53 protein-coding genes and 1 rRNA gene (1 of these 54 running past the window's edge) are annotated in these 57,671 nt (G+C 45.1%); 36 read left to right on the top strand and 18 right to left on the bottom strand.

What is annotated here, in order from left to right; translation table 11 throughout:
• From VL525_RS09680 to VL525_RS09660, 5 genes are all read left to right on the top strand, one after another.
• A protein-coding gene (locus VL525_RS09680) for a DUF4835 family protein (RefSeq protein WP_325385865.1) crosses the window boundary here: on the top strand, positions 1–514 show its 3' portion. The gene continues 386 nt to the left of window position 1, outside the view; 514 of the gene's 900 nt are visible here — the last part of the coding sequence; the start codon falls outside the window, past its left edge; it ends in the stop codon at positions 512–514.
• Between the two features lie 243 nt (positions 515–757).
• The gene (locus VL525_RS09675; RefSeq protein ID WP_325385863.1) at positions 758–1,132 is read left to right on the top strand and encodes a BlaI/MecI/CopY family transcriptional regulator; all 375 of its coding nucleotides are present in this window, start codon (positions 758–760) and stop codon (positions 1,130–1,132) included.
• A gap of 60 nt (positions 1,133–1,192) precedes the next feature.
• A complete protein-coding gene (locus tag VL525_RS09670) occupies positions 1,193–3,412 on the top strand; it encodes a M56 family metallopeptidase (RefSeq protein ID WP_325385861.1) in 2,220 nt (739 codons plus the stop codon).
• A 149-nt stretch (positions 3,413–3,561) separates the two neighbouring features.
• Positions 3,562–5,235 carry a DNA repair protein RecN gene (gene recN / locus VL525_RS09665; RefSeq protein WP_325385859.1) on the top strand — a complete coding sequence of 558 codons (1,674 nt, stop codon included), beginning with the start codon at positions 3,562–3,564 and terminating at the stop codon, positions 5,233–5,235.
• A gap of 262 nt (positions 5,236–5,497) precedes the next feature.
• Positions 5,498–6,310 carry an enoyl-ACP reductase FabI gene (locus VL525_RS09660; protein ID WP_325385857.1) on the top strand — a complete coding sequence of 271 codons (813 nt, stop codon included), beginning with the start codon at positions 5,498–5,500 and terminating at the stop codon, positions 6,308–6,310.
• An 87-nt stretch (positions 6,311–6,397) separates the two neighbouring features.
• On the opposite strand, the gene VL525_RS09655 is transcribed toward VL525_RS09660, so the two are convergent.
• Positions 6,398–6,811: a hypothetical protein gene (locus VL525_RS09655; protein WP_325385855.1), complete on the bottom strand. Its 414-nt coding sequence runs from the start codon at positions 6,809–6,811 to the stop codon at positions 6,398–6,400.
• A 203-nt stretch (positions 6,812–7,014) separates the two neighbouring features.
• On the opposite strand from VL525_RS09655, the gene VL525_RS09650 reads away from it, so the two are divergent.
• Genes VL525_RS09650 through VL525_RS09640 form a run of 3 tightly spaced genes read left to right on the top strand, consistent with a single transcriptional unit; the run spans position 7,015 to position 9,753 of the window.
• A complete protein-coding gene (locus VL525_RS09650) occupies positions 7,015–8,148 on the top strand; it encodes a carboxypeptidase-like regulatory domain-containing protein (protein ID WP_325385853.1) in 1,134 nt (377 codons plus the stop codon).
• A gap of 50 nt (positions 8,149–8,198) precedes the next feature.
• Positions 8,199–9,296, top strand: a complete 1,098-nt coding sequence (locus VL525_RS09645) for a carboxypeptidase-like regulatory domain-containing protein (protein ID WP_325385851.1) — start codon at positions 8,199–8,201, stop codon at positions 9,294–9,296.
• Positions 9,297–9,351: 55 nt separating this feature from the next.
• Positions 9,352–9,753: a hypothetical protein gene (locus VL525_RS09640; protein WP_325385849.1), complete on the top strand. Its 402-nt coding sequence runs from the start codon at positions 9,352–9,354 to the stop codon at positions 9,751–9,753.
• A 73-nt stretch (positions 9,754–9,826) separates the two neighbouring features.
• Here VL525_RS09640 and VL525_RS09635 read toward each other — a convergent pair whose 3' ends face one another.
• A complete protein-coding gene (locus VL525_RS09635; protein ID WP_325385847.1) occupies positions 9,827–12,364 on the bottom strand; it encodes an ATP-dependent Clp protease ATP-binding subunit in 2,538 nt (845 codons plus the stop codon).
• Between the two features lie 706 nt (positions 12,365–13,070).
• Between VL525_RS09635 and ettA the strand changes: the two genes are divergently transcribed.
• From ettA to VL525_RS09605, 6 genes are all read left to right on the top strand, one after another.
• Positions 13,071–14,753, top strand: a complete 1,683-nt coding sequence (gene ettA, locus VL525_RS09630; RefSeq protein ID WP_325385845.1) for an energy-dependent translational throttle protein EttA — start codon at positions 13,071–13,073, stop codon at positions 14,751–14,753.
• A 49-nt stretch (positions 14,754–14,802) separates the two neighbouring features.
• Positions 14,803–16,776 (top strand): ATP-binding protein, encoded by a 1,974-nt coding sequence (locus tag VL525_RS09625; RefSeq protein WP_325385843.1) that lies wholly within the window; start codon positions 14,803–14,805, stop codon positions 16,774–16,776.
• A 15-nt stretch (positions 16,777–16,791) separates the two neighbouring features.
• A complete protein-coding gene (locus VL525_RS09620; protein ID WP_325385841.1) occupies positions 16,792–17,343 on the top strand; it encodes a hypothetical protein in 552 nt (183 codons plus the stop codon).
• A gap of 208 nt (positions 17,344–17,551) precedes the next feature.
• The gene (locus VL525_RS09615) at positions 17,552–18,025 is read left to right on the top strand and encodes a ribonuclease H-like YkuK family protein (RefSeq protein WP_147031371.1); all 474 of its coding nucleotides are present in this window, start codon (positions 17,552–17,554) and stop codon (positions 18,023–18,025) included.
• A 64-nt stretch (positions 18,026–18,089) separates the two neighbouring features.
• Positions 18,090–18,923 carry a sulfurtransferase gene (locus VL525_RS09610; protein ID WP_325385838.1) on the top strand — a complete coding sequence of 278 codons (834 nt, stop codon included), beginning with the start codon at positions 18,090–18,092 and terminating at the stop codon, positions 18,921–18,923.
• Between the two features lie 38 nt (positions 18,924–18,961).
• Complete coding sequence (locus tag VL525_RS09605) at positions 18,962–19,429, top strand: SRPBCC family protein (protein WP_325385836.1); 468 nt, start codon at positions 18,962–18,964, stop codon at positions 19,427–19,429.
• Between the two features lie 38 nt (positions 19,430–19,467).
• On the opposite strand, the gene VL525_RS09600 is transcribed toward VL525_RS09605, so the two are convergent.
• The 4 genes from VL525_RS09600 to VL525_RS09585 are packed head-to-tail and all read right to left on the bottom strand — an operon-like array spanning position 19,468 to position 24,931.
• Complete coding sequence (locus tag VL525_RS09600) at positions 19,468–21,531, bottom strand: tetratricopeptide repeat protein (RefSeq protein WP_325385834.1); 2,064 nt, start codon at positions 21,529–21,531, stop codon at positions 19,468–19,470.
• Between the two features lies 1 nt (position 21,532).
• Complete coding sequence (locus VL525_RS09595) at positions 21,533–22,378, bottom strand: hypothetical protein (protein WP_325385832.1); 846 nt, start codon at positions 22,376–22,378, stop codon at positions 21,533–21,535.
• A 7-nt stretch (positions 22,379–22,385) separates the two neighbouring features.
• Positions 22,386–23,717, bottom strand: coding sequence for an acetylxylan esterase (locus VL525_RS09590; RefSeq protein WP_325385830.1), 1,332 nt, complete (start codon positions 23,715–23,717; stop codon positions 22,386–22,388).
• A gap of 8 nt (positions 23,718–23,725) precedes the next feature.
• Positions 23,726–24,931 carry an acyltransferase gene (locus VL525_RS09585; protein ID WP_325385828.1) on the bottom strand — a complete coding sequence of 402 codons (1,206 nt, stop codon included), beginning with the start codon at positions 24,929–24,931 and terminating at the stop codon, positions 23,726–23,728.
• Positions 24,932–25,058: 127 nt separating this feature from the next.
• Between VL525_RS09585 and VL525_RS09580 the strand changes: the two genes are divergently transcribed.
• The 3 genes from VL525_RS09580 (at position 25,059) to VL525_RS09570 (ending at position 26,131) form a co-directional block, all read left to right on the top strand.
• Positions 25,059–25,376: a hypothetical protein gene (locus tag VL525_RS09580; RefSeq protein WP_325385826.1), complete on the top strand. Its 318-nt coding sequence runs from the start codon at positions 25,059–25,061 to the stop codon at positions 25,374–25,376.
• Between the two features lie 67 nt (positions 25,377–25,443).
• A complete protein-coding gene (locus tag VL525_RS09575; RefSeq protein ID WP_325385824.1) occupies positions 25,444–25,857 on the top strand; it encodes a hypothetical protein in 414 nt (137 codons plus the stop codon).
• A 67-nt stretch (positions 25,858–25,924) separates the two neighbouring features.
• The gene (locus VL525_RS09570) at positions 25,925–26,131 is read left to right on the top strand and encodes a hypothetical protein (RefSeq protein WP_325385822.1); all 207 of its coding nucleotides are present in this window, start codon (positions 25,925–25,927) and stop codon (positions 26,129–26,131) included.
• A gap of 12 nt (positions 26,132–26,143) precedes the next feature.
• Here the strand turns inward: VL525_RS09570 and VL525_RS09565 are convergent, their stop codons facing one another.
• Positions 26,144–27,085 carry a TIGR01212 family radical SAM protein gene (locus VL525_RS09565; RefSeq protein WP_325385820.1) on the bottom strand — a complete coding sequence of 314 codons (942 nt, stop codon included), beginning with the start codon at positions 27,083–27,085 and terminating at the stop codon, positions 26,144–26,146.
• 221 nt (positions 27,086–27,306) lie between these two features.
• Between VL525_RS09565 and VL525_RS09560 the strand changes: the two genes are divergently transcribed.
• From VL525_RS09560 to VL525_RS09545, 4 genes are all read left to right on the top strand, one after another.
• On the top strand, positions 27,307–27,654 hold the full coding sequence (locus VL525_RS09560; RefSeq protein ID WP_325385818.1) for a hypothetical protein: 348 nt from the start codon (positions 27,307–27,309) through the stop codon (positions 27,652–27,654).
• A gap of 142 nt (positions 27,655–27,796) precedes the next feature.
• A complete protein-coding gene (locus tag VL525_RS09555; RefSeq protein WP_325385816.1) occupies positions 27,797–27,961 on the top strand; it encodes a hypothetical protein in 165 nt (54 codons plus the stop codon).
• A gap of 209 nt (positions 27,962–28,170) precedes the next feature.
• The gene (locus tag VL525_RS09550) at positions 28,171–28,434 is read left to right on the top strand and encodes a hypothetical protein (RefSeq protein ID WP_325385814.1); all 264 of its coding nucleotides are present in this window, start codon (positions 28,171–28,173) and stop codon (positions 28,432–28,434) included.
• A 179-nt stretch (positions 28,435–28,613) separates the two neighbouring features.
• Positions 28,614–31,976 carry a methylmalonyl-CoA mutase family protein gene (locus VL525_RS09545; RefSeq protein ID WP_325385812.1) on the top strand — a complete coding sequence of 1,121 codons (3,363 nt, stop codon included), beginning with the start codon at positions 28,614–28,616 and terminating at the stop codon, positions 31,974–31,976.
• A gap of 2 nt (positions 31,977–31,978) precedes the next feature.
• Here VL525_RS09545 and VL525_RS09540 read toward each other — a convergent pair whose 3' ends face one another.
• Genes VL525_RS09540 through VL525_RS09530 form a run of 3 tightly spaced genes read right to left on the bottom strand, consistent with a single transcriptional unit; the run spans position 31,979 to position 33,871 of the window.
• Complete coding sequence (locus tag VL525_RS09540) at positions 31,979–32,521, bottom strand: hypothetical protein (RefSeq protein ID WP_325385810.1); 543 nt, start codon at positions 32,519–32,521, stop codon at positions 31,979–31,981.
• Entirely contained in the window at positions 32,514–32,846 is a 333-nt protein-coding gene (locus VL525_RS09535) for an STAS-like domain-containing protein (RefSeq protein WP_325385808.1), read from the bottom strand. The genes VL525_RS09540 and VL525_RS09535 overlap by 8 nt, the downstream gene beginning before the upstream one ends.
• On the bottom strand, positions 32,834–33,871 hold the full coding sequence (locus tag VL525_RS09530; protein ID WP_325385806.1) for a hypothetical protein: 1,038 nt from the start codon (positions 33,869–33,871) through the stop codon (positions 32,834–32,836). The genes VL525_RS09535 and VL525_RS09530 overlap by 13 nt, the downstream gene beginning before the upstream one ends.
• Before the next feature lie 175 nt (positions 33,872–34,046).
• Here VL525_RS09530 and VL525_RS09525 point away from each other — a divergent pair, with 175 nt between their 5' ends.
• On the top strand, positions 34,047–34,844 hold the full coding sequence (locus VL525_RS09525; RefSeq protein ID WP_325385804.1) for a M15 family metallopeptidase: 798 nt from the start codon (positions 34,047–34,049) through the stop codon (positions 34,842–34,844).
• Between the two features lie 13 nt (positions 34,845–34,857).
• Complete coding sequence (locus tag VL525_RS09520; protein WP_325385803.1) at positions 34,858–35,625, top strand: DUF4846 domain-containing protein; 768 nt, start codon at positions 34,858–34,860, stop codon at positions 35,623–35,625.
• Positions 35,626–35,840: 215 nt separating this feature from the next.
• Here VL525_RS09520 and VL525_RS09515 read toward each other — a convergent pair whose 3' ends face one another.
• The 3 genes from VL525_RS09515 to VL525_RS09505 all read right to left on the bottom strand — a co-directional run bounded on the left by VL525_RS09515 (position 35,841) and on the right by VL525_RS09505 (position 39,741).
• Positions 35,841–37,397 carry a serine hydrolase gene (locus tag VL525_RS09515; RefSeq protein ID WP_325385799.1) on the bottom strand — a complete coding sequence of 519 codons (1,557 nt, stop codon included), beginning with the start codon at positions 37,395–37,397 and terminating at the stop codon, positions 35,841–35,843.
• A gap of 154 nt (positions 37,398–37,551) precedes the next feature.
• Positions 37,552–38,574, bottom strand: coding sequence for an aldo/keto reductase (locus VL525_RS09510; RefSeq protein ID WP_325385797.1), 1,023 nt, complete (start codon positions 38,572–38,574; stop codon positions 37,552–37,554).
• 309 nt (positions 38,575–38,883) lie between these two features.
• Positions 38,884–39,741 (bottom strand): YitT family protein, encoded by an 858-nt coding sequence (locus tag VL525_RS09505; protein WP_325385795.1) that lies wholly within the window; start codon positions 39,739–39,741, stop codon positions 38,884–38,886.
• 95 nt (positions 39,742–39,836) lie between these two features.
• Here VL525_RS09505 and VL525_RS09500 point away from each other — a divergent pair, with 95 nt between their 5' ends.
• The gene (locus tag VL525_RS09500) at positions 39,837–40,163 is read left to right on the top strand and encodes a hypothetical protein (protein ID WP_325385793.1); all 327 of its coding nucleotides are present in this window, start codon (positions 39,837–39,839) and stop codon (positions 40,161–40,163) included.
• A gap of 42 nt (positions 40,164–40,205) precedes the next feature.
• Positions 40,206–41,819 (top strand): mechanosensitive ion channel family protein, encoded by a 1,614-nt coding sequence (locus VL525_RS09495; RefSeq protein ID WP_325385791.1) that lies wholly within the window; start codon positions 40,206–40,208, stop codon positions 41,817–41,819.
• On the opposite strand, the gene VL525_RS09490 is transcribed toward VL525_RS09495, so the two are convergent.
• Positions 41,820–42,800 carry an acyl-ACP desaturase gene (locus VL525_RS09490; protein WP_325385789.1) on the bottom strand — a complete coding sequence of 327 codons (981 nt, stop codon included), beginning with the start codon at positions 42,798–42,800 and terminating at the stop codon, positions 41,820–41,822.
• 618 nt (positions 42,801–43,418) lie between these two features.
• On the opposite strand from VL525_RS09490, the gene VL525_RS09485 reads away from it, so the two are divergent.
• From VL525_RS09485 to VL525_RS09465, 5 genes are all read left to right on the top strand, one after another.
• A complete protein-coding gene (locus VL525_RS09485) occupies positions 43,419–43,652 on the top strand; it encodes a hypothetical protein (protein WP_325385787.1) in 234 nt (77 codons plus the stop codon).
• 45 nt (positions 43,653–43,697) lie between these two features.
• Positions 43,698–45,044 carry a HAMP domain-containing sensor histidine kinase gene (locus tag VL525_RS09480; protein WP_325385785.1) on the top strand — a complete coding sequence of 449 codons (1,347 nt, stop codon included), beginning with the start codon at positions 43,698–43,700 and terminating at the stop codon, positions 45,042–45,044.
• Positions 45,045–45,057: 13 nt separating this feature from the next.
• Positions 45,058–47,115 (top strand): cellulose biosynthesis cyclic di-GMP-binding regulatory protein BcsB, encoded by a 2,058-nt coding sequence (locus tag VL525_RS09475; protein ID WP_325385783.1) that lies wholly within the window; start codon positions 45,058–45,060, stop codon positions 47,113–47,115.
• Positions 47,116–47,280: 165 nt separating this feature from the next.
• Positions 47,281–49,125, top strand: coding sequence for a glycosyltransferase family 2 protein (locus VL525_RS09470; protein WP_325385781.1), 1,845 nt, complete (start codon positions 47,281–47,283; stop codon positions 49,123–49,125).
• Positions 49,125–50,678 carry a hypothetical protein gene (locus tag VL525_RS09465; protein ID WP_325385779.1) on the top strand — a complete coding sequence of 518 codons (1,554 nt, stop codon included), beginning with the start codon at positions 49,125–49,127 and terminating at the stop codon, positions 50,676–50,678. Before VL525_RS09470 ends, VL525_RS09465 begins: the two co-directional genes overlap by 1 nt.
• A 52-nt stretch (positions 50,679–50,730) precedes the next feature.
• Here VL525_RS09465 and VL525_RS09460 read toward each other — a convergent pair whose 3' ends face one another.
• On the bottom strand, positions 50,731–51,033 hold the full coding sequence (locus tag VL525_RS09460; RefSeq protein WP_325385777.1) for a DUF3892 domain-containing protein: 303 nt from the start codon (positions 51,031–51,033) through the stop codon (positions 50,731–50,733).
• A 284-nt stretch (positions 51,034–51,317) separates the two neighbouring features.
• On the opposite strand from VL525_RS09460, the gene VL525_RS09455 reads away from it, so the two are divergent.
• The 5 genes from VL525_RS09455 to VL525_RS09435 all read left to right on the top strand — a co-directional run bounded on the left by VL525_RS09455 (position 51,318) and on the right by VL525_RS09435 (position 55,021).
• Positions 51,318–51,746, top strand: a complete 429-nt coding sequence (locus VL525_RS09455) for a hypothetical protein (protein ID WP_325385775.1) — start codon at positions 51,318–51,320, stop codon at positions 51,744–51,746.
• Between the two features lie 11 nt (positions 51,747–51,757).
• The gene (locus tag VL525_RS09450) at positions 51,758–52,315 is read left to right on the top strand and encodes a hypothetical protein (RefSeq protein WP_325385773.1); all 558 of its coding nucleotides are present in this window, start codon (positions 51,758–51,760) and stop codon (positions 52,313–52,315) included.
• A gap of 224 nt (positions 52,316–52,539) precedes the next feature.
• Positions 52,540–53,775: a glutamyl-tRNA reductase gene (hemA, locus tag VL525_RS09445; protein WP_325385771.1), complete on the top strand. Its 1,236-nt coding sequence runs from the start codon at positions 52,540–52,542 to the stop codon at positions 53,773–53,775.
• Positions 53,776–53,842: 67 nt separating this feature from the next.
• Positions 53,843–54,148, top strand: coding sequence for a hypothetical protein (locus VL525_RS09440; RefSeq protein WP_325385769.1), 306 nt, complete (start codon positions 53,843–53,845; stop codon positions 54,146–54,148).
• A 51-nt stretch (positions 54,149–54,199) separates the two neighbouring features.
• Entirely contained in the window at positions 54,200–55,021 is an 822-nt protein-coding gene (locus VL525_RS09435) for an energy transducer TonB (RefSeq protein ID WP_325385767.1), read from the top strand.
• 106 nt (positions 55,022–55,127) lie between these two features.
• Here the strand turns inward: VL525_RS09435 and VL525_RS09430 are convergent, their stop codons facing one another.
• Both VL525_RS09430 and VL525_RS22810 read right to left on the bottom strand, forming a co-directional pair.
• Complete coding sequence (locus VL525_RS09430) at positions 55,128–55,256, bottom strand: type II toxin-antitoxin system YoeB family toxin (protein WP_325385765.1); 129 nt, start codon at positions 55,254–55,256, stop codon at positions 55,128–55,130.
• Positions 55,257–55,388: 132 nt separating this feature from the next.
• Positions 55,389–55,598 (bottom strand): DUF2683 family protein, encoded by a 210-nt coding sequence (locus VL525_RS22810; protein WP_414684742.1) that lies wholly within the window; start codon positions 55,596–55,598, stop codon positions 55,389–55,391.
• A gap of 292 nt (positions 55,599–55,890) precedes the next feature.
• Here VL525_RS22810 and VL525_RS09425 point away from each other — a divergent pair, with 292 nt between their 5' ends.
• Positions 55,891–57,090, top strand: a complete 1,200-nt coding sequence (locus VL525_RS09425; RefSeq protein ID WP_325385763.1) for an IPT/TIG domain-containing protein — start codon at positions 55,891–55,893, stop codon at positions 57,088–57,090.
• Between the two features lie 181 nt (positions 57,091–57,271).
• Here VL525_RS09425 and rrf read toward each other — a convergent pair.
• Positions 57,272–57,383: ribosomal RNA gene (gene rrf / locus VL525_RS09420) — 5S ribosomal RNA — on the bottom strand.
• Positions 57,384–57,671 lie beyond the last annotated feature (288 nt).

The following is a 57,671-nucleotide window of genomic DNA, read 5'->3' as shown; positions in this document are numbered from 1 at the left end:
AAGCTTTACCAGCAACCTGGCATCGGTAATGGCTTTTTATGCCTATGTTATCATCGGCATGGATTATGACAGTTTTTCGAGATTGGGCGGAACCCCCTACTTCCAGGCGGCGCAAACAGTGGTTACCAATGCCCAGTCTGCCGGTTCTTATAAAGGATGGAAGGCTTTCGACGGCAACATCAACCGCTACTGGCTGTCCGAAAACCTGAATAACAAGGCCTATATCCCGTTACGCGATTTTATCTACGATTACCACCGCAACGGCCTCGATCAAATGGCCGATAATGCCAATAAAGGCCGGAAAGCCATTTCGGATATACTGCCAGATCTTGCCAAAGTCGACCGCACCCGCCTGGGCTCCATGCTGCCGCTTATCTTCTTCACAGCCAAAAGCGACGAACTGGTGTCCATATTTAACAAGGCCGATAACAGGGAACGAACAGACGCTGTGAACATCCTGTCCCAGGCCGACCCGGCTAACGGCAGCAAATACCAGGGAATAGGGAAGAATTGACCTGCGTGAGAAAGTTGTAATTGCCATAAAAGTAAATTCGTCACAACTTTCGGACTTAAGCCGGCTTCCCAAGTTTCGGACTTCTCCCACCCATTTAACATTTTTTTCTTTTTCCTGTAACACTTTCTTTTTCTCCGCGTCTTTTATCTACGAAACAAATCGTAAATAATTTAAAAAATATTTGCAATTACGAAATTTGTCGTAGATATTTGTACGAAGCAATTCGTAAATTAGGAAATGAACATGGAGATCAAACCAACAGAAAGCGAATTAGAGATTTTGCAGGTGCTATGGAAAATGGGCGATGCAACTGTTCGCGAAGTACATGAAGAATTAGCCAAAAATAAGGCTGCGGGTTATACCACCACCCTTAAGCTGATGCAGATAATGGACGAAAAGGGTTTAGTAGAGCGCGATACCACGGCAAAAACCCATGTGTATAAAGCTCGTTACACCCAGGAGAAAGCACAAACCAGTGCGCTTGACAGGATATTGTCGACCGTGTTTGAAGGCTCAACTTCCGACCTGGTGATACAGGCATTGGGCCATCACCGCGCATCAAAGGACGAGATAGATGCTATTAAAAAATATTTGGATCAGTTTAGTGGAAATAAGTGATTAGTTAACCTGTGATTTGTGACTGGGTAACCGGTGAACGGATCACTAATTACAAAAAACATGGAAACCATACTTTATAACATCAGCCAGGTAATAGGCGTTGCAGTTATCCACTCTTTATGGCAGGGACTTGTAGTTTATTTGTTTCTGCGCCTTATCCTGCTTTCGTTCTCTGCTATGCCGGCAAAGGCGAAACATAATATCGCCATGCTGTCGTTACTTGGATTAACTACCTGGTTCATTTACACCCTGGTAGGCGAGGTAAGGGTTTACCAATGGGTGGAACTTAAGGCCAACGCTACCAACTATAATGGCTTTTTACCCGCTATACTGAATATGCCGCTGCACCTGCCGCATAGCACTACCTACAGCAGCAGGTATTATTATACTGTCGAGGGCCTTTTACCCTATATTACCCTGATCTATGTAGCCGGCCTGATGTTCAATGCGTCGAAACTTGCCCTAACCCGCAAAAAACTGGGCGACATCAAGCAAACTGTCAGCATCGATATCGCACTGATGCGGAGAGTTGCCGAGTTTGCCGAAAAGCTGGATATCGAACGCCGGGTGCACTTTGGCCTCAGCAACCTGGTTGATGTACCCTGCATGTTCGGTTATGTTAAGCCTTTTATTTTATTGCCTATGTCCATCACCACAAGCCTGTCGACCGAAGAGATCGAGGCTATCCTGATGCACGAACTGGCACACATCAAACGCAACGATTACCTGGCAAACCTTGGCCAGCAGGCCATGTCGGTATTGTTGTTTTTCAATCCCTTTGCACAATTGATCGATCGCATCATTAACCGGGAACGGGAAAATGCCTGCGACGATATTGTAATAGAGTCGACTCAAAAACCGATAGTGTATGCGCATGCACTGTTGAAATTAGAAGAATCCCGCACCCAGCAATGGCAGATAGCCCTTGCCGCTACGGGGAAAAAGAAGTACCAATTATTAAATCGAATCGAACGAATCATGAAAACGAAAAAACCCATTGGCAATACACGCCATATATTGATCGCATTTGTAGTGCTCACAGCCAGCATTACTGGCCTGGCATGGCTGAACCCAACCATCGCCCACGGCAAAATATCCTTTAACAAAATAAAACCGGCTGCGATAGCCGGATTGTTCTCGGACACCACACACAAAAAACCTGCTTCCAAAACCGCTCATAAATCCGCGGCAGTTAAACACACCACCAAAGCCAAACACAGCACCTATTACAGCGATGATTTTGATACGCACCGCGATCCGAAGCTGGAGGCACTTTCGGCTGAGCTTAGCAAATACGGCGAGCAGATGAGCAAGTACTACGAAAGTCCCGAATGGAAAAAAGCCCAGGAACAGCTTGAAGTTGACGGGAAGAAGTTGCAGGAATATTATGATAGCCCCGAATGGAAAAAAGTACAGCAGGACATGGAGGAACAGGGGAAGAAGATACAAGCTTATTATGACAGCCCGCAATGGAAAGAAATGATGGCTAACCAGCAAAAACTTTCGGAAAGCTTCGGTAAAAACTGGGGTGAAACAGGTGAAACCAAGGAATGGGGTGAAAAGATGGGGCAGATGGGCCATAAAATTGAAAAATATTACAATAGCGACGAGTTTAAAGCCCTGAACGAAAAGCTGGAAACCAAGTACGGTATACCCCACAACCGCCGTTATTACAATAATGACGAGGACCGCAAGGATGAAAACTACCGCAAATACCAGGACGAATTAAATCAGCATATCCCGGCTGATGTGCGCCAGGCCACCGATGAATTGAAGACGCTTGGCGAAAAAATGCGCGATCATTGGAACAATCCGGAAATGCGCAAACAGCAGGAAGAAATGCGGTTAATGGGCGACACTATTCGTAAAATGTCGAATAATGAAGCGGTACGGGAAGCGCAAAGGCAAATGCGCCTGATGAGCGAGCAAATGCGCAAATACCAAAACAGTCCGGAAATGAAAAAAGTACAGGAGGAGATGCGCGCTGCCGGTGCTAAAATGCGGGCCTATCAAAACAGCCCCGAAATGAAAAAAATACAGGAGCAAATGCGTGCGGCTCAGGCCAAAATGCGTGAGTATATGCGTTCGCCTGAATTCAGGAAAAATATGGAGGCCTGGAGAAACATGAATTATAACATGAACTTCCGCTGGGACGATTCGGACAGGATGGAGAAACCTGAAAAACCCGAAAAACCCGAAAAATTAGAGAAATCGGACAAACCCGAGAAGCCCGAGGCACCGGAAAGACCGGAAAAGCCAGATACGACTTCCAATCAGTAATTAATTATCCCGATAGCTATCGGGAGGTGATTGGAGATTAGTAGAATTATTCATAGGGATGGGTTTCAAACCCATCCCTATGTCATTTACAAGCCTGCTTAATCCAATCAAAAACCATAATTTAGCGTCCGGTAAAAGAACGCCTTTTTATGCTTCAAAAGCTTGCTATCAGTAATTATGCACTCATCGACAACCTGGAGATCAGCTTTGATAAAGGGCTGAATATCCTTACCGGCGAAACGGGCGCGGGTAAATCCATCATACTCGGAGCTTTATCATTAATACTCGGCCAACGGGCAGAGAGCCGTTACTTTTTTAATCAGCAAAAGAAGTGCGTGATCGAAGGAACATTCCGTATCAATGATTTTCACCTGAAGACATTTTTTGAGGAAAACGACCTTGACCACGAGGCTGAAACTATCCTGCGACGCGAAATAACCTCCGACGGCAAATCAAGATCTTTTGTAAACGATACGCTGGTAAACCTTACGCTATTAAAGCAATTGGGCGAAAAGCTGATCGACATCCACTCGCAGCACGCTACGCTGGAGATAAACGACCCGGATTTTCAATTGCTGGTGGTAGATTCCGTTGCAGGTCATGGTGAATTATTGAATGACTACCGGGCAAAATTTAAAGCATTCAAAAAGAACTCGGCCAAATTACAACAACTGGTAGCAGACAGCGATAAGGCTAAAGCCGACCTTGACTACTACCAGTTTCAGTTTGATGAACTGGAAAAAGCAAAACTGGATGCCGGCGAGCAGGACAAACTGGAGCAGGAGCTTTATACCTTAAACAATGCCGAGGAAATAAAGCGCAGTTTGGTTGGGGCTAATTATCTAATACAGGAAGGTGAAACGTCGGCATTGCTGCAATTGCGCGAGGCTGCACACCATTTGTCGTCGCTCGAAAAATTCAACCCTGAAATAGCTGAACTGCACGAGCGCCTCAAAAGCACGGTAATAGAACTAAAAGACATTGCCGCCGAGGTGGAGAATATCGAACAGCGCACCCATACGGATGAGGCGAGGATCATTGAAATAAATGACAGGCTGAATATTATCTTCACCCTGCAAAAGAAACATCGCGTAAGCACCAATGCCGAATTGTTAGTGTTGCAGGATGACCTGTCAGCCAAAATAGAACAAGCCGTACATGGCGACGAAGAAATAGAAAAGCTGCAAAAACAGCTGGCTGCCGAAAAAGCTGAGCTTGAAAAAATAGCCGGGCAATTATCGGCAAATCGTATTAAAGCTATTCCTGCCATTGAAAAGCAGGTAGTCCTGACGCTTGGCGAAATGGGTATGGGAAATTCGACCTTAAAAGTTGAGCTAAGTCCCCTGTCCCCTAAAGGCGGCGACGCAGGTTTAGGTGCGGATGGGGCCGATGCGATTCGCTTCCTCTTTTCTGCTAATAAGGGCCATACCTTAGCCGAAATGAGCAAGGTGGCTTCCGGTGGCGAACTTTCGCGTTTAATGCTGTCCATCAAATCGTTGATCGCAAGCCATACCGCTTTGCCGACCATTATTTTTGATGAGATAGATGCGGGTGTATCAGGCGAGGCGGCCAATAAGGTCGGCATTATCATGGAGCGCCTGGCGCAAAACCTACAGGTGATCACCATAACCCACCTGCCCCAAATAGCCAGCAAAGGGCAAAGCCATTATTTTGTTTATAAGGACGATGATGCAGCCACAACTTATACCCGCATCAAGCAACTAACCGAAGCCGAGCGCGTAGTGGAAATAGCCAAAATGCTGAGCGGTGATAACCCCGGTGAGAGCGCGTTGCAGAATGCGAGGGAATTGTTGAGTTTGTAGACAGTTGCCGGTCATAGTCATAGCAATTAACTAAGTTCGGCTAAAGCCTGTTTTCAATGCCTATTTATCCCGTTTGCTGAAGCCAACGGCAATGAAATTTAAAAATAACAGCTTATTCATTGCCGCCCCTTTTAAGGGACGGGTAAAGGTGAATTAGAGCCGTGGCTTTAGCAAAAATAGCTCGCTGACTACACACTGCAAACTGCCCACTGTAAACTGCAAACTAATTTCATAACTTTGTCCACCAACAAAAATCAAAAAAATGGCTTATAATCTGTTAAAAGGTAAAAAGGGTATCATTTTCGGTGCGCTTAACGAGCAATCTATCGCCTGGAAAGTGGCGCAACGCTGCTATGCCGAGGGTGCCGAGATCGTGCTGTCGAACTCACCTTTGGCGCTTCGCATGGGCGAACTTAATAACCTGGCTGCCGAATGCAATGCACCCGTTATTGGCGCCGACGTAACCAGCAACGAGGACCTGGAGAACCTGTTCACCAAAACCAAAGAGCACTTTGGCGGCGGCGTGGACTTTATCCTGCACTCTATCGGCATGAGCGTGAACGTACGCAAGGGCATCCCCTACTATGAAAACAACTACGACTTTACCCACAAGGGTTTTGATATATCGGCATTAAGCCTGCACCGCGTGCTGCAATTAGCCATGAAACATGATGTCATCAATGAATGGGGATCGGTAGTAGCTTTATCATACATCGCTGCACAGCGGGTATTCCCGGATTATAATGACATGGCCGACAACAAAGCTGTGCTGGAAAGCATCGCCCGTAACTTCGGTTACTATTATGGCACCAAAAAGAAGGTACGCGTTAACACGGTATCGCAATCGCCTACCCGCACAACAGCAGGCTCGGGTGTTAAGGGCTTTGAAGGTTTTATCAGTTATGCGGAGAAAATGAGTCCGCTTGGTAATGCCGATGCGGATCAATGTGCTGATTATTGCATCACCTTATTTTCAGACCTGACCAAAATGGTGACCATGCAAAACCTGTTTCACGATGGCGGTTTCTCGTTCACCGGGGTAACACAGGCGGTGATTGAGCAGATGGAGAAGTAAAAGCCTATTCCAACGAAAAGGTTAAAAAATTGATATAAAAAAGGAAGGCGCTCCGTTTGAAGCGCCTTCCTTTTTGGTGTTAATTGATTAGTTCGTTCCTATCAAAGTAATTTTCACTTTAATAGCATTTGTTGGTTGAATTGGCGTACTACCGTCTGGCGATTGAGCATAAATACTCAAATTACCCGGCTGGCTTCCATTTCCTGAATTGTAGGTATAGCTAAACGAAGTTCCGCCATAAACTTCTGGGAGCTGTTCATATACTTCGTCAGCATAGGATATGGCAACGATCACACCGTCATAACTGGCAGCATCGCTGGTGATATCGGCAACGTCGATTGGAACATAGTACGATTTACCATCATCAGACAGCAGCCAATCCGACGGCTGAACTGTGGCAAATACAGAAAAATTTGGGTTAGGCGTGATATACTTTTTGGTACATGAAGATACCGAGAGAAGCATCACCGCACTGCATACGATAGTTAAGATTCTTTTCATAGTAATGTTGTTTCTATTTACTTGTTATTTATATGAACAAAAAAAAGCAAAAAGGTTTAACGATAAAACTAAATTATTTCGACTTTTAAACTTAACGGCATTTGAATGGTCTTATTACCATAAAAAACATTCCTGTCTGTATTTTTACTTTTATGCGACTGAACCTGTCCTCAGCTTTGCTAATGCGCAAATCTTTTTTCTTTTTGCTATTTCTCCTTCCGGCCCTGGTTCATGCGCAATATAAAATAACCGGCCGCGTAGTGGATTCGGCAAGTAAAAAGCCTGTACCAGGCGCCACGGTTTTCCTTGCCGATGCTCTTGTTATTGCAGCGACAACAGTTGATGGGCGTTTTACTTTAGAGAACGTACGCAACGGACAGTATGGCTTAGTGGTCTCGGCAGTGGGTTTTGGCAAATATAAGCAATCTGTTAATGTACACGACAACGTTGAACTTGGCGATATCAGCATAAGCTTAAGGGCGGTGCAACTACACGAGGTAAGGATAGTTCGCGGTAAAAATTTTAATAAAAAATATTATAAAATGTTTGCCGCCAGGTTTCTTGGTGCGACGGAAAATGCAAAGTCGTGCTCTATTCTAAACCCGCATGTATTAAACATCAGGTACGATGATGACAAAGATGTACTGACAGCCGCATCGGATGATTTCCTGGAGATACAGAACAAAGCGCTAGGTTATAAATTAAAGTATCTTTTGGAAAATTTCATCAGCGACGAGGAAAGTCAATCCTTATACTATGACGGCGTGGCGGCATTTGAGCAAATGGATGGCAACGCCTCGCGACAGAAAAAATGGGACCTGAACAGGGTAAAAGCCTACAAAGGATCGATGATGCATTTTTTACGGTCGCTGATAGCTAACCAAATGACAGAGGAGGGTTTTACCGCTTATAAACTTTTACGCAGTACTATTTCAGACCCCGCAGCGGACAGTATAGCCCGCGAACGGATAAAACAATACAAATTGCTGATAGCACAGGGCTTACCCGAACAACAAATGCTGGCGTATTGGCGGCAGGTATCGCACCAAACCACCACACTGCATAAACTGATCGAAAAGCCGCTAAAGCTCAGTAATATTCTTAAAAAGACGGATCAAAAGGGAATATTTGCGCTCACCTATCCCTTTGCTCTTTATATTATATACAATAAGGACAATGTTTACAGGGAAAGTGTGATCACATTTAAGACCGATTATACCTTATTCGATCTGAACGGGCATATCCTGAATCCCGAAAGTGTTTTTATCGAAGGCTCGTGGAGCAATAACCGCATTGCCGATTCACTGCCAATAGATTATGAATTACCACAAAATTGAAAACCGCCTTCGCTTGGTTATTTTAACTATTATCTTAGTTATATTTGCTTATGCATAAGTGGATAACCTGTGCTTTTCTTTTCCTGTCTTTATCTGCGCTTGCTCAATACAAGATCACGGGCCGCGTATTGGATTCAGCTGATAAAAAGCCCATACCGGGTGCTACGATTTATTTAGCCAATGCATCTGTAGGAACATCCTCGACGGCTGATGGTAATTTCACGCTGGATAATGTGCGCGGCGGGCAATATGAACTGGTAGTTTCAATGGTTGGTTACAATTCTTACCACAAGGTTTTGCTGGTTAATAATAATATAGACCTCCCCGTGATCGTGATCGCTGAAAAAGTAAATCTTCTAAAAGAAGTAAGCATACGACCCGACCCCGATTGGGAACGCAACTATGAAGCATTCAGGGCCGAATTTTTAGGCACTTCTGATTTTGCAAAGGAGTGTAAAATAGTCAACCCGGAAACATTGATCATCCATTATGATAAGATAAATTTTGTTTTGACGGCCAGTTCGCTTGATTTTGTTGTTATCGACAATAAAGCATTGGGCTATCGTGTAAAATACAAACTGGACACATTTAGTAAGGATTATCACCAGGGCATGCGTTATTACGCGGGGACGGCATCCTTCGAAAAAATGAAGGGCAAAAAACCATCGCAGGAGAGAAAATGGGAGAAAAATCGCCTGAAGGCATATAAAGGATCAAGCATGGAATTTTTACGCTTGCTGATAGCCGGAGAAGTGGCTGAACACGGTTTCAAGGTGCTCCGGCTTATCCGCAAACCGAACCCTGAATATAAAGGTTTTGGCAACCGATATATCGACGGCCTGGTTACCAAGCCGCTTATCCCGGCGGATTATGCTAAACGAACCGACCAAAAGGATCTGTTCGCACTTGCGTTTGACAATTGTCTGTATGTAATGTACAATGGCGGCAGCCCCGTACCCGATGATGGGAAAAATCCCAATGGTATTGGCTGGGCGACAACCAATATCATATTTAACAAGCCTTACGCGGTATTCGACAACAACGGCATATTTACCGATCCGTCCAGCATTACTTTCGAAGGCGAATGGGGTAAAAGTAGTATTGCAGACCTTCTCCCTGTCGATTTTGAACCTGAGTTGAAAAAATAATTTATCTGTAGCGTTAACCCCAGCTGACGCGTATTATCTTTATAAACAACCAGATATGAAACGTATTTTACCTTTCCTTTTATCAATAGCGCTTGCTTTTGGATTTTTTGGCTGCAAGAAGGATATTCCGGTTTCCGATTCTCTTACGGGCACATGGGAGTTACGCAAGGACGGCGGCGGCTGGTCGGCCATCGTTGATCACAAACCCGGCAACGACACCCTAATGATTTTTACCGGAACAAATTATTCATTTTATAATAAAAACAAGCTGGTTAGGTCAGGCGCATATACTGTTAAAAAAGATACTTCTTTTATGTACGGACAGCTAAAGAACAGGATCATTTTCGACGGCAATACCGATGATATGAGGCAGTTTTTTGATATTCAAAACAACAAGCTTAGTTTTTGGATAGATGCATACGATACGCCGATGGTAATGTACCAGAGAATAAAGTAAGAAAGTCCCTTATTAAAAAACAAAAAGCCCCGTTTGTCATCCAAACGGGGCTTCATTTATTTCAGAGAGTTTGTTATTCCTGCTCTTCTTCTTTTGGCTTTTTGTTTTCGCCGCTGTGTTTGGCAGCTACTTTTACCTGGTCGGTTTCCTTATCATAGTCAACTTCCATGGTATCGCCTTCGGCCAGTTCACCTTTCAGTATTTCCTCTGCAATTGGGTCTTCCAGGTATTTCTGGATAGCCCTTTTCAGCGGACGCGCGCCGAATTGTGAGTCAAAACCTTTATCGGCAATGAACTCTTTGGCGTTATCGGTCAAAGTGATCTTATAGCCCAGCGTATTCACCCTGCCAAACAGGTGCGAAAGCTCGATATCGATGATCTTGAATATTTCGTCCTTACCCAATGAGTTGAACACGATCACATCGTCAATACGGTTCAGGAACTCGGGAGCGAAAGCGCGTTTCAATGCATTTTCGATCACACCCCTTGAATGTGCATCAGCCTGGTTGGTTTTAGCAGAGGTGGTGAAACCAACGCCTTGTCCAAAGTCTTTCAACTGGCGTGCGCCGATATTCGAGGTCATGATAATGATCGTATTCCTGAAATCAACCTTGCGGCCCAATGAATCAGTTAACTGACCTTCATCCAATACCTGTAACAGGATGTTGAACACATCCGGGTGGGCTTTTTCTATCTCGTCCAGCAGGATAACTGCATAAGGTTTACGGCGAACCTTTTCGGTAAGCTGCCCGCCTTCTTCGTATCCCACATAGCCCGGAGGCGCACCTACCAAACGCGACACAGCGAATTTTTCCATGTATTCGCTCATATCTATCTGTATCAGGGCATCCTCGGTGTCAAACATGAACCTTGCCAGCTCCTTAGCCAGTTCGGTTTTACCAACACCCGTAGGGCCGAGGAATATAAACGAACCAATGGGTTTTTTTGGATCTTTCAAACCGGCCCGGGTGCGTTGTATGGCACGGGTCAGCTTTTTGATCGCTTCTTCCTGCCCGATGATCTTGGTCGAAATAGTTTCCGCCATGTTCAGCAACTTCGTGCTGTCGGCCTGGCCTACCCTTTGCACAGGTATGCCCGTCATCATCGCCACCACTTCGGCAACATTATCTTCGGTTACGGTGTAACGTTTTGATTTGGTTTCCGCTTCCCATACAGCTTTGGCCTGCTCCAGTTCCTCCAGCAAATGCTTTTCAGTATCGCGCAGTTTGGCTGCTTCTTCATATTTCTGGCTGCGTACAACCTTGTTCTTTTCAATTTTGATTTGCTCGATCTTGGCTTCAACATCCAAAATGTTCTGCGGAACGTGGATATTAGTCAGGTGCACGCGCGAGCCTGATTCGTCCAGCGCATCGATAGCTTTATCCGGCAAAAACCGGTCGGTAATGTACCTGGCAGTTAAAGCCACGCAGGCATTGATCGCTTCAGGGGTATAAGTTACACCGTGGTGTTCTTCGTATTTATCCTTAATGCGGGTCAGTATCTCGATAGTTTCATCAGGTGTAGCCGGCTCAACCATTACCTTTTGGAAACGGCGGTCCAAAGCGCCATCCTTTTCAATATACTGGCGGTACTCGTCTAACGTTGTCGCGCCAATGCATTGGATCTCTCCGCGTGCCAGGGCCGGTTTAAACATATTCGAAGCATCAAGCGAGCCTGATGCGCCGCCTGCGCCAACAATGGTATGAATTTCGTCGATAAATAAAATTACGTCAGGTGATTTCTCTAGTTCGTTCATCACAGCCTTCATGCGCTCTTCAAACTGGCCGCGGTATTTGGTACCTGCAACCAATGAAGCCAGGTCGAGCGTTACCACACGTTTATTGAACAACACGCGCGATACTTTACGCTGCACGATGCGCAATGCCAGCCCTTCGGCGATGGCCGATTTACCCACACCCGGTTCGCCTATTAAAATAGGGTTATTCTTTTTACGGCGCGACAGGATCTGCGATACCCTTTCGATCTCTTTCTCCCGGCCAACTATCGGATCAAGACGGCCATCTTCCGCAGCTTTGGTCAGGTCGCGGCCGAAATTATCCAGCACAGGGGTTTTTGATTTGATGTCAGATACCTTTTTAGGCTGGTTGAACGAGTCTTCTTCTTTAAAATCATCCTCGCCGCCTGTAGGTGAACCCGGCATTTCATCGGTCACATCGTTCTTGTGCGTTTCTACTTCCCCTTTGAAAATTTCGTAGTTAACATTAAACTGCAATAATATCTGTGAGGCGATGTTATCTTCGTCACGCAGGATGGAGAGCAACAGGTGCTCTGTGCCGATGACATCGCTTTTAAATATTTTAGCTTCAAGGTAAGTAATCTTGAGAACTTTCTCCGCTTGTTTGGTTAGCGGAATGCTGCCGATGTTCACGTTCGTTCCTATCGTTCCCTTCACAGCATCTTCGATTGCGCGGCGCAATTTAGTGGTGTCAACGCTCAAACCTTTTAACAGTTTGATCGCTATACCGTCGCCGTCGCGGATAAGCCCAAGCAAAAGATGTTCGGTACCAATATAGTCATGGCCGAGACGCAACGCCTCTTCCCTGCTATACTGTATCACATCCTTAACCCGTGGCGAAAATTTAGCTTCCATATAATACCTTTCAAAAATTATGTACGTCTCTGTATATCATTTAGTTTTCCAGGCGGCGTATTTATAGTGGTCTGCAACAATACTGCCAACTTTTTTACACCTCAAAAAACAGACATTGATATGATGTGCAATCTATAAAAGTTCAACTTTATACAAAGAATATAATGAACAAAATCCTATAAAAACCCACAACTTTAAGTAAATGGCTGAAGATTTACTTGTTTGACCTTCTCTAAACGCAATAGTTTAACCCTGATTGCGATACCCAGCCCAATTTAGCTGTTATAACAGGTAATTTCGTCATTAGCGTATGACATTACGGCATTATTAAAAGAACGTAAATAGATTGTACCTTCTTTTATACGCAAATCAATTAAAAATGATTGGAAATATCGGAAATAGTTATCAAGATTTCCACAAAACTTTTAGTTGATTTTTTTAGCTGTTACAGGCCAGTTAAATATGGTTTCTTATAGTGTGTAATCCTTACATTATCTATGACGGAATTAGGGACGGGAATGTTACAGTTTGGAGTCCGGAAGTCGGGAAGTCCGCGCAAGTCCGAAAGCTGATTGAGTAAGCAAAATTTATATGCTGTTTCCATTCTTTCGGACTTCCGGACTTATGCGGACTTCCGGACTAAAAGTTATATTTGCATCCACCCCAATCAATAATTCTATAATTCAACAAATCAGTAATTAAGCACATGGCTGACGAAAAAATAATTTTCTCAATGGCCGGAGTGAGTAAAATATACCCTCCGCAGAAACAAGTTTTAAAAAATATATACCTGTCCTTTTTCTATGGGGCCAAAATCGGCGTTATCGGTCTTAACGGCTCGGGTAAATCGTCGCTGCTGAAGATCATTGCCGGATTGGATAAGTCCTTCCAGGGCGAAGTGGTTTTTTCGCCGGGGTTTACGGTGGGGATGCTGGAGCAGGAACCTGCACTCGATCCTAATAAAACCGTTAAAGAAGTGGTGGAAGAAGGTGTGGCAGAAATAACTGCCATATTGAAGGAATATGAAGATATTAACGAAAAATTCGGGCTGGAAGAAGTTTACAGTGACCCGGACGCCATGGATAAACTGATGGCGCGCCAGGGCGAATTACAGGATAAAATAGATGCCGTGAACGCCTGGGAACTGGACACCAAACTGGAGCGTGCAATGGATGCGTTGCGTTGTCCCGAACCAGACACAAAAATATCGGTACTGTCGGGCGGTGAGCGCCGCCGCGTGGCCATGTGCCGCCTGCTTTTACAGGAACCGGATGTACTTTTACTGGATGAGCCTACCAACCACTTGGACGCGGAGTCCATCGACTGGCTGGAGCAGCATTTGAAACAATATAAAGGAACTGTAATTGCCGTTACGCACGACCGTTATTTCCTGGACAATGTGGCAGGCTGGATATTGGAATTGGACCGCGGCGAAGGCATTCCATGGAAGGGCAACTATTCCTCCTGGCTCGATCAGAAAGCAAAACGCCTGGCACAGGAAGAAAAGACCGAGAGCAAACGCCAGAAAACTTTGGAACGCGAACTGGAATGGGTGCGCATGGCGCCAAAAGCGCGGCAGGCCAAGGGTAAGGCCCGTTTATCCAACTATGAAAAGCTGGCATCCGAGGAAACGAAGGAGCGCGAAGATAAATTGGAACTGTTCATTCCGCCGGGCCCGCGCTTAGGTAACGTGGTGATAGAAGCCAACAATGTGACCAAAGCTTACGGCGATAAGGTTTTGTTTGAAAACCTGAGCTTTTCGCTGCCACCGGCGGGCATAGTGGGTATCATCGGGCCGAATGGCGCCGGTAAAACCACCTTGTTCCGCCTGATAACCGGGCAGGAAAAGCCGGACGCCGGTACCTTCCGCGTGGGCGAGACCGTGGCTTTAGGCTATGTTGACCAGATGCACGACGACCTTGATCCTGATAAATCCGTTTGGGAAAACGTCACCGGCGGGCTGGATAATATTATGGTGGGCCATAAGGCGCTCAACTCCCGTGCTTACGTCTCCAAATTCAACTTTAACGGTGCCGATCAGCAAAAGAAGGTGGGGATCCTCTCGGGCGGCGAACGCAACCGGGTGCACCTGGCTATTACGCTCACCAAAGGCTCAAATGTGCTGCTTTTGGACGAACCGACCAACGATATCGACGTGAACACACTGCGTTCGCTGGAAGAAGCCCTGGAAAATTTCGGCGGCTGCGCGGTTATCATCAGTCACGACCGCTGGTTCCTGGACCGCGTTTGTACACATATCCTGGCTTTTGAAGGCAACTCGCAGGTTTATTTCTTTGAAGGCGACTATACCGCTTACGAGGAGAACCGCAAGAAACGTTTAGGCGATATTACGCCGCACCGGTTGAAATATAAGAAGCTGGTGGAGTGATTTTGATGTGCAGATGTGCGAATGAATCTAAATAATAATAATCTTAACAATGAAGATCAAGTTTGACGGAAAGTTTAAATCTCTAAAAGAGTTCGAAAGCGATGAACTTACAGATTTTGTTGTGATTACTGGTAAAAACGGCAGTGGTAAAAGTCAATTAGTTGAGTGCATAACGGATTCATTTCAGTCTGTTCATAATTCCCAATTTGATAGGGATTTCAAATTATTTTTCAACCCTCCCATACATAGAATTCAAAAAAGTGATTTAAAGTATAATGTAGCTGGACTAGCTACCTCCTTAGATATAAAAAAGAAAATCGATCACTATTCTACTCAATTTATCGGACTCCAATCGGATCTAAAAAAATTATTTGCTGTTCTTCTCGACAAACATATTAATTTGAAGGATTTTCTTCTTACCGATGTAGACAACTTTAAAAATCAATTGGAGGAGATGGGACTTAATATTGCTGATTTGTATAACGAAAAAGGGCTTACTCATCACGATGTGCCAGAAGAAGTCAAACTGAAAAGTTTGCAAAAAACTATGCGCTCTGATGTTGATCTTTTTGAAGTAGTGTCGATTATAAAAAATCAAAAAAATAAGCCAGTCAATGAAATAGATAAGGCTGATTTTTTTGATTCTGGATTAAATGAGAAATTTATTGATTCTTCTGACCTATTCCGTTCTGAAATTGAGCTAATTTTCTTGAATTACATCAGACGCTTTCATAATAATGCATTTTTAAATTTTAACAAACAAAGATTTGGCGAGGACAACAATTCGGTAGAAGACTCTGAATTTCAAGAATTGTACCCAGAGCCATGGGTAGTGATGAATAAGATATTAGAAGATCATAATGTAGACTTCAAAATATTAGCGCCTAACTTAAAAAAATACAATGAGGAATTGAACCTTGAAGTTCATTTTATTAAAAATGATACAAATATTCCATTGTCATATAATGCTTTATCAAGTGGAGAGCAAATAATCATTGGTTTATTGCTAAAACTTTTTACTGTAGATTATTACGACAAAGACTTAAAATTTCCAGAACTAATTGTTTTAGATGAGCCTGACGTGCACTTGCATCCCACAATGTCAAAATTATTAATTGACGTTTTATTTGAGTCTTTCGTCAAGCGTCTGGGTATTAAAGTTATCATGACTACTCACTCAGCTACAACCGTTGCTTTGGCACCTGATGATTGTATATATGAAATGTCGAATACCCCTAATTCTTCCTTAAGCAAAGTAATAAAGGACTACGCCTTAGGGGTTTTAACCGGCAATATTCCAACATTAAGCATAGACTACAAAAATCATAAACAAGTGCTTTTGGAAAGTCCAACAGATGTAAAATATTTTCAAACTCTTTTTAATAAACTAAATTCAGAAGAAAAACTAAACTATAAATTATATTTCATTTCAAATGAAATGGGCAGAAGTAACTCTGATTGGGTCGTAAATACGGTTGGAAAACTTAGAGAAGGAGGTGTAAGTAGGGCTTTTGGAATAATTGATTGGGATGGAAAAAACACTAAATCGGCTGAAGTTTTGGTTCACGGCGAATCCATGCGCTATTCTATAGAAAATTATGTCTGTGACCCTATCTACTTGGCGATATTGTTTTTAGAAACTAAGATAGATCATGGCATAAAGGCAGAATTGGCCTTTGATACAACTTATAATCAGTATCATTTGGCTAACGAAAATAACGAAAGATTGCAAAATGTTTGGAACTGGTTTGTAGAAAAAATTCAAACGAAGTTTCCGGCATTAAAATCAAGTCAGTCCGTAGAAATCGTATATTATAATGACAAAAAAGTGTCAGTACCTGGATGGTTTAAGACTATTAGGGGACACGATTTGGAAGAAAAAATAAAAGAAACTTTTCCGGCATTAAAATCAAAATATACTTCCGAAGGCCTGCTTCAAAACGAGCTTACTACGATAATGGCTAAAAGCTATCCTCTTGTACCCATGGAATCAATTGAGTTATTAAAGGAGCTTTGTACTTAGAGTTAACGAATTTATATGCGATATTTTCTTGTGCTAACTGTGTTTACCTTATTCAGCACCACAGCCTTCAGCCAGGCACGCAGCGGCATTGGATTTGCCATCTATGTGAACAAGCCTTTTTCTAATAACGACTATAGCATTGGCGGAGGAAGTGATATCCAGGGCAGTATCGCTTTGAGTGATAAGTGGGCGCTGGTGCCGGCTATTGGCCTGGAGAATATGAAAGGGAGCGGTCGCGCCATTTATGATGGGCCTGATAATTATGCTACCCGGCACATTGACAATATCGGGCTGATATACGCCGGCCTGTCCGGGAAATATTTTTTCAAAAATAATCTTTTCGCAAGGCTGGGCAGCATGCTGTTTATAGGCGCAGGCAGCGGCGATATTTCCGCCGGCGGTATCGGCGGATCGGCAGGGGCCGGGTACAGTTTGAAAGCCGACCGCCACAGTTCGTTTGAGTTTTCGTTAAATACGGATATCGTTTATATCGAGCATAGCCCGGGCACTGTCCCTATCGTTTCGCTGAAACTGGCGTATATGTTTAATTTCAAAGGGAAGGATTAGATTCACAATCCGTCGCTTGTGCCTTTACAAATTATTTTAATAAAGGCATTTCAGCAGATTAATATCATTACTATCGAAAAATAACCTGTTGATAATCGTCAGAGTGTTAACAAATAAATCATACCCCCTTAACGTTTATATGGAAGCTTATCGCTTATTTTTATAGACCTGAAAATCAGGTCAGTTAAAATTAACCTAAAAAAATTTTATGACCTGGAGAAAATTTAGCGGCGAGATCATTCATTCGCCCATCCTCGAAGAAGTAGAAAAAGCCATCGAAAGAGAGAGTTTACTGGGAAACAAGCTGAAGGTTTGTATCGGTACCGATTCGCAGGTGAAGGGTAATGTAACTGATTTTGCCACGGTGATCGTTTTCCTGCGCGAAAAACGCGGCGGCTTTATGTACATCCACCAGGAACGGACAGGGCAAAAGATGAGCATTAAGGAGCGTATGCTTACCGAGGTGCAGAAATCTATTGATATTGCCTACAAACTGTGCGACCTGCTGGATCTGTACGACGTTGACCTGGAAGTACACGCCGACATTAACACCAACCCGATGTTCAAATCGAACCAGGCTTTGCACGAAGCTATGGGCTACATCCTGAGCATGGGATTTGTTTTCAAAGCTAAGCCCGAAGCCTTTGCCAGCTCGTATTGCGCCAATAAAATAGTGCAATAAACCTACCTGCCAAACGCAATTATTTGGCCGTTCATTTATATCTTTGACGATATAAACGCAACTTATGTCGCCAATAATTGAACTCGATGAACTGCAATCCATAGCAGGTAAAGTTATACTGATTGATGCCCGCGCCGGAGCGGATGCTTACCAACGCTACCTTAACGGCCACCTGGAAGGCGCGCAATTTGCTGACCTTGACCGCGACCTGGCCGTTAAACCCGAAGACCCCGCCTACGGCGGTCGCCACCCTTTGCCCGCAATAAACGATTTTGCCAAAACTTTAGGCAAATGGGGCATAACACCCGAAAGCCATGTGGTTGTTTATGATGATAAAGCCGCTGCATTTGGAGGCGCCAGGTTATGGTGGATGCTGAGAGCCATTGGCCACGATAAGGTACAGGTATTAAATGGCGGACTGAAAGCTGCTATTGATGCAGGTGTAACGCTAAGTACCAATCCATATATAGCTGAACCGGTTGCTGACTATCCTGTGCCAGCCGGTTATGATGGTACAGTGGATATAAAGCAAGTAGAAGAAGCTGCCGCAGCAGCCAATAAAATGGTGATAGATGTGCGCGAAGCTTACCGTTACCAGGGCGAAAGCGAACCGATAGACCTTGTGGCCGGGCATATTCCGGGCGCAGTAAACATGCCCTACGTACTTAACCTGGATACTTTTGGAAAATACTTTTCGCCGGGGGAACTGAAAAGTTCGTACGAAAAGCTATTGGCCAATGTCGACCCGGAAAATGTGGTGGTACATTGCGGGTCGGGTGTTACGGCTTGTCATACCCTGCTGGGCATGGAATATGCGGGTATCACCGGGCCGAAAATGTATGTGGGATCATGGAGCGAATGGTCGAGACGGGATATGCCGATAGCCAAAGGTGAATAAGCCAAAACCACCGGCCATTATTTTACGTTAGTCACGGTGTGAAAACATACCCGCTCCGATTCGAAACTTTACTCCCGACAACTATTGATAACGCCTGGGATTTTTTTACCTCGCCGTTGAACCTGGCGAAGATCACTCCGCCGGAGATGAACTTTATTGTCACCTCAGATTTTAAACCGACTGATAAAGTTTATGCTGGCATGATCATTACCTATAAGGTCTCCCCTCTTTTCGGCATCAAATTGAACTGGATGACCGAGATAACCCAGGTAAAAGAAAATCAGTATTTTATCGATGAGCAGCGTTTCGGCCCGTTTGCGCTGTGGCATCACCAACATCATTTTAAGGAAGTAAAAGGCGGGGTGTTAATGACCGATATTTTAAATTATGCCATCCCTTATGGCTTCATCGGCCGAATGGCGAACAGTCTTATCGTTGCCAAACAGGTTAATGAAATATTTGCTTACCGGGAGAAGGTGATTGGGGAAATGTTTGGATGTAAATAAAAATATATCCAGTCGTTATGGCAAGGAGTGACTTTTTGCTACCTCCCGCAATATTTCTTCAACGCCGCCTGCCCGTCTTTCGAGCCTAATTGTGCTGCTTTGCTGAAATCGGCGCAGGAGGTCTGATCTTTTTGGTTGATCTTGGCGAGGCCACGCAGGTAAAAGGTTTCTTCGTTGTTGGGTTCGAGCCGCAGCGCTTCATCAAAATCAGCTTTCATGCGCTCAGTGCCGTCGGGCAAAAAGCTTTCCGCAAAGCCGCGGTAGCGGTACACTTTAATATTATCCAGGCTGATGTAAAGACAGCTGTTATAATCGTCCACCGCACCCTGGTAATTTTTTTGCAGGATGCGGATATTGGCGCGGTAAAAATAGGCCTGGTCGTCGTCCTCTTTTATCGAAATGGCTTTGTTAATATCTTTCAACGCACCGTCAATATCATTCCGGCTTAGTTTTGCGTTTCCGCGGTTGTCGTAAGCATCCGTCAGTTTGGGATCGAGTTGGATGGCTATATCATAATCCGCAATGGCTTCGGTAGTATTATTTAAACCCTGCCGGGCAATACCGCGACCCAGGTAATAATGGGCGTTCTTAGGGTAGTCTTTTACCAATGCATTATAAACCGCGAAACCCTCGGTGTAAAAACGCGCATCGATCAATGTTTTGCCAAGCCTTTTATACAACCCTTCGTTGTCGGTTGTTATGCTGATTATCTTTTCGTAATCCTGCACCACACCTTTACGGTCGCCGGTTTTTATACGGGCGCCAATGCGTTTCAGGTAATAATCGGCCGTACCCGGCCCTAATTCTATCGCCTTGTCGTAGTCTTTCAGGGCGATGTCATATTTGTCCTGTATCAATTCAATATCGCCGCGAATAGCGTAGGCATAATCATTTCGCGGTGCAATGCGGATAGCGGTGTTCAGATCGGCAAGAGCGCCTGTAGTATCCTTCAGCCCTACCTTTGCCCGGCCAAGGGAAATATAGCCGTAGCTATTATTTCCATCCAGTTTAATGGACTCTTCAGCATCCTCCTTTGCAGCGGCATACAGTTTACTCCCAGTGCGCGCGTCCGACCGGTTTTGAAAGGCATCGGTACTGTTCGGGTCAAGTTTTATCGATTTGTCAAAATCCGCCAGCGCACCCTTTTTATCGTCGAGGTTACTGCGAACGATGCCATCATACATGTAAAGTTCAGCATTGGTGCTGTCCCGCCTGATCTGATCGCCGAAGTATTCCAGCGCGCCCTTTTCGTCTTTGCTTTTACCAAGGGCCGTAGCGAGGTATTTATAGCCATTCCGTATTTTCGGCTTTAGTTCGATGGCCCGTTTGTAATCGGCAATGGCAGCTTTATAATCGCCCAAATTACTTTCGCTGTTACCGCGATAAAAAACAGCCTCGGCATTGTTGGGGTTAAGAGCGAGGGCAGCGGTATAGTCGGCTATGGCGCCTTTATTATCACCCAGGCTTCCTTTAGCATTCCCCCGGTAATAGATGAGGTCGGAATTGCGCGGGTCCATCCGCACCGCAATATTGTAGTCGGCAATAGCTCCTTTAAAATCGTTCAGGTTGCTTTTGGTAACACCACGATATTCATATAGTTCGGGGTTGTTCGGTGCCAGCTTTATTGCCGCCGTAAAATCGGCAATGGCTCCGGCATAATCCTCCAGGTTCGATTTGGCATTAGCGCGGTAATGGTACATATCCGCATTATGCGAATTCATGGAAATAGCCTTGTCGAAATCGGCTATTGCCTTTTTGTAATCTTTAATGCTGTTGTAGGAATCGGCCCGGTAAAAATAAGCGTTAGTATTCTTCGGGTCGAGCTCGATAGTTTTAGTGTAATCCTTTATGGCCGACTCATCATCTTTAATATTTCCATACGCATTCGCCCGGTAAAAGTATGCTTTTGACAGATTAGGATTGATCTCTATCGCCCGTGTAAAATCAGCAATAGCCCCCTGGTAATCTCTGTTGTTGGCTTTCTGGTTACCGCTTTGCAGAAAGCTGTCGGCAGTTTGCGCAAAACAGAAAAAAGGCAGCATCAGCAGCAGTAATAATGCTGCATTTAAAAATGTTTTATTGTGCCGGGTTTTCTGCTGCATCTTATCTGAATGGTTTTAATATCAGGGCGATGGATGCACTTGAGCCTGCCCCGGTATTACGCCCGTTGATGAACGTTCCCCCGCTGACAAATATTGAAAATTCATGGCTAAATGAGTGCCCGTAGCTTAACGTCACCTGGTTAAAGGCAAAGTTTTTATCCAGCGCCGGGTTCACGTTAAAGTTTTTCAGATCGCTGACAGAGTAGAACCCGCCCAATGCAACCGAAATTTGATTTTCGAATTTTTTATCTAAAGTCAGCCCAAAGGTGGCGCTATAACGATTTTGTATGGGGCCCTGGCTGCCGAAGTACTGGCGCACGCCATCTTCGATAGTGAAGTAATAACTATTGCCAAACAGGTGCCCGCTGCCGGCAAAGGATAATTTCAATTCGGCGCCGGTAAGGCCGTAACCCAAACCCGGGTTTTTATATAAAGGGGTAATGACCGTGCCCTGGAGCATGAAGTAATAAATGTAATTGATATTGGCCAGGTAATACCTGATACCCGTTTCCAGGTCGGTTAACCCGCGCGATGTGTTGCTGTACTTGGTCTGCGTATACGTGTTGGTGACGTAAGGCAACGTTGCCACTACCGACCACCGCCTGCTGATGCCATATTCTGCATACAGGGAATAGGTGAGTGAGGTGAACTTACCATTATCGGGGAAGGGCCTTTTCACCCGCAGCGAGTCCCAGCCTTTTGTTGCGATGAAATAACTTACCGAAGGCGAAAGGAGCAGCCGTTTGGGCCGCACCGGGAAACCATCGGCAAAGCAGGTGTACTGCACAGCCGATAAAAGCACCATCGCCGCAAGTAAATGTTTTATATGTGTTTTGATATAGGTCATTTCATGCTTAAAAAAGTGCAAAGGTATCGCGCATCCAGCGGCCCTCCAGTTCCTTATATTTCTCGTTTATCTCGTGCGCCAGGTTTTTAAATACCATGATACGCCTTTTACCCTGCAGCACATTAAAGGCTGAATATTCGTTATTTGGCGGCGCAAACGGATCGAGTAAACCGATGCCCATCAGGGTGGGGCAGGTGATATTTTGTGCAAAGTTTTTTGCGTCGTAATAATCCATGTTGCCCAGCACTTTGTCCAGGCTTAGCCCGGGCTGCGTTGCCACGTACTTTCTAAAGCTGCTTACGGGCCAGTCAACCTCGCCTACCAGCCTCCGTATATCGCACAGGATAGGGTTTTGGGCCGAACAAAGGTTTACTCGTTTATCAACGCCGGCTACGGCCAGCGCCAGGTAACCACCCATACTACCGCCCGATACCAGGATATTATCGTGTTCGAGATTTTTTTGCGAATAAATAAAGTCGATACAGCGCACGCAGTCCATTATCACACCGCGCATCACATATTTATTCTTGTCCTCGATACGATAAGTAATATACTCGTCGCGCCGGGTATCTATTTCATCACGACTATTGCCCTGTCCGCGCACATTGAGGGTGATTATCGCCAGGTCGTTATCCAAACCCAGCATCGGGTCCAGGCTTACCTGGTAACCCGGCAAACCCAGCAGCACCGCAAATTTGCGGCTCTTATTTCTTGTTTTGGGAACGGTAAGGTAACCACGAATGGTGTAATTATCCAGCGATTTCATTTCGATCAGGAACACTTCGCGGTTGTCAGTATTTTGTTTAGGCAGGGCTGTTACTTTAAAATCCGGCTTCACTTTGGCCAGCTCGGCTTTCGCGTTATCCCAAAACTGGTTAAAGTCGGCCGGGCGGGTGTATTGCGAGCGTATCTCCTGTGGCTTTATACCGAATGCCTTGCGCGTGGTATCGTCATAATCGGACGTATTGATCATGAAGTTGATCTTATAAAACCCTGATCTCAATTCGGGCAGATGAAAATCATAGCTTTCGTTCGAGTTTCGGTCGATCTTTACTTTTATGGTCTTATCGAGTACCTTGTCGCCTTTCTCTGTGGTTACCAGGTACCCTACTGTGCCTTCCTGGTCGGTGTTTAGTGAGTTTTTAACCGAAAAAGTAAAATCTGCCGACCCGCTAAAAATGGCGTTAGCATCATGCGCCACCACTTCGGTGACTACTTCGCCGTCTTCTTTTTCGCGCTGTGCCGCTGCATGCTCCAAGCACAAAAAAAACAACCCGATGACGAGGCTTAATGCCCGGAATGAGTTTTTCACTATGCTGTAATTTAACTTATCAAACATACACAGGTTTATTGTTTTGGTTTGGCTTTTACCAGGAAATCCGATTTACGTATAAAATGGTTTAAAGGTTCCTCAATAAATTTAAATAAAAATATGGATACCACGTTCAATAACACGAAAGCATACAAAATATTCACATTATCGTACTGGAACGGCGAATGCCAGTCGACGCTCCACTTGTCGTAAAGATCGAACGTACGATCGTTCAGCCAGTTGATGCCATTATAAATGAACACATACAGGTAGCCCAGGTGGATGAGGTAAAATATATAGGAGCTTTTACCCAACAGCTCGGTAAAGGGATTGGCCAGCACCTTTTTCATCAACGTAGTTTCGGTAATGAGGCCATAAAAGAATGTTGCTATCGAGATAGCCAGCAGGTAATTATTGATGATGATGCCCAGCGGGTTGTGCAGCCCAGCTGACCAGCCTTTAGGTATTGGCAGCAGCGACATCAACCATACACAGAAAAATATGAGGAAAAAGCCTATGTATGTAAACTTTATTTTATTGGTGCGATGGAATCCTTTTTGCCGTATCATTAGCGCCAGCTTGATGCCGGCAAAAAATTCGAAACAGCGCCCGAAAAATGTATAAAGCATCATGAAGGTAAAATTACCGAAGAACCCGTACCAGTTTACATTGCGAAATATGAGTACCATCAGGAAGCCGAAGCCTGTGAGGGCCAGTATCTGCAAAAAATATTTGCGGTAGCGGTGCAGGATAAAAAATGCAATAGGCGCCGAAAAATAGAAACACTCCTCGACTGTGAGCGACCAGCCCTGGGCAACCCCGGTAAAATTAAGCTGGTGAAAAAAACCCCGTACAAAGGTTATGTGCATAAAAAACAACCCGACGGCGCTGGGGAAACCATTGACAACGGATGGGTCGCGGGTAAAGTAATAAACGATAAAAGCGCCGGCCGTTATCAGGAAATACATAGGATAAATGCGGGCTACACGATTTTTGAGGTATTGCTTGAACCACTCCCGGGTGAGATGGAAATTATCGTAATACCTGAAAGCGATCAAAAAGCCCGACAGCACAAAAAAGATAGTAACGCCAATGTGGAACTCAAGAAAAAAGCGTTGGATAAAATGCGGAAAACCCTGGTCGAAAGTATATTCGTAATGCGAAATGAATACCAGGTAGGCTGCCAAAGCACGCACACCTGTAAGCGCGGGGATGTAATTCTGCTGCTCTCGTCGTGACAAGACTAAATTATTTTATCGCTGTTTACGCCGTTTAGTGGCACCGGGTTTTATTCCGGTAAATTAAACAATAATAAAAAAATTATCGTAAAAAGATGGCATGGTAACGATGTTTAACGCCCGTTTAAGGATGAGAAAGCCATTTTATTTTATTGTGATGATCGCTTTGTGTATGGTGTTATTTTCGTTGCGGGCGGTAAAATATAAGGAATTTCATGACGCCCGCATCAGCGGCAAAATAGACACTTTTTACCACTACCGCGACTATGTAATGCTGCGGGTTGATGGAACCGATTATAAAATAATGCCGGTTCCGCTTTATGACTCCCCCAAATTTGAAACTACCGCGAAAATTGGCGACCTGGTATTGAAGGATAATGATAATGACGGCTTTATGCTTCTGCGCAACAACAACGAGGCTTTTGAATACACCGTAAAAATGTTTTAATGGCCTTTTGCCCGGCTAAATAAAAACCAGTATTTTTTATTCTTACCTTCGGCCACACCTTAATATTATGAGAAAACTATTGCTGGCTGCGGCCATATTGATCATACCATTCTGCTCAAAGGCCCAACAGTCTTTTTTCAGGAAATCGAAAGCTGAGATCAGGGCAGCGGTGAAAAAATCATCTCCGGCAATTACCACCGTTTCTCAAAGCGACACCTGCGATGTTTATAAACTGAGCAGTGGGATAATTGAGAGTTGCTATTACAGGAAGAGCAATTGCTATAAATTGAAACAGGTATTTTCATCCCCGTCTAACCAGGTGCTGCAAAAATCCGTACAAACCATGCAGGCGGCGCTCACAGGCATATACAAAAAAACAACGGACAATACGTGGATAGATACCCAAAACGGTGCAAAGATAGAAATGAGCACTATCAAAGGGAAGAACCAGTTTGTCCTGTTATACACGCGGATCCAGTAAAAATTGATTACAAAAAAAATCCAGTTTTTATTTTTAAAATTGGCGGCAAAAAAGACACCCCTGATTAATGGACAAAAATATCATCCTTCTAATGCTCGAAAGCATTAAAGCAACCGGCTTCGTCGGCCCGAAAGAAGGCCGTTTCACTATTGGAGAGCGGGTGGATTTCGCGCTCGGCAAAGGACTGATCGTCAGGTCTGACGACGGTAATTTTGAGTTAACGGATAAGGGTGCCGAGCTGTTGGATGGCGTGATAAACTGGGAGGATCTTTGAATTACCTGGCACTCAACACGCCGAACCCTGCACCACACCCCTTTCTTCAATGGTCTTATCTATATAATGCTGTATCTCCGATTTTTTGAGGCCCCAGTTGGGTGCTATCAGCAGTTCCATATCCGATAAACCAAACAGGCGCTGTATCACTACGTCCGGGCGAACGAGGGGTAGCAGTTCGCAAAGGAAATCCGCATATTCGGGCAGAGTGAACAACTTGAAGGGATCGCGCTTGTATTTAACGCCCATTACGGAACCTTCCACAATATGCAGGTGGTGGAATTTTACAAATTTTATTTGCGGGAAGCGATTGATCTCATCGGCGTATTTCAGCATCATTTCCTTAGTTTCCCAGGGGAAGCCAAAAATGGTATGCACGCAAATATCAAGCGGACTGTTTTTAACCAGGTTAAGTGCATTCACCAGGTCGCCGTGCAGGCACCCGCGGTTTATCTGTAATAAAGTGTCGTCATATATCGACTCCATCCCCATTTCCAGGTCGACATCAAAACGGTCGGTATAGCTTTCCAGCAGGGCAATCTTTTCCGCATCGATACAATCAGGCCGTGTACCTACAGACAGACCGACAATATTTTCTGTATTGATGCTCAGCGCTTCGTCATATAACATCTTCAAATAATGCGCCGGCGCGTAGGTATTGGTATTGGGCTGAAAGTAGATGATAAATTTATCGGCCCTGTTGCCTTTAACCGCGCGCTCCATGCCTTTGATCACCTGTTCGCGCAAGTTAGGTTCTTGCCTCGATACGCTCGGTGTAAATGAATCTACATTACAATAAGTACAGCCTCCATAGCCTTTTGAGCCGTCGCGGTTGGGGCAGGTAAAGCCGCCATCCACAATAACTTTGAACACGCGCTGCCCGTTATATTTTTCGCGCAGCCACGCACCATAGTTATTGTATCCTTTTATGCCTTGTTGTAAGAGTGATTCCACCGATATTTCTTGATTCCACCGATTATTTTTTGATTACACCGGTGAATGGTGACAAAGATAGGCTTTTTGGGCGGCAAACGCATTTTACTTGCAAAACAAACTGATACACAGGTAGTTTTACTTACGGGAAGTACGTTAAAAATTCCGTTAAAAGACCGGTTGCGGGGCGCTTTGATTTAGCTCACCTTTGGGACATTATTTAACCTAAATTAAAAAAAACAATGGCCTCATTCACAACAAGGGTTGAATTGGTTAACCCCGACCACAACGATTACGAATTACTTCACCAGGAAATGCGCGATGCGCAATTTTACCGTTCCATCAGCTACTGCGGCATTTGGAAAGACCTGCCGTTTGCCGAATACGACCATACGGCGAGCCAAACCGTCAGCCAGGCTTACGATTCTGCCCTGGCAGCGGTCCAAACTGTTATCAATAATAAACCCATCAACGATAAACAACAAAAAAAGGACTTCCTGTTGCTGGTAACTGAAGTGGCGGATGTAAGGGTATTTAAGCTGCCCAATACTACCGACATAGCCAAATTGCCGCCGGGGGCTACGCTTTAACCGGACAGATAATTTAATTAAAAATTAATAAATTATCAATCAGGCGTTTAGGTATAACCATCAAAAAGGGCGAAACCAGTCTGTTTTTTGATGGTTATTTAGTTAATTAACAAAAATGTTTAACCAATAAAATTCTTTAGTTATGCCTACCACAAAGCAAAGCGGCACTAACAACCGCGAAAATGAGAACGACAGGAAAATGGCAACGAGCCCTTCCAAAACGGGGAACGATCGTAACAAAGAAAACCGCAACATGGGCAACAACAGCAACCAGCAAAGCGGCAACACTTCAAAAAGTCACCGGTAAGGTGGCCTGATACAGCAGGGATGCTGCAAACCATCCGGATAAACATTTCCGAAAACGGGACCTGTAATTTAATGAACAGATCCCGTTTTTTGTGGCCTCACGTCAACCCCTTTCCAGGGGAGTAGTGCTTTTAAGATGGCCGTTATATTTTCAAACAATTTCACCTCGACAGGGTTTATCCATTTTATAACACGTTAAAATACAGCAATATGAAAAATTATGTAAAGCTGCCGTTAGTTGCTTTAGCGTTATCGCTAAGCATGGCGGCATGCAAGGGGAATAGTTCGGCCAGCACTTCAGATTCGACTTCGGTTGATTCGGCATCGACTATGAAAATGGATTCGGCCATGACGCCCGATTCTACATCAAACGATAGCATGAAGATGGGTACCGACACCGCAAAAAAGGATACCGTAAGCAAAACCACGGTAAAAACGACCGTAGAAAAGAAAACCGCCAAAAAGAAGGAATAAAGAAAAATCTCTCGCAGATTTCCGGAGCGGGGGCCGGGCGTAATGCCTGGTTCCCGTTTTTTATGACACGATTAGTGGATTGAGGAGATTATACAGGATATGCCAGCCGTTTCGCCCCGGTTATTATGCATGCATAGCTTTGCAACATTTTAGTTAGCTTTGCTGTAGAAATACCGCCAATGGAAACCCTCGCGCCATACCACGCTAAAAATAAAATACGCTTTGTTACCGCAGCATCGCTGTTTGACGGGCACGATGCGACCATTAATATTATGCGCCGCATTTTGCAATCGAGCGGCGCCGAGGTGATACACCTGGGGCATAACCGGTCGGTGGACGAGGTGGTGAACTGTGCCATACAGGAAGATGTACAGGGCATTGCGCTTACATCCTACCAAGGCGGGCATATCGAATACTTTAAATACATGTATGACCTGCTGCGCGAACGCGGGGCCGGGCACATCAAGATATTCGGCGGTGGCGGCGGCGTGATATTGCCGCAAGAGATAAAAGAACTGCAGGACTATGGCATCGCACGCATTTATTCGCCTGATGACGGGCGTACGATGGGTTTGCAGGGCATGATCAATGATATGCTGCAGCAATGCGACTTTGCTACGGTTGTTAAACTGAACGGCGAGTTGAAGCATTTGCCGGAAAAAGATCCGAAAGCGATAGCGTCGCTGATAACACTGGCGGAGAAAGGCCTCACCCCTAACCCCTCTCCAAGGGAGAGGGGGATTATTCCCGTTTTAGGCATTACAGGTACGGGCGGTGCAGGGAAGTCATCCTTAGTGGATGAGTTTGTGCGCAGGTTTTTAATGGAGACGGATAAAACGCTGGCCATTATTTCTGTCGATCCTTCCAAACGGAAAACTGGCGGTGCATTATTAGGCGACCGTATCCGGATGAATTCGATTAATAGTCCGCGGGTATATATGCGCTCGCTGGCAACGCGACAGGCTAATTTGGCTTTGTCGAAATATGTGCAGGAATCTATAGATATCTGCAAAGCGGCGGGGTATGACCTGATCATTGTGGAAACTTCGGGCATCGGCCAGTCGGATACGATGATCACCGATTATTGCGATGTATCGCTTTACGTAATGACGCCTGAATTTGGTGCGGCAACGCAGCTGGAGAAGATAGATATGCTGGACTTTGCGGACGTGGTGGCATTAAACAAGTTCGACAAGCGCGGCGCATTGGATGCCATCCGTGATGTACGCAAGCAATATAAGCGCAATCACCAGTTGTTCACTGCCAAAGACGAAGACCTGCCTATTTTCGGCACCATGGCTTCGCAATTTAACGATCCGGGTATGAACAACCTGTTTGAGGCGTTGATGAAAACTATCAAGGCGAAAACGGGTGTTGATTTTATCGGGAAGAAATATGACGTTGCGGCCCTGCATTGGGGCGAATCGGAAAAGATATTTATTATTCCGCCCGACCGTAACCGGTACCTGGCGGAGATAGTTGAAAGCAGCAAGGCGTATAACGAATGGGTGGATGAGCAGTGCGGGATAGCGCAGCAGATGTTCCAGGTGCAGGGTGCGATCAGCCTCACCCCGGCCCTCTCCAAAGGAGAGGGTGTTAAGGAGGGGTTGGAGGAAATTTATAGATCATTGGAGAACCACCTTCATCCCGATTGCAAACGGCTTTTGAAAGAATGGCCGGAAACGGTAAAACAATATAAAGCTGAGAATTTTATATATAAGGTACGGGATAAGGAGATCAAGCAACCTTTGTTTTATACCTCGCTTTCACAATTGAAGGTCCCTAAAATTTCTTTGCCCCGATACGAAGCCTGGGGAGATATTTTGCGCTGGCTGCTGACCGAAAATGTGCCGGGCGAGTTTCCTTATGCGGCCGGTGTGTTTCCTATCAAACGCGAAGGGGAGGACCCAACGCGCATGTTTGCCGGTGAGGGCGGTCCGGAGCGAACGAACAAGCGTTTCCATTACGTGTCGCTGGGGCAACCCGCGCACAGGCTATCCACTGCGTTCGACTCCGTAACCCTTTACGGTGAAGACCCGCATACGCGTCCTGATATTTACGGCAAGATCGGTAACTCGGGGGTGAGCATAGCCACTTTGGATGATGCTAAAAAGCTGTACTCCGGTTTCGACCTGTGTAATCCATCCACCTCGGTATCAATGACCATTAACGGCCCCGCGCCAATGCTGCTGGGTTATTTTATGAATGCGGCTATCGACCAGCAATGCGAAAAGTATATTCACGAGCACAAACTGGAGCATTTGGTAGAGGCGAAATTTAAAGAGGTTTATGATGATAAGGGGTTAAAACGCCCGCGGTATGATGGGAAACTACCCGCCGGCAACACAGGGTTAGGGTTAACACTTCTCGGCCTTACCGGTGACCAGGTTTTGCCGGCTGATGTTTATCAAAAGATCAAAGCATTTGCGGTTTCAACCGTTCGGGGAACTGTGCAAGCGGATATACTGAAAGAGGACCAGGCGCAGAATACCTGCATCTTCTCCACCGAATTTGCCTTGCGGATGATGGGCGATATCCAGCAATATTTTATCGATCAGAAGGTCAGGAATTTTTATTCGGTTTCCATTTCAGGCTATCATATTGCCGAGGCCGGCGCAAACCCTATTTCGCAGCTGGCATTTACGCTGTCAAACGGGTTTACTTATGTAGAGTATTACCTGAGCCGTGGGATGCATATCGATGATTTCGCCCCTAACCTGTCCTTCTTCTTCTCCAACGGCATCGATCCCGAATATTCGGTTATTGGTCGCGTTGCGCGGAGGATCTGGGCCAAAGCCATCAAAAACAAGTATAAGGGGAATGATCGTTCGCAAAAGCTGAAATACCATATCCAAACCAGTGGGCGTTCGTTGCATGCACAGGAGATCGATTTTAACGATATCCGCACTACGCTGCAGGCATTGTATGCCATTTACGATAACTGCAACTCGCTGCATACCAATGCCTACGACGAGGCAATAACCACGCCGACTGAAGAATCTGTCCGGCGGGCTATGGCAATACAACTGATCATTAACCGCGAACTTGGCCTGGCTAAAAATGAGAACCCGTTGCAGGGCGCTTTCATTATTGAAGAATTAACCGACCTGGTGGAAGATGCTGTTTTAGCCGAATTCAAACGAATCAACGACCGCGGTGGCGTATTAGGCGCCATGGAAACTATGTACCAGCGAGGTAAGATACAGGAGGAGTCGCTCTACTACGAAACACTGAAACATACCGGCGAATATCCTATCGTGGGCGTTAATACTTTCCTGAATAAAAAAGGATCACCCACTATTACGCCATCCGAAGTGATACGGGCGACAGAAGAAGAGAAGCAATTCCAGATAGCTGCGTTAAAAGCTTTCCAGGAACGCAATGGCGATAAAGCCCCGGCCCTGTTGAAAAACTTACAGCAAACCGCCATAGCAGGTGAAAATATTTTCGAAACGCTGATGGAAGTATGTAAATATTGTTCCTTAGGGCAAATATCGCATGCCCTGTACGAAGTTGGGGGGCAGTATAGAAGGAATATGTAGGACTAGCATTTATTAATAGCGAAAATCAATTTGTAGAAGGCTACTTTAAATTCTCGAGCGTTTTTTGATATGTCGTTAAAATTTGAATTTTTTAAAATAATAAATCCATTTGTTGGAGATAGGCCTGTTATTAAACGTCTTAATTCGTGCAATTTTTTTTTATGATTGCTTAAACTGAGCGTAGAGCAATGACTTTCTTTAATTAAAGTGTCAAGTAAGTTAAGATGTTCATTTATTTCTTTAAACTGAGCCTTAATTGTTTCGAAAGGCAAGCGCTTCATTTTTATAAAAAAAATCATCTTATCAACTGACTTGATTATAGTTTTTATTTCTAAAATAATGATGTCTTTTTCTGAATGATTTTTTTGAAATACCTTATTAACATTAATTGCAATATATAATCCAACCGTGCTTGTGATTATCCAGTAAATTATGTCGGTAATTTTTATGCTTTTATCAAATTCAAAATAAGAAAAATTACAAAAAAAAACTCCCAGCAAAACGCCAGAAGTTATACATAGTCCATAAATGAAATACTTATTCAACGTCTTTTATATAACTAATTATTTCATCTTTCCAGTCCGGTTCTTCTATTGAAATTAATTCAATATTTTTTAACACAGTTTCTTTACCGAACTCTTTTGCGAGTCTCATGAAAGTTTCGTCTAAAAATGACGTAGCATACCCTTCAGTGCCATCTAAATCAATTACTAATTTAGAATCGTCCTCTAGCGCCTCCTTGAATGCATATCTAAGAATCTTTTCATAAAATTCTTCACCCGAAAAATTACCATCTGAATAATATCGTGCGCCAGGAGTTTCTGAAAAATCTTTACTTATTTTCAGAAAGTGCTTTGTCATTGCTTGCATGATTTATCTAATATCCATGAATAAAACGTCCCTGAAAATGGCGTTGCCAGTTTAAAGGTAACATTATTTTCAAAATCCAAAAATACATTATTAGTAATTACTTTTAATCCGCGTATAGTCATTTTTGTATGACTATCCTTAACCGCAACCAAGCCCCGACCTCTATTCCTCAATTTAGTTCTTGATCTATAGTCGCCATTAAAAGCATTCTTTAATATTTCCACATTGTCTATCAAGAGTCTAAACTTCACATTTATAGTATTTATTATCCCGTCCCCATTGTCAACAAAACAAAATTCTACTTTGTTTTGATTTGGATAATGACTCGTTGATATATACCAGGTTTTTTCCCGTTGATCATTTAAGTAGGCGTGATTAACAGAATTGGTCATCAATTCTATAAGCATGCCTTGGAGCTTTTGATTTCTAAGATCAGCTTTTTCCGTAAATACTGTTTTCATCGATTTATGAATTAAGCCGGCTGAGTCTTTTTGTTCAATTTTGGTTTTACCTTTTTTAATAGTCATATTGAGTAGTTCCGATTTTAGCTTGCGATGAGGACCTTCAAAATATTGCATAAAGCCGGATTTGATGATAAACTCTCTGGCATTTGGCTCAAGTGGTTGATTTGCTCGAACTCGTATACCTTTACTATCCATGTCAGAACATATTGAGAGTAACATTGTCGCTGCGCCGTCATCAACCTTTCTTACATTTTTAAAATCAAAGTCAACTTGATGAACCTTACGTCGTTCTAATATCTTTTTACTTTTATATATAAAATTTAAGACGCCTTCTAAATTGTCGTTAATCGTAAAGATATCCGGTAGAATTGCTTCTTCTTTACGCAAAGCATTTTTATATCCTGTGTGCTCCGATCTAATCCGCTTAAAAGATTGATTTCTTCGCCGTTTATATCGATTTTGATTTCGGGTGAAGGCCTTAAATCTTCTATTTGATTTTAAAGCCTTGATTTGACTTATTTTTTGTCTTTTACGTAGTCTTTTTCGACGTTGTTTATTCATTATGGAATTAAAGTAATAAGGTATAATTGGCTCGACTATGTCAATAATAGGAAAGGTTAAAACAAAATTAACAATTTGATATCAATTTGTGTAGTTAGGAACCATTATGTGAGGTTAATTGAGACTATCGATTGAAGATTAAGGGGCTTTTCTTATATTTATCTCACATCATCTTATGAGGCTAATTCTTGAAATTGTTGTTGGGTGGTTTTTGATTACCCATCCTTTAGCAAATGTATATCGGCATACTACAAAGGTTGATATTGATACTATCCCCACAGCCGCTCAAAAGCTAATCAAATGCTACCCCGACTACGTCACCGGTTTTGCAGACAACCAATTACTATTCAAAGACGGCAGCCGGATGATATGGGACGACGGCATTAAAAACAAGTCTTACCAGGCTTTGTTGGATGATCCGGATATGAAAGATATGTTCAGTCAGCCGTATGAGGGCGGCTTACCAAAAAATTCTCCTGCCAAGAACTTCGATCCTGGCAGGATACGAAACGGGATGTTTTTCTCAAAAATGTACGGCGTTACAAAGCAACAGGTTGAAAAGAACCTGGCTACCATTGTATGGTGCCCGAAACTGATCGGGCAAAAGATCAGGGTGACCAGGGTTAACGGCGTAGATAAAAAACTCATCGCGGTATCGAAAGAATTGGATGAGCACCCGGAATTGAAGAAATACCTGGACAATATCGGCGGCACGTTTGCCTGGCGCAACATAGCCGGTACGCACCGCCCAAGCATGCACAGTTTTGGGATGACGATAGACATCAACATTAAATATTCTGATTACTGGCAATGGGCCTGCAAGTGTACCAATGAAAATACTGACGTTTTATACCAAAACCGGATTCCGCAAGTTATAGTAGATATATTTGAAAAACATGGGTTTATATGGGGTGGTAAATGGTACCATTACGACACCATGCATTTTGAATACCGGCCTGAACTATTAAACTAAAAGCGACGATACGATGAGAACTATCGCAGCCATCACAATTTTCATTTTTTTTGCCTCTTTTATTCCGCCCGACAGCGTAGTTACCCGCTTTAAACCGCCCGATGGCTTCCACCGGGTAGATGTAAAACCCGGAACTTTTGCGGCCTACCTGCAAAGCCTGCCGCTTAAACCGGTTGGCGCGCATACACGGGCCTATAATGGCAATATTGCTGCGACGGATGCCGAGACCGCTGCCGTAGTGGACATCAGCGTAGGCAAGCACGACCTGCAGCAATGCGCCGATGCCGTGATGCGCCTGCGCGGCGAATACTTGTACAGCCAGAAGCGTTACAATGAGATCAGCTTTCATTTTGTGAGCGGCTTTGTTTGCGATTACACCCATTACGCCAATGGCTATCGTTACCAGGGTGATAAGTGGGTACATACCGCCAAGCAGGATTACAGCTATGAGATCTTTATGAAATACATGGAGCTGGTGTTTGAGTACGCCGGCACACCATCGCTGGAAAAAGAATTAAAGCCGGTTAGCAACCCGGCCAAACTAAAGGCCGGGGATGTCTTCATCCACGGGGGCAGGCCCGGGCATTGCTTTATTGTGATAGATGTAGCAGAAAATAATAAACACGAAAAGCAGTTTCTGCTTGCACAAAGTTTTATGCCCGCGCAAAATATACAGGTACTGCAAAACGCCCCTGGGTATGAATGGTTCAGCATGGATAAAACGTCCGGTATTTGGTACGGGGAATTAATAAAGCCGGGATATTTAAGGAAATTCGAATAATAGCGGCAATAAGCGCAGGGTGTCATGTTGAGGCGCTCGAAACATGGCGGACAAAGGCTTTTACGCACATCCGTCGAGAACCTCAGGATAACAGCCCCCCTGCCCTGGTTTGCTTATGCAACTTACATATAGAGGTACTGATCTCCTATCCGGCGGAGGGCATTGCATTCCAACATAGTTCTTCCGGACTTTCAGGCTTACGCTGACTTCCCGACTTACTTCAACTTACTAAAATCCAAATCCTGGAAATCATAGCTAAAATCAGTTGCCGGGGATATGGGTTTCATTTTGAAGCCGGTTGGTTTGCCATCCTCATCAAGCGAGAAGGTAACAAACGCATCGGCATCCATACTACGAATGTTCCATTTTACCACCATGGTATTGGCTTTATATGCCAATAACTGCCCGGTAAGTTTTGGTGAGCGTTTGGCGGCGAAGACCAGCTTCCCGTCTTTTTCGCTGATGGTCACATCACCCAGCCACACATCGTGATAGGTGCCGGTGTACTGGCTGTTGTCAATCTTCGAGCCGTCGTGCTGCCGCGCTTCCACCTGTTTCCAGGCAGCAGTGGTTACTTTATCAGCTTCCCCCTGGCGCCCTTTGGCCTGGTCGGCGTAAACCTTTACCCAATCGCGACCTTTTAAGCCCAAATAACTGTCCTTGATCTGGTTGGCAATCGCGCTGAATGCCGCTCCCGACTGCTGGTTGGTTAGCACAATAATACCCAGTTTCAATTCGGGGATCAGGTCTACCTTAGTCACCATACCGTCAATACCGCCGGTGTGGCTCACTTCCTTATAACCCTTGGTATCGTTCAGGAACCAACCTAAACCGTAAGCTGCAAAATGGGTGCTGTAGTAACCGTAGGCAGGTACCGGTAAAATAGTTTGCGGGGACCACATTTCCCAATGTATCTTTTCGCTGAAAAGCTGTTTGCTGTCATCATATTTACCGTTATCCATTTGCACGATCACCCATTTACTCAGTTCAGCCACGCTCGAATAAATACCGCCCGCAGCATCTGCATGGGTGGTAACATAACGCGAAATAGTCTTAACCTTACCATCAACCGGCGCATGGGCATCCACAAAGTTGGTGTTGCCGCTTATGCGTTGATAAGCTGCCCGGCTGGCGGTCATGCCCAGCGGCTTCATGATGCGCGTCTCGATAAAATCCTCCCAGCTCATTCCTGAAACGCGTGCGATCACCTCGCCAGCGACAATGTAAAGCTGGTTATCATAATCGAACTTGCTGCGGAAACTCGAAACAGGTTTAAAATAGCGCAGGTTGTGGATCACGTCCTTCAGTGTAAAATCCGTGGAGTCGGGAAAGTCCATCAGGTCGCCGGCGCCAAGGCCAAGTCCGCTGCGGTGTGTCAGCAGGTCGCGGATAGTGAATTCGGACGTAACCCAGGGATCGTATAATTTAAATTCGGGGATGTAGTCCGTCACCTTATCGTCCAGTTTCAACTTACCTTCGTCACTCAAAATACCGATAGCCGCCGCGGTAAATGCCTTGCTGTTTGAGGCAATGCCGAATAAGGTATGCTCATCCACTTTGCCGCCGCGCGCCAGCGACCGCACGCCATAGCCTTTTTCGTAAACTATCTTACCATCCTTAACTATGGCCACGGCTATGCCGGGCACGTCAAAAGTTTTCAATGTTCTTTCAACCAGGCTGTCGACAGCGGCCGGGGCCATCTGCGCTTTTAGGGTTGAAATGGCCAGGGTAAAAATAGCGGCGAGCGCGAGGGTAAATTTGAATCGTGACATGAGTGTTTTATTGAGTAATATAAACATACAAATTATTCCTCATAGTCGTCTGTGAGGGGCACCGACGATGGGGATACAAATATTCGTCATAGTCGTCTGTGGGGACACAGACGACGGGGAGGGGCGCTAATACCTAATCACCCGTCACAAATATCTAACTCCTCTTCTCCACCCTATCATAAAACCCGCCGAAGGTGTTCATCCTGACCGCATCTTCACGGAAAAATTCGCCGGGAAAACCGAGGTCGATAGCGCTGGCTTCATCCAATTTTTTGAGGTGTTCGGCTGTTAAAGTTACATCAACAGTCTTCAGGTTATCTTTCAGCTGGCTCAGTTTGGTTGCGCCAACAATAGGGATGCTTTGAAAGCCCTGCTGCATAGTCCATTTAAGGGCGACGTTCCCGGGCGAAACACCCAACTCGTCCGCTATTTCTATCACAACTTTGGTTATGGCAACGGCATTATCGTTCAGCCTTTTGCTATCGGGTTTTATCCTGCCCTGCTCGCCGCGCAGGTATTTGCCGGTTAACGCACCGCCGCCGAGGGGCGCCCAGGGTGTTAACGTCATGCCGAAATTTTTGGCCATGGGTATCAGTTCACGCTCGGGGGTACGCTGTATCAGGCTGTATTCTATTTGCAGCGCTATCATAGGGCTCCAGCCCATCAGTTCGGCTAAAGTGTTGCCTTTGGCCACTACCCAGGCGGGCGTGTCGCTTATGCCCACATAGTTCACTTTGCCCTGCCGCACCAGGTCGTCCATGCCGCGCAGCACTTCATCGATGGGTGTGATATCGTCCCAGATATGGAGATAAAACAAATCGATAAAATCCGTTTTCAGGCGCTTCAGGCTTTCTTCAACACTGCGCATCATATTTTTACGGTTATTGCCCGATGCATTAGGGTTGGTCACGTTATCCTTCAGCGAATATTTGGTGGCCACTACGAAATAATCACGGTCCTGGTTAGCCAGGTATTCTCCGATGATCTTCTCGCTGGTGCCATTCTTGTACAGGTTGGCCGTATCCAGGAAGTTGCCGCCTGCGTCGGCGTAGGCATCCATAATTTCAAAGCTGGACTCCTTATCGGCGCCCCAGCCATTTTCGGTGCCGAAGCCCATAGTGCCGAGGCATAATTCAGAAACTTTGAGGCCCGAGCGGCCAAGTAGTTTGTATTTCATAGGAAATCAGGATAAAAGTGTTTGCTAAGGTAATAATTGAAAATTTAACAGTTGGGGTAATGGTTTGGTTAAAGCCAAAATCTTCAATATACTTTGTTCCGTCGGCTAAAGCCGGCGGCAATGAATTTGACTGTGTTTATTGCCTTAATCCATTTATTGCATGCCACGCTATTTTGCCCTAACCTCCTCCTTCCCCTAAGATTAGGGGAAGGTATCGCACAGGCCAGGCCCGGGTTACTTTAATGTCACCACGTTAGTATTGATTTACTCCTGCTGCGGGCAGCAAAGAGGGTTGCTTTTTGATCGTATTTAATGATGATCTTTTCTTTTCAAAAGCCCGCCAGTGGTGTCATCAATACTTTGCTGAACGATAAATGCTGATGGGTCCATTTCCAATATCCTGGCTTTGATGGCAGGTATCTCCAGGCGGGTGGCTACAGTGAATATAATATCGCGCGGATCGTTGATGTGACCGTCCTTGCCATAACCGCTTTTCCCTTCATATACGGTAACACCGCGCCCCATGCCGGTTATCAGTTTCCGTATATCATCGCCTTTGACGGATACCACCGTGATGCCGATATATTGCTCGATACCGTTGATGATAAAATCGATCATTTTGGATGCCGCAAAGTAGGTAAGGATAGAATACAAGGCCGATTCGACCCCCAAAAAGAAGATAGCAGCTGAAAATATAACCACGTTAAGCAACAATATCACATCGTTCACTTTTAAAAAATTGGACTTTTTACTTACCAGCAGCGCGGCGATCTCGGTACCATCAAGCACGGCCCCGCCGCGGATAGCCAGGCCAATGCCCACGCCAATGAAGAAACCACCGAACACCGCAGTAAGCAGTTTATCGTGGGTTACATCGGGAAAATGAATAAACGCCAGGCACAGCGAAAGCCCGGCGATAGCCAGTGCACTTTTAATGGCGAACGAGATACCCAAACGCCGGTAACCCAGGAAAAGGAAAGGTAAATTAATAACAAATATCAGCACGGATAAGGGCGTATTGGTGGTATCGGCAACCAGCATGGATATCCCGGTAACACCACCGTCGATAAATTTACTCGAAAGCAGGAAGCCTTTCAGGCCCATGCCTGCCGACAATATTCCTAAAATAACGAATATAAAATGCCTGATCTGCTCGCTCATCTTCATGCCTAAAGATACAAAAAGAGCGCCTTACAGGCGAAGGCAGGCGAAACAAATACCGTTGCCGGCTGTACTTTATATTGTAATTATTTTGAAAGACCATGAAAATAATAACCCTGCACAAGCGGATCGATCCTGAAGAATTACGGGAACATATCCGCGTCAATCTGGACAGGATGTTCTGGAAGCAACGGGACGAGGAAATACATTTTACCATCGAAGGTTCCGGCGATGTAATTGAAATATCACAGCCGGACCTGTACGAGGGCCCGCTGTTTACGATAAATGTAAAAGGAGCGGAATTGAACATAACCCGTTCGGAGCACTACACCGACGATGTAAACTCCCTGACGGTCGAGTCGATACTAAACGAACTATTTTTTGACCTTGCCGGCAAGCACGGTACGGACCTGTTACAGGAGGGTTAAATTGCTGGTATGTTTTGCTAACTTTAACGTAAAATCGGGTTTATGATAAGATTTTGCGTTATCGCTTTCCAAATATTGCTGCTTGCTGTCCTGCCTGCCGAAGCCCAAAAAGTAAAACCGCCGCAAGGCGAGCCGGTCATTATCAACCGGGATACCCTTTTCAAATTCTACACCGGGCAGGGCTTATTAACTGCTAAAGAGCGCGCAGAAGTTATCAATAACCGTCTTGCAGGCATCACCAACCGCATTGCCTTTAATCCGGATTCGCTTAAGCTGAAAAACGACACTTCGCTATCGGTAATTTATTACGAGTCGCAGATTGTCCTTGCGCTGAGTGATAAGGACGCTTCCTTTTCCGAATTGAACCGGCCTCAGCTTGCCGCCAATTACCTTAATATCCTGAAGCAAAACCTGGGCAACTTCTTTTCCAATAACAGCCTAAAGGCCTGGGCCATTAATATTGGGGAGGCTGTTGCGGTGATAGTCTTGCTTATCCTATTGATATGGGCCTTAAACCGGGCATTCAGGTGGGTAAAACTGAAAACCCTGAAAGCATGGGACAGCCGCCTGGCAAAATTGGCAAAAAAAGGCGCCCCGGTCGGTTATGCCGCGCGGCTGCGGCCCTTCATCGTCAATATTGTGCGCGTAGTGCGCATAGCCATCATTATCCTGCTTGTTTATTTGTCGCTGCCTATTCTCTTCTTTATATTCCCGGCATCCAAATCCATTTCTACCGAGCTGCTAAGTTATATTGTAAACCCGCTGAGGGACATTGCGCTGTCGCTGCTTCACTTTATACCCAACCTGCTCACCATCGCCGTTATCTACATCGTTACGCGTTACATCGTAAAGCTGGTGAAATTTATAGCCGCAGAGATAGAAAACGGCTCGTTTACGATCAAAAACTTTTATCCCGAATGGGCGGTACCTACTTACAATATCATCAGGGTGGTGCTTTATGCCTTTATGTTCGTGGTGATATTCCCTTACCTGCCAGGATCGGAGTCCAAAGTATTCCAGGGCGTAACTGTTTTTATCGGTGTGCTTTTTTCGTTCGGCTCGTCATCGGCCATATCCAACATGGTAGCCGGCATTGTGCTTACTTACATGCGTGCTTTCAAAGTAGGCGACCGTATACAGGCCGGCGATGTGGTGGGCGATGTATTTGAAAAAAACCTGCTGGTGACACGTATCCGTACCATCAAAAACGAAGACATAACCATCCCAAATTCCACCATTCTCGGGTCACATACCCTTAACTACACCTCATCGTGCAAAACACTGGGGCTGATATTGCATACCAGCGTTACCATAGGTTATGATGCTCCCTGGAAAACGGTGCACGAACTGATGATCAATGCCGCACTGGCTACCGAAGGAATACAAAAACAGCCCACGCCCTTTGTGCTGCAAACCGACCTGAACGACTTTAACGTTACCTACCAGGTTAACGCCTATACGGATCAGCCCAATAAGATGGCCGTCATCTATTCGGCGCTTCACCAGCAAATACAGGATAAATTTAACGAAGCAGGTGTGGAGATCATGTCGCCGCATTTCACATCGCTGCGGGATGGCAACCGCATACAAATACCGGACGACTACATCGGTAAAGACTATAAGTCGCCTGGTTTTAATTTCAGTAAAGAGAAGTAACTAGCCGTTTATCCAGCTGAATTTATATTCCAGCATCGGGTTTTTCATCCTTTCGGCCACGCGAAGCAGCCGGGCAGGCAGGTTCATGATATAATCGCGGGCCTTTTCGCCGGTCTCGTTCAGGTCTTTCGCACTTTCAATGTGCCAGTCTTCAATCAGCTCTTTCAGGATGTCAACATAGTCGATGGCAGTATAAATGCCCAGCCTCTGCGCAGCATCGGTAAAGTGCCCGAAAGTTTGGCCTACTTTTAAACCAACCTCGCGCAGGAAATGTGCAGGCATTACTATCTTTTTGCGCATCATATCTTCAAAAGCCAGCATGGCCTCGTTAGGATCGACCTCGAAAACTTTGCTGATGAAATATTTGTAAGCCTTGGCGTGGCGTGCCTCGTCGCCGGCAATTACGCCGCACATTTTTGAGAGCAGGGTGTCGCCGTCCTTTTTTGCGGCCGAAGCCACGCGGCGGTGAGATACATTGGTTGCCAGTTCCTGGAAAGAGGTATAGATAAAATTACGGTACGGGTCGGTACCGGTGCCAATATCAAAGCCATCGGCAATAAGGTATTGGGTTGATACTTCCATCATCCGCATATTTACGCGGCCCGACAGGTATAAGTATTTATTCAGCAGGTCGCCATGGCGGTTTTCCTCGGCTGTCCAGTGGCGGGTCCATTTCATCCAGCCGCCTTCCTCGTCTTTCGATACCCCTTCAACCATAGTAAGCCATGATTCGTAGGTTGGAAGAGCCTCTTCGGTAATGGTATCGCCTATCAGTACAGCTATCAGGTCGTAAGATAAGCCCGCCGAACTTTCCTGTAATTCCTTGATCTCGGAAAAGAAGGTTTCCCGGGTCGAATCAGGCAGCAGGTCGGACGGCTGCCAGATGGTATCCACCGGCTTCAGAAAGTCGTTGATCTTCTCGAGCATATATTTTTCAATATGCTTCATTACCTCTCTGCGCTTCTCTTCAAAAAATATCATATTGTACAATAGGGTGCAAAGGTAACGATTTAATATAATGATTACGTCAAGTGCCGATTTTTATTATTTTGCCCCCAAACCGGGCATCTATCAAATAACCAGGCATGTGCATAGGGCGGCACATCACCGGGAACGGAAAATTCAGCCTTATTATTCGTGTCTTCATCCAGCGGTCATCGACTATTTAAGTCGAGGCCGCTGCGCGGACAGTCCTTTTAGCTTCGGAACCCGTATACCCGTAAGTAACACCATGCCTAAGCTTTAAGTTTTGATAATTTGTGAATTATCATTTACCCTTTTAATATTACGGCTTATCGGTCAAACAGCAGTGTAAAAGAACCGTTCCCAGCTGTTTTCGGATGATATTTATTTGGCCCGCCTAAACGGCATTTTCATTACACGCTGATAGTCAACGGGTAATTATGGTTATTTAAATCCCCAAAATGGTAACAAATCACCGCCTTAATCTCGTATAACATTCCACATTTTTAAAGTTTGGCCGGCGCCCCGGATTTTTTTTTCGGCGCATTAGTACCCGGCCCGGCATTTTTAAACGCGGCAGAAAATCTTGTGCTTTTAAATTAATGCTGCTTTAACAATTGAAAATCAGGAGCTTCAATGGCATTCTTGTACCATACATCGTTATCACAATTAAAACCGGCCCGCAAGATATTAACGCCGGCGTCCGGATCCTGGACTTATTCGAAACCAAAATACAGCCCCGATGGCGCGTTTTTTGTAGGTTCAGCACCTGTTGGCGCGTCAAACGGCATCGGTATACTTAACACGATGTTAATAAACGGTGTTGATAACCATGCATTTTTCAATTATTTTTACTATAATTCACGCTAATTAACGGCTGGTTGAATCCTATTATAAACTAAGAAAACCCAATAGATGCTCGTTCAAATTACTAAAGAAGAATTTGCCAGGGAAATCGCAAAAAAGGCATGGTTTCAAACCAACAATATCATCTGGACGATCATACTGCTTTATTGGTTATTCAGTATCCCCGATTTTATTTACGCACCCGATATCTTCCTGCAGTTTTTCATTGTACGCATTATCATTATACTGATCCTTTATATCCTGTATCAATGGCTGCATAGTAAAAACTATAACCACCGCATTATACTGCATACCGCATTCTTTTTGATGTCGGTCACGTCGGCATTGCTGTGCACTATCGTTAACCCGGGCAACCTCAACATTTATTTCCTGCTTTATGCTGCCGTAGTGCTGTTTTTTAACATGCAGGTTTTTTGGGAGCCGGTCAATTCCATTATACAGGCTTTGCTCTCGCTGCTGATGCTGGCTTTGTTTTTTAACCTTTTCAGCGAATCGACCATCGACGTATTCATCAGTAACGGCGGCGAATACTTTTTCATTATCCTGGTAATTTCGTGCCTGATACCCAATGCCCGGCATAAGGTGATATTGCGCGAAGTGCACCAGCAGATCGTTATCGAAAAATCGAACGAGCAACTGAAGGCACAAAACAGGGACATCAGTGAAAAGAACCATATCATTGATATGCAATACGAGCGCCTGCGCAAACTGGATGAGCAGAAGAACAGCTTTATCAATATTGCGGGGCACGACCTGAAGAACCTGGTAGGATCCATCATCATGAGTAACAACATGATCAAAGAGGAGGAAGACAGGCTTAGCGGCGACCAGAAAGAATTTACCGGGTACATAGGCCAGTCGGCCGAGAAAATACAATACATGCTGAGCAAACTGATGGATGTGCGCGAGATAGAATCGCCGGAGCTGCAGTTTAACATGGAGATATTTGACATTAACCAGGAAGTGATGCACGTGTACCGCGGCCTGGTTGAAACCGCGCAGATGAAGAACATTCACCTGGTGGACAATATCCTGAAGCTACCCTTAAATGTGAAACTTGACCGTGTGTTTACCGGGCAGATATTCCAGAATTTGCTGTCGAACATCATCAAATTTTCGCAAACCAATAACAGCATCAATGTGGTTACCAGCCTGCAGCGCCAACGCTTTGTTTTTGAGATAATTGACGAAGGCACCGCCATTGGGCAGGAAGAACTGGATATGATGTTCAGCAAATTAAAAACTTTAAATGATGCTTCGGGGCATGTGGAAAGCCGGCTTGGGCTGGGGCTTTCGATAGCCAAGCTGATGACCCAGGAAATGGGCGGCGAGCTTACTTACCGCAGCGACGAACATGGCAATTATTTTAGAGTAGAATTTAACGTGATCAATTAATACCTGCAACCAAATGAATAAATTTTTAAGCCTTTTAGCTCTTGCACTACTGCTAAGTACAGCATCAATGGCGCAAAGCGTTGTATCTTTCAAAGCGATGGGGCACGACGATGAACCTATCTACGGCATGATCGGTGCCAGTGCGTTTTACCTGAAGATCAGTCCGCTGGTTGAGATGAACGGTAGCAAACTGGTGCTTTACATCGAGCCGTCGCAGGCGCTGATCAAAGATCACTCGTTTGTGAATATCGTCATCAACGAGAGGCCAGCGTATAGCGCCCGCCTGAGCAAGGATTCGGTGCAGAAAATCACGATCAACCTTACACCTGAAGATCTGCCGGCCGATAAGTTCCTGAAGGTGCAGGTAAAAACATTGCTTACCGTGTCGGACGATAAATGTAAGGACCTTGATAACCCGGCCATGTGGGTAAAGGTGAAAGATTATTCCTACCTGTCACTTGTAAAAACGAATACCAACTTTTTTAATAATGTAAACATCAGCAACTGTTTCGAATCCAAAAGGGCTATAGTTTACCCTGTTAACCCGTCGCTGCACGACCTGAAGGCCGTGGCCTGGGCTTATTCGCGTTTGAAAAAGACACTTAACAAGGACATCAAAGTTTACCAGGAAGATGCCCTGCCCGATACCGTGCGCAACTATATTATGGTAGGAAAATGGGGCAGCCTGCAGGCCGATAAAAAGCAATTGATAAACGTTACCCCCGAGCCCGGGCAAGGACTGCTTTTCCTGAAAAAGGCGCTGGTGACCTACGAAGATTCGGTGGCAAAAGGCAAGGCGAAAGGTAAGGAGGCCGTAACGGTACCCGGTGAGATATTATTTGTGACCGGCGGCGATGATGCGGGCTACGAAAAAACCATAACGGCGCTTGGCAATATGAACATCCTGAATTCGTCGTTCGGCGAATACCTGCTGATACAAAATGCTCAAAATAATTTCTTTAAAACGGTAGAAGAAAACAGGACAAGGCTTTCCTTGCGGCAAATAGGCGGCGCGCCTAACTTTATGTCGGGTATAGGGTCGCTAACCAATGTGTACAGCTTCAAAAATAGCGATTTCAGCTTTACGCCGAAGGAGGTTGAACTGCACTTTGTAGCCAACTACAGCAGCCTGACACCGGGCGACCGCGGCTATTTCAATATCTACCTGAACGGCATGCTCATCAGCAGCGAAAGGCTTGACGCCACGGGCAAGCTGAACACATCGGTAAGCATTAACCGCTACCAGCACCATAAGTATAACACCGTGGAGGCCGAGTTCAGGATATACCCAAGCAGCGGCAACTGTATCAACTCGTTCACTAACTTCTTTGCGGAAATAGATGTCGACAAATCGTACCTGGAATCGAAGAACCCGTTCATTACGAACGACCTGAGCTTTTACCAGTATCCCGAAGCGTTTAACAGCGGCACCACGCTGATCGTTATCAGCAAGGAATATGCTAAATATGCGGCTTCGGCACTGGGCGAGATCATTTACGAATTAAACAATAACATCAATGCCAACAATTTCCCCGAGTTTACTTACTCGGATAAGGTGGGTACTGCTGAACTAAAAAAATATAATATTGTCGCCCTGCTGTCTCAGCATGACCCGCTGATAGATAAAATGCCGGATGCGCCGATACGCTTCAATCAAAAGTTCCGGATACTGAATAACGAGAATAATAAGGAGGTATACCGGCTTTCGGACTCGGTTTCAAATGGCCTGGCACAGATATTTTATGGCCGTAGTAATAATGCGGTGCTGGTTATTACTGCCACCGGCAACCAGCAGTCCGACGCATTCCTGGCAGCTTCGAAGTCGATCACAGAGCAGTTGTCGACCTTGTCGAGCAACATGTGCATCTCGGACGTGAATGGCAACAAATACCTGTTTAACATCAATAAATCGAGCGAGAACCTTGAGTATTTTGATAGCAAAAGCGCATTGACGCGTTTTTGGGAAACTTACAACCTGTACATTTTGCTGGGTATACTGGTGCTGATACTGATGTCGTTCCTGTATGTGCGTTCGAAGGTTCAGAAATCACAGGAACTGTTTAACGATTAGCCCCGGCTTCCCTGTCCTCCGTGAGGACAGGGGCTTAAAATATGGCGTGCGACCTCATTCCGACCCTTCTCCAAAGGAGAAGGCTTTTAAAATTATGACGATCCGATATCCTCTCGCTTGGAGAGTATTTTGGTGAGCCAAAATAATAACTTATAAATACTACAAATGGCAATTTCGGTCCCCGAGCTTCTGGTAAAGGATGGTTTTATATCAGCTAACGATCGGGTACGTATTGAAGATTATTCGGCAAAAACCGAACAGTCGTTCCTGAAAATTGCCCTTAGTTACGGCTATATTTCCCGTAAAAATTATGGCCGGTCGATGAATAATGCGGGCTATGAGTTTACCGCCATACGCGACCAGCAATATGATGAAGATGTGATAAAGGAAATAGATCTCGATTTTTCCGACGCTCATCTTGCCATCCCCCTGCGGATCGAGAACAACAGGGTGGTGACCGTTATGGCCGACCCCACCGACCGCTTGCTTATCGACTTTGTGCGGATGACTTATAACCGGGAACCGGAGATCATTATAGCCGACGACCTGGATATTACCTGGCTGAGCCACAAACTGCTTGGCGAAAAACAGGTTAAATCAGCCGTATTTGAATTACTCAACCGCGACCCGAACAGTTCGGCCTTGACAACGTTTACCGGGCCGCAGCTGGTATTTTTTTTCCTGCTGGTGGGCGGCTTTGCAGCGGGCGCTGTACTGCATTTTAAAATACTGATGATCAGCCTTAATGTGGCCATCAGCATCTTTTTCCTGATAGCTATTATTTTTAAACTTTTTTTATCGCTGGTGGGTTCGCGTTTCGAGCTGTACCAGGCAGTAACCAAGCACGATCTAAAACATTTGCATGACGATGACCTGCCGGTTTACACCATTCTGCTGCCGGTTTACAAGGAAGATAAACTGATAAAAAAACTGATCTGGAACCTGCAAAGCATCGACTATCCGCGTGAAAAACTTGATGTAAAGCTGCTGATAGAAGAGGATGACGAAAAAACACTGAATGCTGTACGCAACCTGGATTTTCCGGCGATTTTCGAGGTGATCATTGTGCCTTTTCACATGCCCAAAACCAAACCGAAGGCCTGCAACTACGGGCTGCATTTTGCCAGGGGCAAATACCTTACCATTTACGACGCAGAGGACATTCCCGATACCGACCAGCTTAAAAAAGTGGTAGCGCTTTTCAATAAACTGCCCGAACACTATATCTGCATACAAAGCGCGCTGAATTATTTTAACCGGAACGAGAACTTCCTGACCAGGATGTTCACACTGGAATATTCGTTTTGGTTCGATTATATGCTGCCGGGACTCGATACACTGGATATCCCCATCCCATTGGGCGGCACCAGCAATCATTTTAAAATAGACGCCCTGGTTGAACTTGGCGGTTGGGATCCTTTCAATGTAACCGAGGACGCCGACCTGGGCGTGCGTGCTTATGCTAAAGGTTACAAGGTGGCCATTGTCAATTCCACCACTTATGAAGAGGCCAATAACGAACCCATTAACTGGATACGCCAGCGGTCGAGATGGATCAAAGGGTATATGCAAACTTACCTGGTGCACATGCGCAACCCGGTGAGGCTGATAAAAAAGATAGGCTGGAGAGGGTTTATTGGTTTTAATTTCTTTGTGGGCGCTACCCCGCTTACTTTCCTGGTTTACCCAATACTGCTTATCGTTTTTTTGGCGTATGTGATATTCAATATTGCTTCCATCAAGCAGCTTTTCCCCGACTGGGTGCTGTTTGTGTCCATCTTTAACCTGATGGTGGGGAATATATTAATGATCTATGTCAATATGATGGCTGTATTTAAACGCCGCTTTTACGAGCTGATATTATTTGCCATCGCCAACCCGGTTTACTGGCTTATGCACTCGGCGGCGGCTTATAAGGGATTATATCAATTAGTTGTAAAACCGTTTTACTGGGAAAAAACCAACCATGGTTTGAGCAAGGTAAACAGCGCGACAAATGTGATCAGGTAATGCACAGGAGAACGTTATATCTTATTATTCTTTCGCTGCTGCTTGCGGGCTATTACATCTTTTTAGGAGTGTACCTGCATAACCTGGGCTATCACAACCTCGAGTCGCTTTTTTATTCGGAAAAAAACAAGATACTGATCGAGGGTCTTGGCAACCGGCTGAAGGTGATGGGGCTTACCGCGCCTATCCTCCCGTTTTACGGCACGTTCATCTTTTCCTTCAAAAGCTTCCTGCTTGGCCCCATATTCGCATCGGCAGTGGGTACCGCGCTGCTGTTTTACATTATGGCGCACACGCTTACCAAGCGCAGCCACGACGATTTTTATATGCTGATACTGCTGGTGCTGTTTACCCTGCACCCGGGGCTTTTATATACCGCATGTTCGGGTAAGTCGATATACCTGGTACTTATTTTCCTGTTCCTGTTCTTTTATCATATACTCCGGTACTACAAATCCAACACCACGTTCCACGTCTCCATTGCCAGTATATGCCTGGTGGTGCTGGTATTTTGCGATTATAAGTTTATCTGGCTCACCCTGTTCTTTATCCCGCTGGTGCTTTTCATCGCTACGCAAAGCCTTAACCTGAGCGAGCAGGAAACCATTTTCAGGCTGATACAAAGCTTTAATGCGCCGGCGCTTCGCCGCAAGCTTATCAATAAAACGTTTGCCATATATATCATCATCTTCCTGCTGCCATTAGCATCAATAGCGATATTCAAAATGCTGAACCTGACGCACGCCAACGACCTCGACTACTTCCTGGACAGCCCCTACGCTACCTGGACGGTATTGACCGAAAAGCTACAGTTTGAGCAGGCTACCAGTTTTGTGCACTACCAGTCGTCGCAGATATCGCCTCTGGTTACAGCAAGTATTGCGTTGTATTGCCCTATGATCGTGGTGGCTATTTACCTTTTCAGGCATAATACTTACCAGATATTAACCGTTGCGGCACCCTTTGCCTTTGTGGAGTTCCTGCAGATAAAATATGACAAGATATTCCTGGCGCATGAGTATTTTCTCATTTTCCTGGTGCTGTCGCTTTTATGTATCGTCTTCAGGGGTCACCGGCACGAGAACCAGCGCCTGATGAAAACCCTGCTGACAGTCATTGTACTGATACAACTGGTTACAGGTTATTTCTTTTTGAAAAACTCCTTTATTTTTGAAGAACGCGACTTTGTGAATACCCTGTTCCACGCCACGCCGGACGACAGCCAGGCCGAAAATAGAGAGATAGCCTCGTTCATCAACAGCCTGCCGTTAGAGCAGCAGGTGATGATAGATGATGCGGTGGCCTACCCGGTTGTGGCATTCTCGGATCATATCCAGCGGTTTACCATGCCTTACCAGGAGACCTACCTGAGCGCAAGTGAGGCCCCCGAAAAATATGTCAATTATATCCTGATAGCTACCGACCGCAACCCGCTTACCGGTTACACACAATTGAATAACAAATACCTGCCGGCCATCAAAAAATCCGACAGCAACCTGAACGTGCAAAAAGTGTACGAGACGGATAACTGGATATTGTATAAAGTGTTATAATTTGGCAATTGTGTAGCAGGGATATGCACTCACCCCAACAAATCTTAAAAAACTATTCCACTATTTTCAGCACATCGCAATCGGGCAGGGCCAGCAGGGTATCGGGGCTGTAATCGTCTGTTTCGGCCTTAAGGTATTCCTTACCATTATGCCAAGCTATAACTATCTTTAGCTTGCGCTCGCCGCTTTGAACGTAATATTTTTCCATACCGGTTTTAATGTAGTGCAACACCATAAAATCGGGCAACTCCCAGGGGAACCCGAGATACTGGCCACCAAAGCTTTTGATGATCTCGTGAGGATCAAAATAATAGTTACGTTTCGAAATACATGAAACCTGTCGTAATACTGCCATAAAAATTGGGGTATAAAGGGGCAACTAAAATATGGTAACACACCTGTTACAATCAACCGTTAAAACACCCAATTGTTACGGTGTTTTAACGGTGTCTTTATTTTTATTTAACCAGCGTAAGCTTTACCTGCGTCAATAAGGGCGAACTGGTTAATTGATTTTCAGCCTTAAAAATTTTTAACTCCCAAAGGTTGTGAGAATACACCCGCCCGATAAATCCGCTTCCCCGCCGGTTGCGTAACTCTATCAAACAACATTCTTAATCAACACTTCAAAATCACCTTATGAAAGCAAAAACCATCAAAAAGATAGCGCTTTACAGCCTTTCCACCTTTTTGCTCCTGGTAGTGGTGCTGGCGGTTCATATCTATTGGGTTTATCGCCCCAAGCCACCGGGCCCCTATTCAAAGACAATGGCCAGGATCGATATCAAACAACCGATAACCCAGGACGATGCCAACAAAATATCCGCATGGATGTATCATCAAAAAGGCATAGACCACGTGCTGGTAAACCCGGACAGCCGGATTGTGGTATTCACATTTTATCCCATCAAAACAACAGGGGACAAAATTGTGAATGACTTTAAATCCGACTTCCACATGAAAGCCGATCGCTTTAAGCCGACTGAGGCCGACCTGGCCAGCAGTTGCCCCGTAGCTAAAACATCGGTCACCTATAAAGTTTACAAATTCATCGAACACATACTCTAAAAACAATTATTATGAAAAAAGTACCATTTTTAGCCATTATAATGATCAGCCTGATGGCTATCTCATTTTTCTCGGCGTGCAGTAAAAAATCAACCCCCGCGCCGGTTAAGGCCACGCTATACGACTCGTTGGGCGGAAGTACCATGGTGGCCGACCCTGCCAATCCGGGTATGATGATTCAAAAAGGTCGCCTGGGCATACGGAGCGTTATAGACAGCACCATATTTGTTATTGCTGCCGATAGCCGCATTAACGGCCATTTTACGGTGCTGCTGTCCGAGGTAACCGCCGGAAACTTATCGGGCTTTTCTGAACTGAGCGACAACCTGACAACGTTTGTGGCAGTTGCTACCGGGTCAAAAAGTTATACTTACTCCGGTATGAGCATGCACGATGCGCATGACCCGGCGGTGAACAACCGGATGAACGGCAAAGCGACCAGCGCCGATTTCGACGCTTTTGTGGATGACCTTGTAAAGGGCGCCAACAAGAATCACCTGCCATCTAACCTGATAACCTCTGTTGGTGCATTGGTTGAGACTTTGAGGAGCCAGGTGGTTCAGATGTAAAATACTCTTGAATGCTGTGAAGTGGATGAAGCGGGTTTGGGTTGAGTTTTCCCGGCCCGCTTCTTTTTTAAAAATGATCCATATCATTTTTTTACCCGCTTCAAATCACGCGGCAATACCTTTTCAGCCCTGATATTTGAGATCGTGAAATCAGGAAAAACCAAAACGATGTATTTTATGAGGGTGATAACCTTTAGGCTATTTGCCGCGTATCTTAACTAACCATGCAAACTAACAAACCATCCGATATTTCGAATTTCTACGTTGCGGGCATCAACTATAAAAAGACAGATGCCGCTACACGCGGGATGTTTTCCATCAGCAGTGAACACTACGAGGGGATATTGCAAGCAGCCGCCGAACAGGGCGTAGCTTCTATGTTCATCCTGTCTACCTGCAACCGCACCGAGATATACGGTATGGCCGATAACGCCGGCCAGCTTATCAGCCTGCTTTGCAGCCGTGCGCAGGGCGATGCAGCCACGTTCAGGCAAACAGCCTATGTTAAAAACGGACGCGATGCTGTTGAGCATTTGTTTAGTGTTGGCGCGGGGCTGGATTCGCAGTTATTAGGCGATTATGAAATTGTGGGCCAGCTGAAACAGGCAGTAAAGTTTTCGAAAGAACGCGGTGGCATCAATTGTTTTATGGAACGGTTGGTAAACGCAGCGCTGCAATCATCCAAAGAGATCAGAACCAACACAGCGTTAAGCGGCGGCACGGTTTCAGTTTCGTTTGCGGCGGTGCAGTACATAAAAGAACATGTGATTAACTACGAGCACTGTAATATAGTGCTGGTTGGCACCGGAAAAATAGGCCGCAATACGTGCAAAAACCTGGTGGATTATTTGGGAACCAGGAATATCACCCTCATTAACCGGTCGGAAGATAAAGCTATACAACTGGCAAAGGAACTTGGCCTGAACCACGCCCCGATGGATGAACTGAGCCAACAGATTTATGACGCGGATATAGTGCTGGTAGCAAGCAGCGCCGATGAGCCTGCGATTTTAAGAAGTCACCTGGAAAATGCGGGCGATAAGCTGATCATCGATCTTTCGGTGCCTAATAACGTGGAAGCCACGGCAAGGGAACTGGAGAACGTTACGCTGGTGAACGTAGATGAGCTTTCGAAAATGAAAGATGCCACCCTGAAAAAACGTGAGGCGGAAATACCCATGGCGATGAATATTATTGCCAAACACCAGGAGCAATTTATGGAATGGTGCCGCATGCGCCGCAACGCGCCGGTGCTGAACGCGATAAAAGGAACACTCAAAAAAATTGCAGATATACATAACAGCGAATTAAACAATCCGCAAACCCGTTGCCCGTATATCGCTGCCGAGCAGAGGATACAGCAGGTAATTAATGGTATAGCCGGAAGGATGCAGAGCCAGGATCGGCCCGGCTGCTATTACCTGCAAGCCATCAACGAATTTATCGGTCCTCATCGATAAATGTCATAACACCTATTTTTACATTCCCGCTACTTTAATTGCTGCTGCAACCCGGTATATTTGGGTTATGGAAAAGAGGCAGATACTGGTAGTTGGCCGTAACGAGCAGATACTAAACACGATAGAGCGGCTGATAAACAACAACCCCAAATGGCAGGCGACCGCCTGCCTTACAGATGAGGAAGCGATAAAAGTCTGCGATAAACAGCCATTCGACCTGGTGCTGATAGGCGGCGGAGTGGATGAAGCTTCGGAAGCAAACCTGCGCAAATCCATCACCGAACGCCATCCCGGCACGCCTATCATTCAGCATTTTGGCGGCGGCAGCGGATTATTGGCTACGGAGATCAATATCGGGTTGGGGGATAGTTAATAGCTACTTAACTAATCTAAGTATCAAAGTAATTTGTTATATATTAGTATCATGAAAGCACCTGTCCTTATTTGGCTAATAGCCTTATTCCCGTTTAAAGTCTTCTGTCAGTCAACTATAAGTGCCGACACTGTTATCTATGGCACGGTTCAAACGAATTATCCCGGTGGGCAGGAATCCTACAATAAATACCTTGATAAAAATGGCCGTTACCCTCAGATAGCCCGTCAGGTTGGCGTTCAAGGCAACGTTCTTGCACGCTTTATAATCGAAAAAGACAGTACACTGAGCCACATCGGGATTTACAGCGGAATAGGCAGTGGTACAGACGATGAAGTTATCAGATTGATCAGAAATAGCGGTAAATGGATTCCGAGTCAGCTTAATGGCATCAATGTAAGAACGCGATGCATTGTGCCGATCCAATTCTTGTTGGAATCTGACGATAACCATAAACTGCAGAGCGGTATATATGGTGAGTCTGGAGACCCGGATTATTTATCCGCCTCGATCAAAATAGAATCACGCGGTATCCCGGTTTCAGAAGCTAAAGACTATCTAAACCAATCCGTCCGGTTCATTGGTAAGATCCACGCAACAAAGGCAGTAGCTGATTCGGTTTTTGTAATTACCTGTGAAGATATTACCAATACATCGGCAATGAAGTTTATTAATGTAATATTATTGGGCAAAGATGTTTTAGAAAAAGATATACCAACAAAGCAGTTACCACATTGTCTTATCACAGGAATGGGTTCTGTTGTTTCGATTGATAATATCCCGGTGATTATTATAACGGACAGAAAGCAATACAGAATTTTGCCAAAAAGTGATATTCCTTTACCGAAAGGGATACATGAAATCGGCTATTAAAACCTTGTTTTTGACGGAATGCGGTGTGATTGGGTTTATTAGGCATTCGGTTGAGCCTTACTGCCTCCCCACCTTCCCTGATCGGAGAAGAGGAGGACTGATGATTTTATTTGTCCCCATAATGCCCGATAGCTGAAACTACGGTAACGGTGACTACCTGGTGTTCGATAAAATAGACCAGCCTGTCTTTCTTATTAATGCGTCGTGACCAATAACCTGATAATTCGAACTTCAATTTCCGGGCTTGCCGGTACCTGCTTCGGGATGCAGGTATAATTCACTGATAATGCGCTCTACTTTTTTTATTGATGCCTTATCGCCGGATTTCTGAATCTCTAATAATCTTTTTTAGCCCTATCGGATACAATTACTTTAAATTATCCCATACAGATTTAGCCGGGTCGAGTATAGTGAATTTCCTCGTTTCGGCCTGTTTTTTACTTTCTTTTATTTTGCCAACAAAATCGGGGTTATAGGGGCTGGTTTCGATGCTGATTTTCCATGCTTTGGCAATGGCTTTCAGGGCTGATGACTGCTCTTCATCTGTGGGTTCATAATCAGTGTTCCATACACAAATTTAAAGAAATAAATTATTACCGTCAAAGGTGGCAAACAAGTGTATAAGTTGAGAATTAGGGTTATTTCAGCGCAACCGGCAATATCAGCAAAAACGCCATTGCTTTTCCATAATCCAACTGCCTGTATTCCATACCCAGCGCGCGCAAATTGTGGTAATAATTTTGATGCTGTCGGTAATATTACTTTTTCGGATCCGTTTAGCGGCGGTAGTAACTATAAGAATGCCCGGCAGGGGCTTTCTTTATAATTTTCGTTACATTTATCCGTTTGTTACCAAACCATTATCAATTATGAAAGCTATTAAACCTTATTACCTGTTTCTTTTTTCGGCCGTTATTGCCTTCACTATTTCATCGTGTAAAAAGTCGGATGCGGTTAAGCCATCGCTAACGCTTATCAATGCGGTATCGGTTACGGGCGGCTACGGCGACACCATAACGTTAAGAGGGACAAACCTGCCTACGGCCCATAACCCGGTGGTTACGGTAAATGATCAATCTTTCGAGATCGCCGAAGTGACAAGCACCAGCTTTAAAGCGGTAGTGCCCAAAATGGTGGGCTCGGGAAAGGTATCAGTGAAGGTTGACGGAATAACTTACGACGGTCCGGATTTTGTTTATAAGTACAAAGCCGTTGTGACTACTTTGGCGGGTTCGGGCGATGGCGGGAGCCAGGACGGGTTAGGAGGTGCAGCTTCCTTTAATTGCCCTTGGGGTACTGTTGCGGATGATAATGGCGACCTGTATATTGCGGATTGCTACAACCGGCTGATCAGGAAGATTACGCCCACCGGTACCGTTTCGACGATACACATACCGATAACGATAAATGGCGCCACGTTTTTTTCGCCCAACAATATTGCCCTTGATAAAGCTACTCACACACTTTATGTAACCGATTTTAATGCACACCTGCTAAAAATCAACGCAGATAACAGTATGGTGGTGATATATGACGGGCCATCGGCCACATCGGGCATAGCGGTTGGGTCCGACGGTTTTCTATATATGGCTAATAACATTACCTCTACAATTTTTAAACTAAGCACCGACGGGTCGACGGCAACCCCGATAGCCACCAACATTGTTACGCCCCGTAATATTATATTCGATAAGTCAGATAATATGTATGTGGCCGGCTACGACCCGATAAAAGGCCAGGCAGCGATATTCCAGGTGGCTAGGGATGGTTACAACCGGGTGATTTATGATGATCCTGATTTTAAAGGCTGGGAGATTGCGGTAGACCGGGCCGGCAATTTCTACGAGGCCGATCATTTTAACAACGTGATCAAAATTATTGACAAGAATGGCAAAATTGCAATTATAGCGGGCAGCGGCAATGCGGAAGACGTAGACGGCGTTGGTTTGGCGGCTTCGTTTAACGGTCCGCAGGGGCTTGCGATTGACGCGGATGGCAACCTGTATGTTTCAACTTATAACTACGATACCGGCGGAGGCAATAAAATACGAAAGATAGTGGTTTATTAAGCGATAAAGCCCCGAATTATTGGTTGGTTAGCCGCCGCAGATGGTTTGACGCCACCGGAAAAGATATTGTATTTTTTCTCTCCCGGGCTCCCCTGGTGAGTGGTGAATGGTGAATGTTTTGATTGACTATTGACTATAAACAAGAAAGGCCGTTATCTTTGGATAACGACCTTCTTATAAAATTTGGCACCGACCTACTCTCCCACATTTTACTGCAGTACCATCGGCTCTGGCGGGCTTAACTTCTCTGTTCGGAATGGGAAGAGGTGGACACCGCCGATATAGGCACCTGAATGCTTTTGAGGTGAAAGCTGAAAGGTGAAAGGATAAAGCCCCTTGCCACGCGGTCAGATTTACCTGCTGATATTTTATAGTTGAGTTGAAAGTTATGATACCGGGAAAGTCACCTTTCACCTTTATCCTTTTACCTTTCGCCTAAACTAAGACATTAATTGGAAGGAGTTATTTCGAAAAGAAGTACAACAGCTTTTGTTTGTTATCTGTTGATGTGGTGAATAGTGAATTGTCAACAGTGAATTTACATTCACCATTCACTTTTCACTACTCACATTGTTCATCAC

Origin of the sequence: Mucilaginibacter sp., assembly GCF_035492695.1 — a bacterium.
Taxonomy (GTDB): Bacteria; Bacteroidota; Bacteroidia; order Sphingobacteriales; family Sphingobacteriaceae; genus Mucilaginibacter.
Note: the sequence above shows the minus strand (reverse complement) of the source record. Positions and strands in the feature narration are given on the sequence as shown.

Bases quoted from the DNA above. Each gene is read 5' to 3' on its own strand.
- VL525_RS09675 (WP_325385863.1), top strand. From the start codon at position 758: ATGGAGATCAAACCAACAGAAAGCGAATTAGAGATTTTGCAGGTGCTA.
- VL525_RS09570 (WP_325385822.1), top strand. From the start codon at position 25,925: ATGGACAAAAATATCATCCTTCTAATGCTCGAAAGCATTAAAGCAACC.
- VL525_RS09440 (WP_325385769.1), top strand. From the start codon at position 53,843: ATGGAAAAGAGGCAGATACTGGTAGTTGGCCGTAACGAGCAGATACTA.
- VL525_RS09505 (WP_325385795.1), bottom strand. From the start codon at position 39,741: ATGAAGATGAGCGAGCAGATCAGGCATTTTATATTCGTTATTTTAGGA.
- hemA (WP_325385771.1), top strand. From the start codon at position 52,540: ATGCAAACTAACAAACCATCCGATATTTCGAATTTCTACGTTGCGGGC.
- VL525_RS09645 (WP_325385851.1), top strand. From the start codon at position 8,199: ATGCATAAGTGGATAACCTGTGCTTTTCTTTTCCTGTCTTTATCTGCG.
- VL525_RS09455 (WP_325385775.1), top strand. From the start codon at position 51,318: ATGAAAGCAAAAACCATCAAAAAGATAGCGCTTTACAGCCTTTCCACC.
- VL525_RS09590 (WP_325385830.1), bottom strand. From the start codon at position 23,717: ATGTTTGATAAGTTAAATTACAGCATAGTGAAAAACTCATTCCGGGCA.
- VL525_RS09460 (WP_325385777.1), bottom strand. From the start codon at position 51,033: ATGGCAGTATTACGACAGGTTTCATGTATTTCGAAACGTAACTATTAT.
- VL525_RS09560 (WP_325385818.1), top strand. From the start codon at position 27,307: ATGGCCTCATTCACAACAAGGGTTGAATTGGTTAACCCCGACCACAAC.
- VL525_RS09475 (WP_325385783.1), top strand. From the start codon at position 45,058: ATGAATAAATTTTTAAGCCTTTTAGCTCTTGCACTACTGCTAAGTACA.
- VL525_RS09620 (WP_325385841.1), top strand. From the start codon at position 16,792: ATGCGATATTTTCTTGTGCTAACTGTGTTTACCTTATTCAGCACCACA.
- VL525_RS09655 (WP_325385855.1), bottom strand. From the start codon at position 6,811: ATGAAAAGAATCTTAACTATCGTATGCAGTGCGGTGATGCTTCTCTCG.
- VL525_RS09525 (WP_325385804.1), top strand. From the start codon at position 34,047: ATGAGGCTAATTCTTGAAATTGTTGTTGGGTGGTTTTTGATTACCCAT.
- VL525_RS09520 (WP_325385803.1), top strand. From the start codon at position 34,858: ATGAGAACTATCGCAGCCATCACAATTTTCATTTTTTTTGCCTCTTTT.
- VL525_RS09635 (WP_325385847.1), bottom strand. From the start codon at position 12,364: ATGGAAGCTAAATTTTCGCCACGGGTTAAGGATGTGATACAGTATAGC.
- VL525_RS09640 (WP_325385849.1), top strand. From the start codon at position 9,352: ATGAAACGTATTTTACCTTTCCTTTTATCAATAGCGCTTGCTTTTGGA.
- VL525_RS09600 (WP_325385834.1), bottom strand. From the start codon at position 21,531: ATGCAGCAGAAAACCCGGCACAATAAAACATTTTTAAATGCAGCATTA.
- VL525_RS09670 (WP_325385861.1), top strand. From the start codon at position 1,193: ATGGAAACCATACTTTATAACATCAGCCAGGTAATAGGCGTTGCAGTT.
- VL525_RS09495 (WP_325385791.1), top strand. From the start codon at position 40,206: ATGATAAGATTTTGCGTTATCGCTTTCCAAATATTGCTGCTTGCTGTC.
- VL525_RS09660 (WP_325385857.1), top strand. From the start codon at position 5,498: ATGGCTTATAATCTGTTAAAAGGTAAAAAGGGTATCATTTTCGGTGCG.
- VL525_RS09465 (WP_325385779.1), top strand. From the start codon at position 49,125: ATGCACAGGAGAACGTTATATCTTATTATTCTTTCGCTGCTGCTTGCG.
- VL525_RS09500 (WP_325385793.1), top strand. From the start codon at position 39,837: ATGAAAATAATAACCCTGCACAAGCGGATCGATCCTGAAGAATTACGG.
- VL525_RS09510 (WP_325385797.1), bottom strand. From the start codon at position 38,574: ATGAAATACAAACTACTTGGCCGCTCGGGCCTCAAAGTTTCTGAATTA.
- VL525_RS09530 (WP_325385806.1), bottom strand. From the start codon at position 33,871: ATGAATAAACAACGTCGAAAAAGACTACGTAAAAGACAAAAAATAAGT.
- VL525_RS09555 (WP_325385816.1), top strand. From the start codon at position 27,797: ATGCCTACCACAAAGCAAAGCGGCACTAACAACCGCGAAAATGAGAAC.
- VL525_RS09490 (WP_325385789.1), bottom strand. From the start codon at position 42,800: ATGATATTTTTTGAAGAGAAGCGCAGAGAGGTAATGAAGCATATTGAA.
- VL525_RS09575 (WP_325385824.1), top strand. From the start codon at position 25,444: ATGAGAAAACTATTGCTGGCTGCGGCCATATTGATCATACCATTCTGC.
- VL525_RS09580 (WP_325385826.1), top strand. From the start codon at position 25,059: ATGAGAAAGCCATTTTATTTTATTGTGATGATCGCTTTGTGTATGGTG.
- VL525_RS09610 (WP_325385838.1), top strand. From the start codon at position 18,090: ATGTCGCCAATAATTGAACTCGATGAACTGCAATCCATAGCAGGTAAA.
- recN (WP_325385859.1), top strand. From the start codon at position 3,562: ATGCTTCAAAAGCTTGCTATCAGTAATTATGCACTCATCGACAACCTG.
- VL525_RS09450 (WP_325385773.1), top strand. From the start codon at position 51,758: ATGAAAAAAGTACCATTTTTAGCCATTATAATGATCAGCCTGATGGCT.
- ettA (WP_325385845.1), top strand. From the start codon at position 13,071: ATGGCTGACGAAAAAATAATTTTCTCAATGGCCGGAGTGAGTAAAATA.
- VL525_RS09480 (WP_325385785.1), top strand. From the start codon at position 43,698: ATGCTCGTTCAAATTACTAAAGAAGAATTTGCCAGGGAAATCGCAAAA.
- VL525_RS09515 (WP_325385799.1), bottom strand. From the start codon at position 37,397: ATGTCACGATTCAAATTTACCCTCGCGCTCGCCGCTATTTTTACCCTG.
- VL525_RS09625 (WP_325385843.1), top strand. From the start codon at position 14,803: ATGAAGATCAAGTTTGACGGAAAGTTTAAATCTCTAAAAGAGTTCGAA.
- VL525_RS09595 (WP_325385832.1), bottom strand. From the start codon at position 22,378: ATGACCTATATCAAAACACATATAAAACATTTACTTGCGGCGATGGTG.
- VL525_RS09425 (WP_325385763.1), top strand. From the start codon at position 55,891: ATGAAAGCTATTAAACCTTATTACCTGTTTCTTTTTTCGGCCGTTATT.
- VL525_RS09535 (WP_325385808.1), bottom strand. From the start codon at position 32,846: ATGCAAGCAATGACAAAGCACTTTCTGAAAATAAGTAAAGATTTTTCA.
- VL525_RS09470 (WP_325385781.1), top strand. From the start codon at position 47,281: ATGGCAATTTCGGTCCCCGAGCTTCTGGTAAAGGATGGTTTTATATCA.
- VL525_RS09435 (WP_325385767.1), top strand. From the start codon at position 54,200: ATGAAAGCACCTGTCCTTATTTGGCTAATAGCCTTATTCCCGTTTAAA.
- VL525_RS09545 (WP_325385812.1), top strand. From the start codon at position 28,614: ATGGAAACCCTCGCGCCATACCACGCTAAAAATAAAATACGCTTTGTT.
- VL525_RS09550 (WP_325385814.1), top strand. From the start codon at position 28,171: ATGAAAAATTATGTAAAGCTGCCGTTAGTTGCTTTAGCGTTATCGCTA.
- VL525_RS09615 (WP_147031371.1), top strand. From the start codon at position 17,552: ATGACCTGGAGAAAATTTAGCGGCGAGATCATTCATTCGCCCATCCTC.
- VL525_RS09485 (WP_325385787.1), top strand. From the start codon at position 43,419: ATGGCATTCTTGTACCATACATCGTTATCACAATTAAAACCGGCCCGC.